Source organism: Cellulosimicrobium sp. EB106-03-01-XG111 (assembly GCF_058792115.1).
This window is the reverse complement of sequence record NZ_JBYTEQ010000002.1, coordinates 275,490-332,093: the sequence shown is the minus strand read 5'-3', so window position 1 is coordinate 332,093 and position 56,604 is coordinate 275,490. Positions and strand designations below refer to the sequence as shown.

At 75.0% G+C, this 56,604-nt stretch carries 53 protein-coding genes (1 of these 53 cut by a window edge); 36 read left to right on the top strand and 17 right to left on the bottom strand.

Annotation, left to right across the window (positions count from 1 at the left end):
• Window positions 1–985 carry the 5' portion of a hemolysin family protein gene (locus AC3WT4_RS03540; protein ID WP_043653653.1) on the bottom strand. 323 nt of this gene lie to the left of the window's left edge, so the window shows 985 of its 1,308 coding nt (coding positions 1–985); the start codon lies at window positions 983–985; the stop codon falls past the left edge of the window.
• A 36-nt stretch (window positions 986–1,021) separates the two neighbouring features.
• Window positions 1,022–2,008, bottom strand: a complete 987-nt coding sequence (locus tag AC3WT4_RS03535) for a DUF808 domain-containing protein (protein ID WP_492314731.1) — start codon at window positions 2,006–2,008, stop codon at window positions 1,022–1,024.
• 260 nt (window positions 2,009–2,268) lie between these two features.
• Between AC3WT4_RS03535 and lpdA the strand changes: the two genes are divergently transcribed.
• The 9 genes from lpdA (at window position 2,269) to AC3WT4_RS03490 (ending at window position 11,682) form a co-directional block, all read left to right on the top strand.
• Window positions 2,269–3,675, top strand: a complete 1,407-nt coding sequence (gene lpdA, locus AC3WT4_RS03530) for a dihydrolipoyl dehydrogenase (RefSeq protein ID WP_074809824.1) — start codon at window positions 2,269–2,271, stop codon at window positions 3,673–3,675.
• Window positions 3,676–3,881: 206 nt separating this feature from the next.
• Entirely contained in the window at window positions 3,882–4,097 is a 216-nt protein-coding gene (locus AC3WT4_RS03525) for a hypervirulence associated TUDOR domain-containing protein (RefSeq protein ID WP_074809823.1), read from the top strand.
• Window positions 4,098–4,230: 133 nt separating this feature from the next.
• A complete protein-coding gene (locus AC3WT4_RS03520; protein WP_492314730.1) occupies window positions 4,231–5,121 on the top strand; it encodes an SDR family oxidoreductase in 891 nt (296 codons plus the stop codon).
• Between the two features lie 110 nt (window positions 5,122–5,231).
• Window positions 5,232–6,272, top strand: a complete 1,041-nt coding sequence (locus tag AC3WT4_RS03515) for an adenosine deaminase (protein WP_074809821.1) — start codon at window positions 5,232–5,234, stop codon at window positions 6,270–6,272.
• A 350-nt stretch (window positions 6,273–6,622) separates the two neighbouring features.
• Entirely contained in the window at window positions 6,623–7,939 is a 1,317-nt protein-coding gene (murA, locus tag AC3WT4_RS03510) for a UDP-N-acetylglucosamine 1-carboxyvinyltransferase (RefSeq protein WP_021481138.1), read from the top strand.
• A gap of 81 nt (window positions 7,940–8,020) precedes the next feature.
• On the top strand, window positions 8,021–9,301 hold the full coding sequence (locus AC3WT4_RS03505) for a sensor histidine kinase (protein ID WP_492314729.1): 1,281 nt from the start codon (window positions 8,021–8,023) through the stop codon (window positions 9,299–9,301).
• Window positions 9,298–9,903, top strand: a complete 606-nt coding sequence (locus AC3WT4_RS03500) for a response regulator transcription factor (RefSeq protein WP_043654878.1) — start codon at window positions 9,298–9,300, stop codon at window positions 9,901–9,903. Before AC3WT4_RS03505 ends, AC3WT4_RS03500 begins: the two co-directional genes overlap by 4 nt.
• Before the next feature lie 31 nt (window positions 9,904–9,934).
• Entirely contained in the window at window positions 9,935–10,660 is a 726-nt protein-coding gene (locus tag AC3WT4_RS03495; protein ID WP_209829723.1) for a lysophospholipid acyltransferase family protein, read from the top strand.
• A complete protein-coding gene (locus tag AC3WT4_RS03490) occupies window positions 10,657–11,682 on the top strand; it encodes an NAD(P)H-dependent glycerol-3-phosphate dehydrogenase (protein WP_492314728.1) in 1,026 nt (341 codons plus the stop codon). The genes AC3WT4_RS03495 and AC3WT4_RS03490 overlap by 4 nt, the downstream gene beginning before the upstream one ends.
• Window positions 11,683–11,708: 26 nt before the next feature.
• Here the strand turns inward: AC3WT4_RS03490 and AC3WT4_RS03485 are convergent, their stop codons facing one another.
• Window positions 11,709–12,425, bottom strand: a complete 717-nt coding sequence (locus tag AC3WT4_RS03485; protein ID WP_492314727.1) for an AMIN-like domain-containing (lipo)protein — start codon at window positions 12,423–12,425, stop codon at window positions 11,709–11,711.
• Between the two features lie 133 nt (window positions 12,426–12,558).
• Here AC3WT4_RS03485 and AC3WT4_RS03480 point away from each other — a divergent pair, with 133 nt between their 5' ends.
• Entirely contained in the window at window positions 12,559–12,960 is a 402-nt protein-coding gene (locus tag AC3WT4_RS03480; protein WP_108049842.1) for a DUF6191 domain-containing protein, read from the top strand.
• Window positions 12,953–13,423, top strand: a complete 471-nt coding sequence (locus tag AC3WT4_RS03475; RefSeq protein WP_108049840.1) for a hypothetical protein — start codon at window positions 12,953–12,955, stop codon at window positions 13,421–13,423. The genes AC3WT4_RS03480 and AC3WT4_RS03475 overlap by 8 nt, the downstream gene beginning before the upstream one ends.
• An 82-nt stretch (window positions 13,424–13,505) precedes the next feature.
• Here the strand turns inward: AC3WT4_RS03475 and AC3WT4_RS03470 are convergent, their stop codons facing one another.
• The 4 genes from AC3WT4_RS03470 to AC3WT4_RS03455 all read right to left on the bottom strand — a co-directional run bounded on the left by AC3WT4_RS03470 (window position 13,506) and on the right by AC3WT4_RS03455 (window position 18,573).
• Window positions 13,506–14,657 (bottom strand): trans-sulfuration enzyme family protein, encoded by a 1,152-nt coding sequence (locus tag AC3WT4_RS03470; protein ID WP_492314726.1) that lies wholly within the window; start codon window positions 14,655–14,657, stop codon window positions 13,506–13,508.
• A gap of 166 nt (window positions 14,658–14,823) precedes the next feature.
• Entirely contained in the window at window positions 14,824–16,008 is a 1,185-nt protein-coding gene (locus tag AC3WT4_RS03465; RefSeq protein WP_492314725.1) for an acyl-CoA dehydrogenase family protein, read from the bottom strand.
• 106 nt (window positions 16,009–16,114) lie between these two features.
• Window positions 16,115–17,146, bottom strand: coding sequence for a hemolysin family protein (locus tag AC3WT4_RS03460; protein WP_074809815.1), 1,032 nt, complete (start codon window positions 17,144–17,146; stop codon window positions 16,115–16,117).
• On the bottom strand, window positions 17,143–18,573 hold the full coding sequence (locus AC3WT4_RS03455; RefSeq protein ID WP_492314724.1) for a hemolysin family protein: 1,431 nt from the start codon (window positions 18,571–18,573) through the stop codon (window positions 17,143–17,145). The genes AC3WT4_RS03460 and AC3WT4_RS03455 overlap by 4 nt, the downstream gene beginning before the upstream one ends.
• Window positions 18,574–18,792: 219 nt before the next feature.
• Here AC3WT4_RS03455 and AC3WT4_RS03450 point away from each other — a divergent pair, with 219 nt between their 5' ends.
• Window positions 18,793–19,962 (top strand): D-alanine--D-alanine ligase family protein, encoded by a 1,170-nt coding sequence (locus AC3WT4_RS03450; protein WP_074809813.1) that lies wholly within the window; start codon window positions 18,793–18,795, stop codon window positions 19,960–19,962.
• Window positions 19,963–20,008: 46 nt separating this feature from the next.
• On the opposite strand, the gene AC3WT4_RS03445 is transcribed toward AC3WT4_RS03450, so the two are convergent.
• Window positions 20,009–20,560, bottom strand: a complete 552-nt coding sequence (locus tag AC3WT4_RS03445) for a DUF3515 family protein (RefSeq protein WP_286186075.1) — start codon at window positions 20,558–20,560, stop codon at window positions 20,009–20,011.
• A gap of 64 nt (window positions 20,561–20,624) precedes the next feature.
• Between AC3WT4_RS03445 and AC3WT4_RS03440 the strand changes: the two genes are divergently transcribed.
• Window positions 20,625–21,617, top strand: a complete 993-nt coding sequence (locus tag AC3WT4_RS03440) for a thiamine-phosphate kinase (protein WP_492314723.1) — start codon at window positions 20,625–20,627, stop codon at window positions 21,615–21,617.
• A gap of 9 nt (window positions 21,618–21,626) precedes the next feature.
• Here the strand turns inward: AC3WT4_RS03440 and AC3WT4_RS03435 are convergent, their stop codons facing one another.
• Both AC3WT4_RS03435 and rpmB read right to left on the bottom strand, forming a co-directional pair.
• Complete coding sequence (locus AC3WT4_RS03435; RefSeq protein ID WP_021483587.1) at window positions 21,627–22,142, bottom strand: GNAT family N-acetyltransferase; 516 nt, start codon at window positions 22,140–22,142, stop codon at window positions 21,627–21,629.
• A 154-nt stretch (window positions 22,143–22,296) separates the two neighbouring features.
• On the bottom strand, window positions 22,297–22,488 hold the full coding sequence (rpmB, locus tag AC3WT4_RS03430; protein ID WP_024840757.1) for a 50S ribosomal protein L28: 192 nt from the start codon (window positions 22,486–22,488) through the stop codon (window positions 22,297–22,299).
• Between the two features lie 318 nt (window positions 22,489–22,806).
• Between rpmB and AC3WT4_RS03425 the strand changes: the two genes are divergently transcribed.
• The 3 genes from AC3WT4_RS03425 to rsmD are packed head-to-tail and all read left to right on the top strand — an operon-like array spanning window position 22,807 to window position 27,599.
• Window positions 22,807–24,666: a DAK2 domain-containing protein gene (locus AC3WT4_RS03425; protein WP_492314722.1), complete on the top strand. Its 1,860-nt coding sequence runs from the start codon at window positions 22,807–22,809 to the stop codon at window positions 24,664–24,666.
• On the top strand, window positions 24,663–26,921 hold the full coding sequence (recG, locus tag AC3WT4_RS03420; protein ID WP_492314721.1) for an ATP-dependent DNA helicase RecG: 2,259 nt from the start codon (window positions 24,663–24,665) through the stop codon (window positions 26,919–26,921). Before AC3WT4_RS03425 ends, recG begins: the two co-directional genes overlap by 4 nt.
• A gap of 33 nt (window positions 26,922–26,954) precedes the next feature.
• Entirely contained in the window at window positions 26,955–27,599 is a 645-nt protein-coding gene (gene rsmD, locus AC3WT4_RS03415) for a 16S rRNA (guanine(966)-N(2))-methyltransferase RsmD (RefSeq protein ID WP_074809809.1), read from the top strand.
• Window positions 27,600–27,679: 80 nt separating this feature from the next.
• On the opposite strand, the gene AC3WT4_RS03410 is transcribed toward rsmD, so the two are convergent.
• Window positions 27,680–28,417: a GNAT family N-acetyltransferase gene (locus AC3WT4_RS03410; protein ID WP_492314720.1), complete on the bottom strand. Its 738-nt coding sequence runs from the start codon at window positions 28,415–28,417 to the stop codon at window positions 27,680–27,682.
• An 87-nt stretch (window positions 28,418–28,504) separates the two neighbouring features.
• On the opposite strand from AC3WT4_RS03410, the gene coaD reads away from it, so the two are divergent.
• From coaD to mutM, 6 genes are all read left to right on the top strand, one after another.
• The gene (coaD, locus tag AC3WT4_RS03405; RefSeq protein ID WP_074809926.1) at window positions 28,505–29,005 is read left to right on the top strand and encodes a pantetheine-phosphate adenylyltransferase; all 501 of its coding nucleotides are present in this window, start codon (window positions 28,505–28,507) and stop codon (window positions 29,003–29,005) included.
• A 23-nt stretch (window positions 29,006–29,028) separates the two neighbouring features.
• Entirely contained in the window at window positions 29,029–29,613 is a 585-nt protein-coding gene (locus AC3WT4_RS03400; RefSeq protein WP_286186243.1) for a hypothetical protein, read from the top strand.
• 281 nt (window positions 29,614–29,894) lie between these two features.
• Window positions 29,895–30,413, top strand: a complete 519-nt coding sequence (locus AC3WT4_RS03395; RefSeq protein ID WP_186810393.1) for a YceD family protein — start codon at window positions 29,895–29,897, stop codon at window positions 30,411–30,413.
• Between the two features lie 2 nt (window positions 30,414–30,415).
• A complete protein-coding gene (gene rpmF, locus AC3WT4_RS03390; RefSeq protein ID WP_021482203.1) occupies window positions 30,416–30,610 on the top strand; it encodes a 50S ribosomal protein L32 in 195 nt (64 codons plus the stop codon).
• Between the two features lie 5 nt (window positions 30,611–30,615).
• The gene (gene rnc / locus AC3WT4_RS03385) at window positions 30,616–31,389 is read left to right on the top strand and encodes a ribonuclease III (RefSeq protein ID WP_492314719.1); all 774 of its coding nucleotides are present in this window, start codon (window positions 30,616–30,618) and stop codon (window positions 31,387–31,389) included.
• A complete protein-coding gene (gene mutM / locus AC3WT4_RS03380) occupies window positions 31,382–32,326 on the top strand; it encodes a bifunctional DNA-formamidopyrimidine glycosylase/DNA-(apurinic or apyrimidinic site) lyase (RefSeq protein WP_108050982.1) in 945 nt (314 codons plus the stop codon). The genes rnc and mutM overlap by 8 nt, the downstream gene beginning before the upstream one ends.
• A 77-nt stretch (window positions 32,327–32,403) precedes the next feature.
• On the opposite strand, the gene AC3WT4_RS03375 is transcribed toward mutM, so the two are convergent.
• On the bottom strand, window positions 32,404–33,345 hold the full coding sequence (locus AC3WT4_RS03375; protein ID WP_108050980.1) for an NAD(P)-dependent oxidoreductase: 942 nt from the start codon (window positions 33,343–33,345) through the stop codon (window positions 32,404–32,406).
• Window positions 33,346–33,652: 307 nt separating this feature from the next.
• On the opposite strand from AC3WT4_RS03375, the gene gadC reads away from it, so the two are divergent.
• The 3 genes from gadC to AC3WT4_RS03360 are packed head-to-tail and all read left to right on the top strand — an operon-like array spanning window position 33,653 to window position 37,070.
• Window positions 33,653–35,140 (top strand): glutamate/gamma-aminobutyrate antiporter GadC, encoded by a 1,488-nt coding sequence (gene gadC, locus AC3WT4_RS03370; RefSeq protein WP_257418548.1) that lies wholly within the window; start codon window positions 33,653–33,655, stop codon window positions 35,138–35,140.
• Window positions 35,137–35,670, top strand: coding sequence for a hypothetical protein (locus AC3WT4_RS03365; protein ID WP_074809804.1), 534 nt, complete (start codon window positions 35,137–35,139; stop codon window positions 35,668–35,670). Before gadC ends, AC3WT4_RS03365 begins: the two co-directional genes overlap by 4 nt.
• On the top strand, window positions 35,667–37,070 hold the full coding sequence (locus AC3WT4_RS03360) for a dipeptidase (RefSeq protein ID WP_492314718.1): 1,404 nt from the start codon (window positions 35,667–35,669) through the stop codon (window positions 37,068–37,070). Before AC3WT4_RS03365 ends, AC3WT4_RS03360 begins: the two co-directional genes overlap by 4 nt.
• A gap of 10 nt (window positions 37,071–37,080) precedes the next feature.
• Here the strand turns inward: AC3WT4_RS03360 and cydC are convergent, their stop codons facing one another.
• Genes cydC through AC3WT4_RS03340 form a run of 4 tightly spaced genes read right to left on the bottom strand, consistent with a single transcriptional unit; the run spans window position 37,081 to window position 43,356 of the window.
• Window positions 37,081–38,910, bottom strand: coding sequence for a thiol reductant ABC exporter subunit CydC (gene cydC / locus AC3WT4_RS03355; RefSeq protein ID WP_492314717.1), 1,830 nt, complete (start codon window positions 38,908–38,910; stop codon window positions 37,081–37,083).
• On the bottom strand, window positions 38,907–40,691 hold the full coding sequence (gene cydD / locus AC3WT4_RS03350) for a thiol reductant ABC exporter subunit CydD (RefSeq protein WP_492314716.1): 1,785 nt from the start codon (window positions 40,689–40,691) through the stop codon (window positions 38,907–38,909). The genes cydC and cydD overlap by 4 nt, the downstream gene beginning before the upstream one ends.
• Window positions 40,688–41,800 carry a cytochrome d ubiquinol oxidase subunit II gene (gene cydB, locus AC3WT4_RS03345; RefSeq protein WP_085387659.1) on the bottom strand — a complete coding sequence of 371 codons (1,113 nt, stop codon included), beginning with the start codon at window positions 41,798–41,800 and terminating at the stop codon, window positions 40,688–40,690. Before cydB ends, cydD begins: the two co-directional genes overlap by 4 nt.
• A gap of 41 nt (window positions 41,801–41,841) precedes the next feature.
• Window positions 41,842–43,356 carry a cytochrome ubiquinol oxidase subunit I gene (locus AC3WT4_RS03340; protein ID WP_257418554.1) on the bottom strand — a complete coding sequence of 505 codons (1,515 nt, stop codon included), beginning with the start codon at window positions 43,354–43,356 and terminating at the stop codon, window positions 41,842–41,844.
• A 410-nt stretch (window positions 43,357–43,766) separates the two neighbouring features.
• Between AC3WT4_RS03340 and AC3WT4_RS03335 the strand changes: the two genes are divergently transcribed.
• From AC3WT4_RS03335 to AC3WT4_RS03320, 4 genes are all read left to right on the top strand, one after another.
• Window positions 43,767–43,889 carry a hypothetical protein gene (locus tag AC3WT4_RS03335; RefSeq protein WP_492314715.1) on the top strand — a complete coding sequence of 41 codons (123 nt, stop codon included), beginning with the start codon at window positions 43,767–43,769 and terminating at the stop codon, window positions 43,887–43,889.
• The gene (locus AC3WT4_RS03330) at window positions 43,886–47,539 is read left to right on the top strand and encodes an Rne/Rng family ribonuclease (protein ID WP_492314714.1); all 3,654 of its coding nucleotides are present in this window, start codon (window positions 43,886–43,888) and stop codon (window positions 47,537–47,539) included. Before AC3WT4_RS03335 ends, AC3WT4_RS03330 begins: the two co-directional genes overlap by 4 nt.
• 164 nt (window positions 47,540–47,703) lie before the next feature.
• Window positions 47,704–49,194 (top strand): 5'-nucleotidase, encoded by a 1,491-nt coding sequence (locus AC3WT4_RS03325; protein WP_492314713.1) that lies wholly within the window; start codon window positions 47,704–47,706, stop codon window positions 49,192–49,194.
• A 20-nt stretch (window positions 49,195–49,214) separates the two neighbouring features.
• Window positions 49,215–49,940 (top strand): thymidine kinase, encoded by a 726-nt coding sequence (locus tag AC3WT4_RS03320; RefSeq protein WP_492314712.1) that lies wholly within the window; start codon window positions 49,215–49,217, stop codon window positions 49,938–49,940.
• On the opposite strand, the gene AC3WT4_RS03315 is transcribed toward AC3WT4_RS03320, so the two are convergent.
• On the bottom strand, window positions 49,883–50,515 hold the full coding sequence (locus AC3WT4_RS03315; RefSeq protein WP_492314711.1) for a protein-L-isoaspartate O-methyltransferase family protein: 633 nt from the start codon (window positions 50,513–50,515) through the stop codon (window positions 49,883–49,885). The two genes, AC3WT4_RS03320 and AC3WT4_RS03315, sit on opposite strands and share 58 nt — an antisense overlap.
• Before the next feature lie 168 nt (window positions 50,516–50,683).
• On the opposite strand from AC3WT4_RS03315, the gene AC3WT4_RS03310 reads away from it, so the two are divergent.
• From AC3WT4_RS03310 to AC3WT4_RS03280, 7 genes are all read left to right on the top strand, one after another.
• Complete coding sequence (locus tag AC3WT4_RS03310; protein WP_021482381.1) at window positions 50,684–50,890, top strand: dodecin family protein; 207 nt, start codon at window positions 50,684–50,686, stop codon at window positions 50,888–50,890.
• Between the two features lie 277 nt (window positions 50,891–51,167).
• A complete protein-coding gene (gene rplU / locus AC3WT4_RS03305; protein WP_198285668.1) occupies window positions 51,168–51,476 on the top strand; it encodes a 50S ribosomal protein L21 in 309 nt (102 codons plus the stop codon).
• An 86-nt stretch (window positions 51,477–51,562) separates the two neighbouring features.
• Window positions 51,563–51,820 (top strand): 50S ribosomal protein L27, encoded by a 258-nt coding sequence (gene rpmA / locus AC3WT4_RS03300; RefSeq protein WP_021482383.1) that lies wholly within the window; start codon window positions 51,563–51,565, stop codon window positions 51,818–51,820.
• Window positions 51,821–51,960: 140 nt separating this feature from the next.
• A complete protein-coding gene (obgE, locus tag AC3WT4_RS03295; protein WP_074809794.1) occupies window positions 51,961–53,481 on the top strand; it encodes a GTPase ObgE in 1,521 nt (506 codons plus the stop codon).
• Window positions 53,482–53,671: 190 nt separating this feature from the next.
• Entirely contained in the window at window positions 53,672–54,799 is a 1,128-nt protein-coding gene (gene proB, locus AC3WT4_RS03290) for a glutamate 5-kinase (protein ID WP_108051699.1), read from the top strand.
• Between the two features lie 53 nt (window positions 54,800–54,852).
• A complete protein-coding gene (locus AC3WT4_RS03285; RefSeq protein WP_492314710.1) occupies window positions 54,853–56,220 on the top strand; it encodes a glutamate-5-semialdehyde dehydrogenase in 1,368 nt (455 codons plus the stop codon).
• Window positions 56,221–56,411: 191 nt separating this feature from the next.
• On the top strand, window positions 56,412–56,567 hold the full coding sequence (locus AC3WT4_RS03280) for a hypothetical protein (protein WP_167405843.1): 156 nt from the start codon (window positions 56,412–56,414) through the stop codon (window positions 56,565–56,567).
• The last annotated feature ends 37 nt before the right edge of the window (window positions 56,568–56,604 follow it).

Here is a 56,604-nt window from a genome sequence, read left to right as displayed (position 1 = left end):
CGGTGCCGCCGTACTCGTCGACGACGACGGCGATGTGCACGCCCTCGCGCCGCATCTGCGACATGGCGGGCAGCACGGTGTTCGTCGCGGGCAGCGCGAGGATGGGCCGCACGACGTCGCGCACGGTGAGGGCGCGCCCCGTCGTCGGGTCCGTCGGCGGGTGGTCGGGGCAGTCCCGGCCGAGGAGGTCGCGCACGTGGAGGAAGCCGACGACGTCGTCGAAGTCGTCGCCCGTCACCGGGTAGCGCGAGTACGGGCCCGCCGCGACCGTCTCGGCGGCGTCCGCGAGGGGGGTGTCGGCCGCGAGGAAGGCGACCTCTCCGCGCGGCGTCATCGCCTCGGCGAGCGAGCGGTCGCCCGCCGCGAACACGTCGTCGAGGATGCGGCGCTCGTCCTCGGGCAGCGACTCGTGCGCGAGCACGATCTCGCGCAGCTCCTCCTCGCTCATCTCCTCGCTGCGCGCCGAGGGGTCGCCGCCGAGCAGCCGCACGACGCCGTCGGTCGAGCGCGACAGCAGCCAGATGACGGGCCGCATGAGGGTCGCGAACCGGTCCAGGGGTGGGGCGACGACGAGCGCGACGCCCGCCGAGCGCTGGAGCGCGATGCGCTTGGGCACGAGCTCGCCGAGCACCAGGGAGAGGTAGGCGATGACGAGCGTGAGCCCCACGAGCGCGACGGTGTCCGCGAGCCCGCTCGACAGCCCCAGGTCCTCGAGCGCGGGCGCGAGGTCCGGCGCGAGCGTCGACGCGCCGTACGCGGCCGAGAAGAAGCCCGCCACGGTGACGCCGATCTGCACCGCCGCGAGGAAGCGGTTGGGGTCGCGCGCGACCGCCGCGACCCGGGCGCCGCGCGCCGACTGCTTCTCGATACGGGCGACCTGGCTCTCGCGCAGCGAGACGAGCGCGATCTCGGTCCCGGCGAAGACGCCGCCGACGAGGATGAAGAGCAGGACGAGGCCGATGTTGGTCCAGGTGCCGGAGTCCATGCCTCATCCAACCAGGCCGCTCGGCCCGGCGTGGGCTCAGCCGGCGGTCGGTGCCGGGCCGTCCGGCGTCGTCGGCTCGGTCGCGGCGGGCTCGCCGTGCTTGCGGCGCGGGATCAGGTGCGCCACGAGGACCACGATGCCGCCGACCACGATCCCGACGACGGCGGAGCACGCCGTGTTGACGAGCCAGCCGAGGAACCCGCCCACGCCCGCGACCCCGGTCACCGCGTGCTCGAGGTGGTGCACGACGTCGTACGGGCCGTGCCAGCCGAGGTCGTACGTGCCCTGGAGCAGGATGTGCCCGCCCACCCAGAGCATCGCGACGATCCCGACGATCGAGATGACGGACATGACCTTCGGCATCGCGCCCACGAGCCCGCGCCCGAACGACTGGACCCACGGCGTGTCACGCTTCGCGAGGTGCAGGCCGATGTCGTCCATCTTCACGATGAGCGCCACGACGCCGTACACGAGGACCGTGATGAGGATCGCGACGATCACGAGGATGATCAGACGCGACCAGAAGTTCTCCGACGCGACCTCGTTGAGCGCGATGACCATGATCTCCGCGCTGAGGATGAAGTCGGTGCGGACCGCGCTCGACACCACCGAGTCCTCGTCGACCGCCTTCTTCTCCGTCTTCGTCTCGACCTCGGCGTGGTGGCGCCCCGAGACGAGCTCCCACAGCTTCTCCGCGCCCTCGAACGCGAGGTACGTGCCGCCCAGCATGAGCAGCGGCGTGAGCAGGAAGGGCAGGAACTGGCTCAGCAGCAGGATCGCCGGGAGGATGAAGAGCAGCTTGTTGCGCAGCGACCCCGTCGCGATGCGCTTGATGACCGGCAGCTCGCGCTTGGCCGCCAGGCCCTCGACGTAGCGGGGCGTGACGGCGGTGTCGTCGATGACGACGCCCGTCGCCTTCGCGCTCGCACGCCCGGCGGCGGCGCCGACGTCGTCGATCGAGGCGGCCGCGAGCTTGGCGAACGCCGCGATGTCGTCCAGGAGGGCAGCGAGTCCGAAAGCCATGGGTGGGTGCTCCGTGCGCCGGCCCGTGTCGCCGCGCACGGGCCGCTGGTCGAGTGGACGCGGCCGCAGCATCGTAGCGACCCCGCCCCCACCACGCGTCGCTGGACCGCACCCGCCGGCGCTGGGGCGCCGAGCACGGGACCGGCGACCGGATCGAGGCGATTCCGGTCGCCCACCCCGTGCTCGGCGCCCCGGCGGTGTGGCGGACGTCGCGCACGCGGGCGCGCCACGGCCGATGCTGCGCCAGTAGGCTTGAGGCCATGGCATCCCACTACGACGTCGTCGTCCTCGGTGCAGGTCCCGGTGGTTACGTGGCCGCGATCCGTGCAGCCCAGCTGGGTCTGTCGGTCGCGGTCGTGGAGGAGAAGTACTGGGGTGGGGTGTGCCTCAACGTGGGCTGCATCCCGTCCAAGGCGCTCCTGCGCAACGCCGAGCTCGCGCACATCTTCCAGCACGACGCGAAGACCTTCGGCATCTCCGGAGAGGTCAGCTTCGACTTCGGCGCGGCGTTCGACCGCTCGCGCACCGTCGCGGAGGGGCGCGTCAAGGGCGTGCACTTCCTCATGAAGAAGAACAAGATCACCGAGTACGACGGCCGCGGCACGTTCCGCGACGCGCACACGCTCGACGTGAAGCTCGCCGACGGCTCGACCGACCAGGTGACGTTCGACAACGTCATCATCGCGACCGGCTCGAAGGTGCGCCTGCTCCCGGGCGTCGAGCTGTCCGAGAACGTCGTCACGTACGAGAAGCAGATCCTCACCCGCGACCTGCCGCGCTCCATCGCCATCGTCGGCGCGGGCGCGATCGGCATGGAGTTCGCCTACGTCCTCAAGAACTACGGCGTGGACGTGACGATCATCGAGTTCCTCGACCGCGCGCTGCCCAACGAGGACGCCGACGTGTCGAAGGAGATCGCCAAGCAGTACAAGAAGCTCGGCGTCAACCTGCTCACCTCGACCGCCGTCCAGACGGTCAAGGACAACGGCGCCGACGGCGTCACCGTCAGCTACAAGGGCGTCAAGGACGACAAGCCGGGCGAGCTCGTCGTCGACAAGGTCCTCATGGCCGTCGGCTTCGCACCGAACGTCGAGGGCTTCGGCCTCGAGAACACCGGCGTCCAGCTCACCGAGCGCGGCGCCATCGCGATCGACGACGTCATGCGCACCAACGTCGAGCACATCTACGCCATCGGCGACGTCACCGCGAAGCTCATGCTCGCGCACGTCGCGGAGGCGCAGGGCGTCGTCGCGGCCGAGACCATCGGCGGCGCCGAGACGCTCACGCTCGGCGACTACCGCATGATGCCGCGCGCGACGTTCTGCCAGCCGCAGGTCGCGAGCTTCGGCCTCACCGAGCAGCAGGCGCGCGACGAGGGCTACCAGGTCAAGGTCGCGTCGTTCCCGTTCATGGCGAACGGCAAGGCGCACGGCCTCGGGGACCCGGTCGGCTTCGTCAAGCTCATCTCCGACGAGACCTACGGCGAGCTCCTCGGCGGCCACCTCATCGGCCCCGACGTCTCCGAGATGCTGCCCGAGCTCACGCTCGCGCAGAAGTGGGACCTCACGGTCAACGAGGTGGCGCGCAACGTGCACACCCACCCGACGCTGTCCGAGGCCGTCCAGGAGTCGATCCACGGCCTCGCGGGGCACATGATCAACTTCTGACCGGGCGGTCGCCCGGTCGGGCGGCCACTGGTGCCGAGGCCCGGACCTGCGCTCCGCAGGTCCGGGCCTTCGTGCGTCCCGCCGCGGGCCGACGACGTACCGGCGGCCGAGCGTCCCGGTGCCCCGGGGGGCGTGCCCACCGGGACGTGCCGCCGCGGGCGCTCGGCCCCGCTGCGAGGGCCGTCAGCACGGCGCACAGTTGTCCCATGAGCGAGCAGAGGTTCGGCACGGGCGACGACGTGACCTGGTCGAGCCACGGGCACACCGTGCACGGCGAGGTGGTCGAGAAGATCACGGAGGACACGGAGGCAGCAGGCCGGACCGTCCGCGCGTCGGACGACGACCCGCAGTACCGCGTCCGGAGCGACGCGAGCGGCAAGGACGCCGTGCACAAGCCGTCCGCGCTGCGCGACGACTCCTGAGCGGCCGTCCGCCGTCCGCCGTCGCGGTTCTCCGCAGCCCGGGCGCCGGGCGTCCCGCAGGCGGCGCGCTGCGAGCGCGCGCGGACGCCCTCATGCTGGACGTTCCGCCGAACGACGACAGGGGAGTTGCCACATGTCCGACCAGACCACGCCGCAGGACCCCACGACGCAGGAGCCGCAGCCGGAGCAGCCCGCGGACCAGCTCCAGCCGCCGGGACGCACGGGCGACATGTCGCAGGAGCCGGACCACGGGGAGACCACCTACCGGGGGTCGGGCCGGCTCGACGGGAAGCGGGCGCTGATCACCGGCGGCGACTCGGGGATCGGCCGGGCGGTCGCGATCGCGTTCGCGCGCGAGGGCGCGGACGTCGCGATCTCGTACCTCCCGGAAGAGGAGGAGGACGCCCGCACGACGGCCCGGTGGGTCGAGGACGCGGGCCGCACGGCCGTGCTGCTGCCCGGCGACATCCGCGACGAGGAGTTCTGCCGGCAGCTCGTCGCGGACGCCGTCGCGGGCCTCGGCGGGCTCGACGTGCTGGTGAACAACGCCGCGTACCAGATGGCGCAGGACGAGGGCCTGCGGGGGATCACGACCGAGCAGCTCGACCGCGTCTGCAAGACCAACGTCTACGCGCTGTTCTGGATCACGCAGGCGGCGCTGGACCACCTGCCCCGCGGCGGCACGATCATCAACACCACCTCCGTGCAGGCGTTCGACCCGAGCCCTCCGCTGCTCGACTACGCCACCACCAAGGCGGCGATCCTCAACTTCACCAAGGGGCTGGCGCAGCAGCTCGCGCCCGAGGGCATCCGCGTCAACGCCGTGGCGCCCGGGCCGATCTGGACGCCCCTCATCCCGGCCACGATGCCGGAGGAGAAGGTCGAGCAGTTCGGCGCCGACACGCCGCTCGGCCGCGCCGGGCAGCCCGCCGAGCTCGCGCCGGCGTACGTGTTCTTCGCCTCGCAGGAGTCGAGCTACATCACGGGCGACCGCATCGGCGTGACCGGCGGCCGGCTGCTCTGACGGCGCTCGTCCCCGGCGCGACCAGGCGGCGGCCACCCACCCGGGTGCGCCGCCGTCGTCGTGCCTGGGAGAAGATGGTCCCGGGGGACACCGACCCGAGAAGGAGACCCATGCCCGCGCCCACGACGCCCACCCGCGAGTTCGTCACCGGCCTGCCGAAGGCCGAGCTGCACCTGCACCTGGAGGGCACGCTCGAGCCCGACCTCAAGCTGCGCCTCGCGCAGCGCAACGGCATCGACATCGGCCAGTCGACGGTGGAGGAGGTGCGCGCGACGTACGCGTTCGACTCCCTGACGAGCTTCCTCGCCGTGTACTACCCCGCGATGGAGGTGCTGCAGACCGCGGACGACTTCTACGAGCTCGCCGACGCCTACCTCGCGCGCGCGGCGGCGGACGGCGTGAAGCACGCCGAGATGTTCTTCGACCCGCAGGCGCACACGTCGCGCGGCGTGCCGTTCGAGGCGGTCGTGACCGGGTACCACCGCGCCGCGGCCGAGGCGCCGAGCAAGCACGGCATCGACGCGCACCTCATCCTGTGCTTCCTGCGCGACCACTCCGCGCAGAGCGCGGCCGAGACGCTCGAGGCGTCGGTGCCGTTCCGCGACAAGATCCTGGGCGTCGGGCTCGACTCCGACGAGCGTGACAACCCGCCGCAGAAGTTCGCCGACGTGTTCGCGCGCGCCCGTGAGCTCGGCTACCGGCTGACGATGCACTGCGACATCGACCAGGTCGGCAGCATCGACAACATCCGGACCGTGCTCGACGAGATCGGCGTGGACCGCGTGGACCACGGCACGAACGTCGTGGAGGACCCGGCGCTCGTCGACGTCGTGCGCGAGCGCGGGCTGGGCCTCACCACCTGCCCGATCTCGAACTCGTTCGTGACCGACGACATGAAGGCGACCGAGATCGCGGGCCTGCTGCGCTCGGGCGTGCGCGTCACCGTGAACTCCGACGACCCGGCGTACTTCGGCGGCTACGTGGCAGAGAACTACGTCGCGCTCGCGGAGGCGGCCGGTCTCACGACGGAGGAGGTCGTGCAGCTCGCGAGGAACTCGTTCGAGGCGTCGTGGCTGGGCGACTCGCAGCGCGCGGCCTACCTCGCCGAGATCGACCGGTACGTCGCGGCGTTCGACGCGACCGCCGTCTGACCCGGCCACCCACCCCGCCGAGGCAGAGCCCCGGTCCGCCGAGGTAGAGCCCCGTCCGCCGAGGGAAAGGTGTGGTCACGACCACGCCTCTCCCTCGCGCGACCGGGGCTCTACCTCGCGGTTCTGGGCGCTCGTCCCGCGGGGACGTACCGGGGAGTAACGTGTCGGGGACGGCCGCCGCCGTCGGCTCGGCGGCGAGCACCCCCGCAGGGGGTGAATAATCTCCGGGTGCCGCACGTTGGCACGCACGGGACCCGCGCGCGCGGAACGGCCGTCCGCGGCCCCGCACGCGGGCCCCTGCCCGCAGGGGCACCACGACCACCGGCTTGGCGAGAGGGCGACCAGAGCTCATGAAGGATGTGCTGTACGTCGACGGCGGGACCCCGCTGGACGGGACGATCACCGTGCGCGGCGCGAAGAACTTCGTGTCGAAGGCGATGGTGGCGTCGTTGCTGGGGGAGTCGCCGAGCGTGCTGCGCAACGTGCCGCAGATCCGCGACGTCGGCGTCGTGACGGGGCTGCTGGAGCTGCACGGCGTGACCGTGAAGTCCGACCCGGACGCGGGGATCCTCGACCTGGACCCGTCGAACGTCGAGTCGGCGCACGTCGCGGACATCGACGCGCACGCGGGCTCGAGCCGCATCCCCATCCTGTTCTGCGGCCCGCTGCTGCACCGTCTCGGTGAGGCGTTCATCCCCGACCTGGGCGGCTGCCGGATCGGCGACCGGCCGATCAACTACCACCTGGACATCCTGCGCCAGTTCGGCGCGGTGGTGGACAAGCGGGAGAACGGCATCCACATCCGCGCCCCGCGCCGCCTCCAGGGCACGAAGATCGCGCTGCCGTACCCGTCCGTGGGCGCGACCGAGCAGCTCCTGCTGACGGCCGTGCGCGCCGAGGGCATCACGGAGCTCGCGAACGCCGCGATCGAGCCCGAGATCATGGACCTCATCGCGGTGCTCCAGAAGATGGGCGCGATCATCTCGGTCGACACCGACCGCGTGATCCGCATCGAGGGCGTCGACCGCCTCGACGGCTACACGCACACCGCGCTCGGCGACCGCATCGAGGCGGCCTCGTGGGCGTCGGCCGCGCTGGCGACGGGCGGCGACATCACGGTCAAGGGCGCGACGCAGCCCGAGATGATGATGTTCCTCAACACGTTCCGGAAGGTCGGCGGCCGGTTCGACGTCCAGGACGACGGCATCCGGTTCTGGCACCCGGGCGGCGACCTGTCGCCGATCGTGCTGGAGACGGACGTGCACCCGGGCTTCATGACGGACTGGCAGCAGCCGCTCGTCGTCGCGCTCACGCAGGCGAAGGGCCTGTCGATCGTGCACGAGACGGTCTACGAGAACCGCTTCGGCTTCACGGACGCGCTGCGCGGCATGGGCGCGACCATCCAGGTCTACAAGGAGTGCCTGGGCGGGCGCGACTGCCGGTTCGGGCAGCGCAACTTCCACCACTCCGCGGTCATCTCGGGCCCGACGCCGCTCACCGCGGCCGACATCGAGGTGCCCGACCTGCGCGGCGGCTTCTCCCACCTCATCGCCGCGCTCGCCGCGAAGGGCACGTCGACGGTGCGCGGCATCAGCCTCATCGACCGCGGCTACGAGAACTTCCAGGACAAGCTGGTCGCGCTCGGCGCGGACGTCCGCCGGGACTGACGCCGCCGCGGGTGCCCTGGGCACCCACCTCATGACGACTGTCACGGCCTCGCACGCGGTCCGCGTGCGAGGCTGGGCGTCGTGATCACCCGACCGCGCACGTTCCTCGACGTGTGGAGCCGTCGGACCGGCCCCGAGCGGTTCGACTCCTACACCCGATGGTCGCTCTACTTCCTCTCGGGGACCGAGCCGTTCCTCGCGCTGGCCCTCATCGGGAGCGACCGGACGTTCGAGCCGTCGGTGGCGCGGTTCTGGCTGCCGCTCGTCCTCGTGCACACGGTGGTCTGCCTCCTGACGCTGCGCGCCGGGATCGGGCACTTCCTCGGGGGGCGCCGCGTCCACCCGGTGCTGCTCACGCTCCTCGGGGTTCTCTCGCTCGCGGTCGCCGCGCTCGCCGTCGGCACCTTCCCCGTGGACGGCGCCGACGACGTCGCCGCGAGCGGTCGCTACTACGCGATGCTCATGGGGCTCGGTTTCGGGGTGCTCGCGCTCGTGCCCCTGCTCACCTTCCGGCGGATCGCGCTCGTCGCGCTCGTCCTCGGCGCCGTCACCGGGTGCTCCGTGTGGGTCGGCACCGGGCCCTTGACCGCGACCACCGTGGGCATGGCGGTGGGCCTCGGCCTCTCGGTCCTCATCATGCTGCTCGGCGTCTTCGGCTCGTACCGCGCCTCGGTCTGGATGCTCGGCGTCGTGTGGGAGCAGGAGCGCACGCGCGTGCTCCACGCCCGCCTCGCCGTCGCCGAGGAGCGGCTGCGGTTCTCGCGCGACCTGCACGACGTCTTCGGGCGCACCCTGTCCGTGGTCGCCGTGAAGAGCGAGCTCGCCGCGGAGCTCGCGGCCCGCGGCCGTCCCGGCGCGGAGGAGCAGATGCTCGAGGTCCGCCGCATCGCGCAGGACGCGCTGCGCGAGGTGCGCGCCGTCGTCGCGGGCTACCGCACGGCCGACCTGGGCGCCGAGCTGGCCGGCGCGCGGTCCGTCCTGCGGTCCGCCGGGATCGAGACGACCGTGCACGGCGACGAGACCCCCGTCGGCGAGGACGCGCAGGAGGCCCTCGCGTGGGCGGTCCGGGAGGCCGTCACGAACGTCGTGCGCCACTCCACCGCGCGCACGTGCATCATCACCGTCCACCGCGACGGCGCATGGAGCGTCGTGGAGGTCGTCAACGACGGCGTCCCCACGACGCCGCGCACCGGCGGCGGGTCGGGCCTCGTCGGGCTCCGCGAACGGCTGGAGGGCGCCGGCGGTCGCCTCGAGACGTGGGTCGACGACGGCCGCTTCGGGCTCGTGGCCCGCGTGCCCGACGCCACCCGGCCCCACCGCTCGTCCCCGTCCCCGCTCCCCGAGAGGACCACCCCGGCGTGATCCGCATCCTCCTCGCCGACGACGAGAACCTCATCCGCGACGCCGTCGCGTCGCTCCTCGCGCTCGAGGACGACCTCGAGATCGTGGCGCAGGCGGCGTCCGGCCCCGAGGCCGTCGCCGCCGCGCTCAAGCTCCGGCCCGACGTCGCCGTGCTCGACCTCCAGATGCCGGGGCTCGACGGCGTCGAGGTCGCGCAGCGGCTCGCCGGCGAGCTGCCGTCGTGCGGCGTCGTCATCGTCACGAGCCACGGCCGCCCGGGCTACCTCAAGCGCGCGCTCGAGGCGGGGGCGCGGGGCTTCCTGCCGAAGACCGTCTCGGCGCGCGTCCTCGCGGACGTCGTGCGCCAGGTGCGCGACGGCGGCCGGTACGTGGACCCGGAGCTCGCCGCCGAGGCGATCGCCGCGGGCGCGAGCCCGCTCACGCCGCGCGAGGCCGACGTGCTCGAGCTCGCCGCCGACGGCGCCCCCGTCGAGGAGATCGCGACGCGCGCCCACCTCGCGCCCGGCACGGTGCGCAACTACCTCTCGTCCGCGGCGGCCAAGCTGGGCGCCGCGAACCGGCACGAGGCCGCGCACGCCGCACGGCGGCACGGCTGGATCTGAGGGCGGGCTCCGCCCGGTAGGCTCGGTGACCGTGCCGAGCCAGCCCCAGACCCCGCGCGCGTACAAGACCCTGGCGTTCCTGCTGCGCCCGATCCTGTTCGCGATCACCCGACGCGACTGGCGGGGTGCCGAGAACCTGCCCGACGGCGGGTTCATCGCCGCGGCGAACCACGTCACCGAGGTCGACCCGGTGACGCTCGCCCACTTCCTCTACGACCAGGGCCGCGCCCCCAAGATCACGGCGAAGGCCTCGCTCTGGAAGGTGCCCGTGCTCGGCGGCCTCCTCACCCGCACCGGGATGATCCCCGTGCACCGCGGGACCGCGGGCGCCGCGCAGTCGCTCGTGGACTCCACCGCGCGGCTCGACGAGGGCGAGTGCGTCGTGTTCTTCCCCGAGGGCACGCTCACGCGCGACCCGGACGGCTGGCCCATGGTCGGCAAGACGGGCGTCGCGCGCCTCGCGCTCACGAGCCGGGCTCCCGTCGTCCCCATCGCCCAGTGGGGCGCGCACCGGCTCCTGGCGCCCTACGGCAAGGTGTTCAAGCCGATCCCGCCCAAGCGGGTCGCGGTCCACGCCGGGCCGCCCGTCGACCTCTCCGACCTCTACGACCGTCCGCAGGACACCGCGACGCTGCGCGAGGCGACCGAGCGCATCATGGCCGCGATCACGAGCCAGCTCGAGGAGATCCGCGGGGAGCAGGCGCCCGCCGAGCGGTTCGACCTGCGCCGTCGGCCCGGGACGGAGGACCGCGCGTGAGCGCCGAGCGCATCGTCGCCACCGTCCTCGGGTCCGGCAGCTGGGGCACCACGTTCGCCGCCGTGCTGGCCGACGCCGGGTGCGAGGTGCGGCTCTGGGGCCGTGACGCGGAGGTCGCCGAGCAGGTGAACTCGGCCCGCCGCAACGAGAAGCGGCTGCCGGGCATCGACCTGCCGGAGGGCATCCGGGCCACGACCGACGCGGCCGAGGCGCTCGCGGGCGCCGGACTCGTCGTCGTCGCGGTGCCGTCCCAGGTCGCGCGCGACACGCTCACGGAGCTCCGCCCGCACGTGGCGCCCGACGCCGTCGCGGTGTCGCTCATGAAGGGCGTCGAGCTGAGCACCGACCGGCGCATGAGCGAGGTCGTCGCGGAGTCGCTCGGCCTGCCGCCCGAGCGCGTCGCCGTCGTCTCGGGGCCGAACCTCGCGCGCGAGATCGCGCACCGGCAGCCGACCGCGACCGTCGTGTCGTGCGTCGACGACGACGTAGCCCGCTACGTGGCGCGCGCGTGCTCGTCGTCGTACTTCCGCCCGTACACCAACCGCGACGTGGTCGGCGTCGAGCTGTGCGGCGCGGTGAAGAACGTCATCGCGCTCGCCGTCGGCATCGCCCAGGGCCGCGGCTTCGGCTACAACACGACGGCCACCGTCATCACCCGCGGCCTGGTCGAGATCACGCGCCTCGGGCTCGCGCTCGGCGCCGACGCCGAGACGTTCCCCGGCCTCGCGGGCATGGGCGACCTCGTCGCGACATGCTCGTCGCCGCTCTCGCGCAACCACACGCTCGGCAAGCACATCGGTCAGGGCCTGAGCCTCGACGACGCGATCGCCGCGACCGGCGGCACCGCGGAGGGCGTGAAGTCGTGCCGCTCGGTGCTCGAGCTCGCGCGCAAGGTCGGCGTCGACATGCCCATCACGGCAGGGGTCGTCGCGGTGCTCCACGAGGGCATGCCCGTCGACGAGATGGCGCGCGGCCTGCTGTCCCGGCCGCAGAAGGCCGAGGGCGTCGCGGCGGAGCGCTGAGGCCCTCGGCCTGCTGCGGCGGGCCGTCAGCCGTCGTCGCGGACGTCGACGACGACGCGGGCCGGGTCCTCGAGCGAGAACACCCGGAACGGGCGCCGCTCGTCGTCGACCCCGACGAAAGCCTGCGTGTACCCCTCGAACACGCCGCGCAGCAGGACCTCCTCGACCTCGCCGTCGTCCCCCGCCCGGACGGGGTTGGGGCCTGCGTACAGGTCGACGCCGGTGTCCGTCGGGTATCCCGAGCCGGAGATCATGACCTGCAGGTAGGCGTCGCCGTCGACCGTCGCGACGTTGCCGCTGGCGTCGTCGACCGGCTGGTCGACGTACTCCACCCGCCACCCGGGGGTGCCCGTGCCGCCGAGCTCGAACACGACCCGGTCGAACCCGTCGTGGTGGCCGACGCGGACGTCCGTCACCGTGAGCGCGGCGTCCGCGGACGGGTCCTGCGTGTCTGGGTCGGTGTTCGCGGGGAACGGCAGCGGCGCCTCGGTCGCGTCGTCCGACGGCGTCGACGCGTCGTCGGTCGGCTCCGTGCCGGGCTCCTGGGTGGTCGGGGAGTCGGTGGGGCTGGGCGACGCGCTCGTCGCGGTGCTCGACGGCGAGGGGGACTCGTCCGTCCCGCCGGGGCTGCACGCGGCGAGGGCGAGGACGAGCAGCCCGACGGCGACTGCCGCCGGCCGGCCGGTCGCCGCGCCGCCCGTCGTTCGTGCCCGCCGCGTCCGCACCGCTCGTCGTGTCGTCATGGCCCTGATCCTAGGAAGGCCGGATCACGCGCGCGCGGCGGGTGGGCCACGGTCCGGCGACGGTCGTGTCACGGCCCGGTCTCGCACCTCGGGCTCCCTGTCCCGGCGGCGTCCCTGCCGCTACCCTCGGGGGATGCTGCAGGGGATCGGCGGTGCGTTCTTCGCGGTCGCGCTCACGGGACTGGTCGTGGTGGGGATCGTCCGCTTCACGTCCGGGGCGGAGGCGCGTGCTCGGCGTTCCGAGGGGACGGGGGAGAGCGCGTCGTCCGGCATGTTCGGCGAGATCGTCGAGATCTTCCAGCCGAGCCGCACGCACCTCACCGAGGAGAAGGAACGTCAGCGGCTCGACGTCGTCCAGCGCCCGGCGGAGGGTCGACCGTTCGACGTCGACCTGGACGGCGGAGTCTTCTACGTGCCCCGGGAGCAGCACCCTGGTGCCACCGCGGTGCCGGGCACGGACGCGCGCCAGGCTGCGCGGACTCCCGTGTCGCGGAGCCGTCACGGCCTGCGCGGAGAGGACCCTGGGCGTGCGTGACGAGCACCCGTTCGGTTTCCGCCTGCACCCGGTGGCACCCAGGACGGACGCCGTCTCCGGGACCCGCGAGATCGGCACCGTCCACGACGGGGAGCTCGTGGTCGTGGAGCACGAGGACGGGTCGACCTGGGTGCGGGACGTCGCGACGGGAGACTCGTCCCCTCTCAACCGCGACCGGGGTGCCACCGAGGGGTTCCTGGAGGCGTTCGCGGAGTACCTGAGCTCCGGGCCGCCTGCTCCGGGGCCGACGACGATGACGGCCGAGCAGGCCGCGGAGCGTCTCCGTGCCTTCCGGGCGGGGGAGGTCCGTCCTCCCTCCCGCCCGTCCGGACGCAGGGCTCCTTCGCACCGCGCTCGGCTGAGGACGCTCCGTCAGAGGCTGGGCGCCATCGACCGCGCCGCGACCGGGCCGGACTCGTGGTGGAGCGGCCTCGTCGAACAGGCGGAGGACGACCTGCTCTGAGGCGGCGTCGGGGCGTGCGGGTGCGAAGCCGGGCACGCGTGTCCGACCGCGTGCCGATCGAGCGCCGCCGCGTGCATCGACGTCAGCCGACCGCGCTGCGCAGCGCCCGGTCCAGGTCGCGCCAGAGGTCCTCGACGTCCTCGACGCCCACCGAGAGCCGCAGCAGGTCCTCCGGGACCGTGCGCGACTCCGTCGCGAACCGGCGTCGGCGCTCGAGGCTCGACTCGACGCCGCCGAGGCTCGTCGCGGGCACCCACAGCCGGACCGCCGCGACGACGGCGTCCGCGCCTGCCGCGCCGCCCCGCGGGCGGACGCCGAGGATCGAGCCGTACCCGGTCATGAGGCGCGTCGCGCGCTCGTGGCCGGGGTCGTCCGGCAGGCTCGGGTGCCGCACCTCGACGACGTCCGGGTGCTCGGTGAGCCGGCGCGCGAGCTCCGCCGCGTTCTGCTGGGAGCGCTCGACGCGCAGGGCGAGCGTGCGCAGGCCGCGCAGCGCGAGCCACACCTCGAACGGCCCGGGGATCGAGCCGTGGAGCGTGCGGTAGGCACGCAGCGCCGTCGTGAGCTCCGGGGTACGCGCGACGGCCGCCCCGAGCACGACGTCGGAGTGCCCGGCGAGGTACTTCGTCACCGAGTGCACGACGACGTCCGCGCCGTGCGCCAGGGGCTGCTGACCCAGCGGCGTCGCGAACGTGTTGTCGACGGCGGAGAGGACCCCGCGCTCGCGCGCCGCCGCGAGGAGGGCGGGCAGGTCGGCGACCTCGAGCATGGGGTTCGTCGGGGACTCGACGAGGAGGAGCGACGCGCCGTCGAGGGCCGCGACGACCTCGTAGGTGTCGGCGACGTCGACGCGCACGACCTCGACGCCGGCCCGGGCCGCGAGGTCGTCCGCGAAGCCGAGCGACACCTGGTAGGCGTGCCGCGGCAGCACGACCTTCCCGCCCGCGGGCACGGACGAGAACACCGCGGCGATCGCCGCCATCCCGGAGCCGAACACCACGCCCGGGTGCTCCGCGCCCTCGAGCGCGGCGAGCGCCTCCTCGAAGGGGTGCCACGTCTCGGTGTCCATGCGGGTGTACAGGAGCTCGCCCGGCTGCTGGACCCCCTGCGACACGTACGTCGAGGACAGCACGATCGGGGGGTTCACGGGCGCGCCCTGCGACCGCTCGGGGCGCCCTGCGGCGACGGCGACGGTCGCGGGCGACAGGGCGTCGGGCACGTGCGGGTCGGTCATGGCGGCAGCGTACGCCCGGCCGCGCGACGAGTGCCCCGGGCGACCGCCACCTGACCGCGCGACCAGGCGGTCACGGTCGGTCGAGCAGGTGGTCCTGGCTCGTCCTGCGGCCGGGACGAACCAGGACCACCTGCTCGGCGTCCGGCGGGGCGGGCGGGTGGGGCGGTCAGGCGAGGGGGCCGAGGAGTGACTGGGCGACGGTCGAGTGGGCGGACTCGTCGTCGGACGGGTGGAAGATCCCGGCGAGGACGTCGCGGTAGAGGCGGCCGAGCTCGTTGCCGGCGAAGTAGCTGGACCCGCCCGCGACCCGCACCATCTGGTCGACGACGGTCTTCGCCGTCTCCGTCGCGCGCACCTTGAGCCCCGCGGTCGCGCGGAACCAGCCCGCGCCACGGTCGACGAGGGCGTCGAGCTCGGCCGCGACGGTGTCGATCTGCGGCCAGACGGCGTCGAGCGCGAGCGCGGCGTCCGCGAGTCGCCAGCGGATGTCCGGGTCCTCGGAGAGCGGTGCACCGTCGTTCTTCATCGAGGTGCGACGGCGGGCCGCGGCGACGCCGAGCTCGAGCGCGCGCTCCGCGATGCCCGTGTACACCGACGCGAGCAGCGTCTCGAACGTCGTGAAGATCCCGACGACGAGGGGGTCCAGCGTCGGGCCCGGCGGGAGGCGCCGGACGACCCGCTCGACGGGGGCGAACGCGCCGTCGAGCACGGTGGAGCGCGACTGCGACGCGCGCATGCCCATCGTGTCCCAGTCGTCGAGCACCTGGACCCCGGCGTCGCGCGGGACGAACGCGTGCACGAGGCGCGGGGCGTCGCGCGACTGGGTGTCGAGCCCCAGCACGCCGAGCCGCGTCCACGCGGGCGAGTTCGAGGTGAAGATCTTGCGGCCGTGGAACGTGTACCCGCCCCGCTCGTCCGGGCGGGCCTCGGTGCGCGAGCCCAGCAGCACGAGGTCGTTGCCGCCCTCGGAGTAGCCGAAGCCGAAGACCTCGCCGCGGCCGGCCTCCTCGAGCAGCCAGTCGAGCGACGCGTCGCCGCGCTCGTGGAGGTAGCGCGCGACGCCCGTCCACACGTGGTGCATGTTCACGGCCAGGGCGGTCGCGGGGGCTGCGCCCGCGAGCCGCGCCTGCTCGTGCGCCACCTCGCGCAGGCCGAGGCCCGCGCCGCCGAACGACTCCGGCACGAGCGCGCGCAGGTACCCGGCCTCGGTGAGCGCCGCGAGGTCCTCGGCGAAGAACGCGTTGTCGCGGTCGTAGCCCGCAGCCCGGCCGCGGATCTGCTCCAGCACGTCGTCGGAGAGCAGCGTGCGCGGCTTGGGGAAGGGGGCGGGGGACGGGACGGGCGTGGGCATGGCCTGCCTTCGGTCTCGGGACGGACGGTGGAGGGTGGACGGCGAGGGGCCCCGGCGACGTGCGTCGCCGGGGCCCCTCCACCGTACGGCGGCCGGTGGCCGGCCGTCAGCCCACGAGGACGGGCACCGGGTCCTCCGGGTGGGGGAGGATGCGGCGCAGGACGTCGGCGAGCGTCACGACGCCGACGAACCGCTCGCCGTCCATGACGACCGCGAGCTGCTCGCTCGACTCGCGCATGCGCGCGAGCGCGGCGTGCACCGTGGTGCCGGACTCCAGGACGAACCCCGGCCGCGCGAGCTCCTTGGCGGGCCGGTCGTCCGGCTCGAGGAGCGTGTCGCGCACGTGCACGACCTTCGGGACCACGCTCCCGTTCTGGACGAGGATGCGCAGGTGGCCCGAGCGGGCCGACGCGCGCCGCACGTCGGCCGCGGTCGCGTCGGCGGGCACCGACGTCGGTCGGCTCCCGGTCGGGACGAGCGCGTCGACCGTGAGGGTCTCGAGCTCGATCACGCCCGAGATCTGCACGCGGTACGACGCCTCGAGCGCACCGACGTTCGCCGAGTGCTCGACCAGGTGCCGCAGGGTCGCGGCGTCCTGCCCGCCCACCTCGACGTTCTCCACCGGCTCGACGCCCACGGCCCGCACGCAGCGGTTCGCGAGCTCGTTCAGCCAACGCAGCAGCGGGCGGAACGCCCACATGAACCCGCGCATCGGGAGCGCGAGGAGCGTGGCCGACCGCTCGGGGTGGGCGATGGCCCACGACTTCGGGGCCATCTCGCCGATGACGAGGTGCAGGAACGTGACCACGATGAGCGCGAGCACGAAGCCCGCGACGTCCGCGGCCCACAGGGGTGCGCCCCACGTCTCGAAGACGGGTGTGAGCCAGTGGTGGACGGCGGGCTTGGTGATGGCACCGAGCGCGAGCGTGCACGCGGTGATGCCGAGCTGGGCGCCGGCCATGAGGAGCGTGAGCTCGTTCGAGCTGCGCAGCGCGGCGCGCGCGGCGCGGCTCGTGGGCGCGGCGTCCTCGAGGCGGTGCCTCTTGGCGCCGAGGAGCGCGAACTCCACGGCGACGAAGAACGCGCTGAGCGCGATGATCGCGACGGTCGCCGTGACGACGACCCAGGGGTTGCTCATCGGGTCTCCTCCGCTGCGTCCGTCGGGCGGGCAGCCTCGCGTGCGGTCGGGTGCACGATGACGTCGACGGGGACGTCGCCGCGCCGCTCGACGAGCCGCACGCGCACGAGGCGCGGCACGTGCCGCTCGACCGACAGGACGTCGACGAGGAGCGCACGGTGCACCGGCTCGTCGTGCACGAGGTCGGCCGGGTCGTCGGGGAGGGGCACCTCGATCTGGTCGCCCGCGCGCGGCAGGGCGCCGTGCTGGGCGATGAGGAGGCCGGAGACGGTCTCGTGGTCGCCACGGGGCAGGTCGTGCCCGAGGGCGCGCTCCGCCTCGTCGACGTGGACGTCGCCGCCCATGACCCACACGCCGTCCTCCTCGGCCGTGACCGTGGCGGGCTGCTCGGGGTCGTGCTCGTCGGTGATCTCCCCGACGAGCTCCTCCGCGAGGTCCTCGACGGTGAGCACGCCGGTGAAGCCGCCGTACTCGTCGATGACGCACGCGAGCTGGTTGCGCGTGGAGTTGAGCTGCGCGAGGGCGTCCGGGAGCGTCATGGCCGTCGGCAGCACCACGGCCTGGCGCATGAGCGCCGTGACGGGTGCGTCCGCGGGCAGGTCGGTCGCGAGGACGTCGGAGAGCTGGACGACGCCGAGCGGCTGGTCCGTGTCGTCGACCACCGGGTACCGCGTGTGGGCCCGGGCCATGAGCTCGCGCACCTCGGCGACGGTCGCCTCGGGCCGGACGGTGCCCACGCGCGAGCGCGGGATCATCGCGTGCTCGACGTCGCGCTGCGGGAAGTCCAGCACGCGGTCGAGGAGCACGGACAGCTCGTCGGGCAGGTCCCCGCTCTCGCGGGAGTCGGCCACGATGTGCTCGAGGTCGCGCGCGGTCGCGGTGTTGTCGACGTCGTGGACGGGCTCGATCTTGAGCATCCGCAGCAGCGCGTTGGACGCCTTGTCGAACACCGCGATGAGCCAGCCGAACACCGTGAGGTACGCCGACGTCGAGCGCGCCAGGCCCTTCGCGAGCGGCTCGGGCCGCGCGATGGCGAGGTTCTTGGGGAACAGCTCGCCGAAGAGCATCTGGACGATCGTCGACAGCACGAGCGCCAGGACGGTGCCCACCGCGACCCCGACGCCCGTCGGGACGCCGACGCCGCCGAGCATGGTGCCCAGCGACCGGCCGATGAGGGGCTCGGCCACGTACCCGACGAGCAGGCCCGTCACCGTGATGCCGAGCTGCGCGCCGGACAGGACGAAGGAGGTGCGCCGGGTGACGGCGAGCGCGCGCCGTGCCGACTCGTCGCCGGCCTCCGCCTTGGCCCCCAGCCGGGAGCGGTCGACGGTCATGTAGGCGAACTCCTGCGCGACGAAGTAGGCCGTCGCCGCCGTGATCGCGAGGACCACGAGGAGCCCGAGGAGGAGGGAGAGGAAGGTCGTCATCGTGCCCGCACCGCCCTTCGGTCGTCGGGGACGCGTGGGTGCGTCCGCTCGCTGCCGGGGCCGGTGCGGCCGGGACTATGGTCGGGGTCGTCGGCCGCGGGGGCCTCGAGAGTCGTGTCTTCCACGGCACTCCCAACGCCGGAGCCTCCCGGATCGTTCCCGGGATCTCGCACCGGCGCGCGTCCGCGCGCGAGCAGGCGTCCGGTAGGGTCGTCGGCGATGTCCAGCCAGAGCCCCGACCGGTCCGTGCCGTCCACCGACGAGCACCCCACCGGCGCCCCCCGCAAGCCCCGCGTCCTCGTGCTGTTCGGCGGGCGCTCGGGCGAGCACGCCATCTCCGCCGCGACCGCCGCGGGCGTCCTGCGCGCCATCGACCGGTCGCGCTACGACGTCGTCCCGGTCGGGATCACGCCGTCGGGCGAGTGGGTCCTCGCGGCCGACGAGCCCGCGCGCTGGGAGATCACCGCGGGCCGGCTGCCGCAGGTCGAGCCGACGGGCGAGGAGGTCCTCCTCCCGCTGTCGACCGGCCGTCGGGACCTGCGCGTGCTCGCGCCGGGCGAGGTGCCGCGCGTGCTGGGCGAGGTCGACGTCGTCTTCCCGCTCCTGCACGGCCCCTACGGCGAGGACGGCACCCTCCAGGGCATGCTCGAGCTCGCGGACGTGCGCTACGTGGGCGCCGGCGTGCTCGCGTCGGCGGTCGGCATGGACAAGCACTTCATGAAGCTCGTGCTCGCGGGCGAGGGCCTGCCGATCGCGCCGTACACCGTCGTCAAGCCGGGGGCGTTCGAGCGCGACCCGGAGGCCGTGACGCAGGCGGTGGCCGCGCTCGGCCTGCCCGTCTTCGTCAAGCCCGCGCGCGCCGGGTCGAGCCTCGGCATCTCCAAGGTCGACGACCTCGCCGACCTTCCCGCGGCGATCGCGGCGGCGCAGGAGCACGACCCGAAGGTCGTCGTCGAGGCCGGCGTCGTCGGCCGAGAGATCGAGTGCGCCGTCCTCGGCGGCCGCGGGGGAGGGCGCCCCCGGGCGTCCCTGCCGGGGGAGATCGTCGTCACGGGCGAGCAGCACGACTTCTACGACTTCGAGGCCAAGTACCTCGACGAGGCCGGGGTCGAGCTGTCGTGCCCGGCGGACCTGCCGGAGCACCTCGTCGAGCGCGTGCGCGAGATCGCGGTCCGCACGTTCGAGGCGGTCGGCGCGGAGGGCCTCTCGCGCGTCGACGTGTTCGTCACGCCCGACGAGCAGGTCGTCGTCAACGAGATCAACACCATGCCCGGCTTCACGCCGTTCTCGATGTACCCCCGCATGTGGGAGAAGTCGGGGCTCAGCTACCCCGACCTCATCGACGAGCTCGTCGCCCTCGCGCTCGAGCGGCCCACCGGCCTGCGCTGAGCGCGCCGGAGACGGGCCGGAGGCCCGCCTCGGGACGGGCGCCGGCTCAGCCGGCGTCGCCCGCCCCGACGCACGCGCGCGTCTGCGGGACCTCCATGACCGCGCGGCCCAGGTCCGCGATGAACGACGTCGAGTGCCCCTCCGTCACGGCGGGCGGGACGACGACCTGCACCGCGGGGTCGCGCCCGTAGGTCGTGAACGACCACGTGCCCTCGTCCTCCACGACGAGCCAGTCGACGCTGCCCCCCTCGGACACGACGCTCTGGCACGTCGTCGTCGTGGGCCCGGGCACCTCGACGCCGCACCGCAGCGTCACCGCGGCACCCGGCTCGCCCCACGCGGCCGTGGCCTGGCTCGTCGTGCCGACCTTCGGCAGGTCCTCGCCCAGCGAGTCGGGCAGCGCGAGCACGACGTCCGCGCACAGCGGGTTCTGGGCGTCGTCCGCCACGGGCACGCCGACGCGCGGCGCGCACGCGGCGGTGGCGGCCACGACGCCGAGCAGCGCGGGCACCGCGAGGGCGCGCACGAGCCGGCGCCCCGACGGCCGGGGGGACCCCGGGAGGGTGGAGGGGGAGCGGGGAGGGACGACGTCGAGCACGCGACCACCGTAGCGGCCCGCGACAGGTGCCCGTGACCGCCCGGGCGGCGACTAGGGTGGCCGCGTGAGCGAGACGCCCCTGCTGGTCCGCGACGTGCCCGAGGAGGCGCTCCTCGCCCGGATCCTCCCCCTGCTGCCCACGGCCCCCTCGACGCTCGTCGGGCCCGGGGACGACTGCGCGGTCGTCGCCGCGCCGGACGGCCGCTACGTCGTGTCTACGGACGTCCTCGTCGAGGACCGGCACTTCCGTCGGCGCTGGTCCACGGGGTACGACGTCGGTCGGCGCGCGGCGGTGCAGAACCTCGCCGACGTGGTGTCCATGGGCGCGCGCCCCGCGGCGCTCGTCGTCTCGCTCGTCATGCCGGGCGACCTGCCGGTCGACTGGGTCACGGGGCTCGCGCGCGGGCTGGCCGACGCGTGCACCCCGCTCGGGGCAGCGGTCGTCGGTGGCGACCTGTCCGGAGGGGACCAGGTCGTGGTCGCCGTGACCGTCCACGGGGACCTGGAGGGCCGGGATCCGGTGCTGCGCGGCGGGGCCCGTGCGGGCGACGTCGTCGCGCTCGCCGGGACCCTCGGACGGTCCGCCGCGGGGCTCGCGCTGCTCGACGCCGGTCGCCCGGACGTCGACGACGCGCTCGTCGCCGCCTACCTGCGTCCCGACCCGCCGCTCGCCGCCGGCCCGGTCGCGGCCGACGCCGGGGCCACGGCGATGATGGACGTCTCGGACGGCCTGCTGCGCGACGCGGGGCGGGTCGCGCGGGCGAGCGGCGTCGTCGTCGACCTCGACACGGGCGCGCTCGACGCCGACCGTTCCCGGCTGCGTGACGCGGCCGCCGTGCTCGCGGGCGAGGGTGACGGGGCGGGACTGGTCGACGGGTGGGTCCTGTCCGGGGGAGAGGACCACGGCCTGCTCGCCACGTTCCCCGCGACGGCGCCGCTCCCTGCCGGGTTCCGACCGCTCGGCACGGTGCGTCCGGCGGACGACGACGGCCCGGGCGCGCGCCTGGACGGCGCAGTGCCGCGCCGGTCGTCGGGGTGGGACCACTTCCGCGCCTGAGCGCGGGCGTCAGCTCCGGCGGTAGCGCACCGCGGTGAGGTCCTTGCCGCCGATGTCGTCGCGGCGCTCGACCCCGTCCGGGCTGAACCCGTGCCGGCGGTAGAACCGGCGAGCGCGCTCGGCGTCCTCGAGGACCCAGAGCGTCACGGTGGTACCCGGGCCCACCTCGCCGAGCATGGTGCGCATCAGGTCGCGCGCGACGCCGCGGCCCCAGGACTCGGGGTCGAGGTAGATGGCGTAGATCTCCAGGTCCCCGGGCTCGGCGTCCTCGTCGCGGCCGGGACCGAGGGTGGCGAAGCCGATGGTGCGGCCGTCGGCGTCGGCGAGCCACGTGCGCGCGCCGGCGGTGCCGAGGCTCTGGACCCAGTGCTTCTCGCGCTGGTCGTGGTCGAGCGAGGCGAGATACTCGTCCGGCACGATGCCGGCGTAGGCGCCGCGCCACGACGCGATGTGCACGGCCGCGATGGCGCGCGCGTCCGCGGGGCCGGCCGGGCGGATCGTTACCTCGCTCAGTTCCGTCACCATGTACAAAGACTGCCACCCGGGCGGAGATACACCAAGCCCGTTTGTCCGGATCTTCAGGAGATCTCCGGAGGTCGGGCGACCGCTCGACGGGCGCGCAGACGACGAGAGCGCCCGCCGGGGACCGGCAGGCGCTCTCGTGGAGGAGTCGCGCGACTCAGGCGGGGCGGGTGACCTTGCCGGCCTTGAGGCACGAGGTGCACACGTTGAGGCGCTTGGGCGTCCCCGCGACCACGGCGCGCACGCGCTGGATGTTCGGGTTCCAGCGGCGCTTCGTGCGGATGTGGGAGTGCGAGATGCTGTGCCCGAAGCCCGGGCCCTTGCCGCAGACGTCGCAGTTGGCAGCCACGGTTTCTCCTGATCGTCGTGCACGTCGCGCACGCAGCCGCGACGTCCTGAATGGTCTGTAGGGTGTCCGGCCCGGTGTCCCTCGGCGGCTCCTCGACGGTGTCGAGGGCGCGCGAAGCACCCGGGCAACCTCGTCAGGGTAGCCGATCCGAGGGCCTCAGCTCAAACCGGGTCCGCGTCGCACGGATCACGCCGGACCCGGGGCGCCTCCGCCCACGACCGCGGGCCGCGTTGACTACCGTGGTCCCGACGACCGCCCGGTCGTCCGACCCGCCGCGCGCGGCCGGGCCGTCCCCAGCGTACGAGGAGCCGTCCCGACGTGAGCCCCGGAGCCGACGTGGTCGACGCCGCCGTCGTCGTCGCGTGGGGTCGTGGTGGTGTCCACGCCCTCGCCCAGGCGCGTGCGTCGCTCGACCGCGTGAACGTCTTCCCCGTGGCCGACGCGGACACCGGCACGAACATGTACCTCACGCTGCTCGACGCCGTCCGGGCGCTCCCTGCCGGGGCGGCGGCCGGGGGTGGCGCGGGCGACCTTCTCGTACGTCTCGCGCGCGGGGCGCTCGTCGGGGCCCGCGGCAACTCCGGCGTGATCCTCAGCGAGTACCTGCGCGGGCTCGCGCTCGAGCTCGCCGAGCACCGGAGCGTCTCGGGCGCGGCGCTCGCCGCCGGCCTGGACCGCGCCGCGCGCACGGCCCGGGGCGCTGTCGCGCGCCCGGCGCCGGGCACGATCCTCACGGCAGCGGACGCGGCGGCCGAGGCGGCGGCCGGCGCGGTCGCCGCAGCGGCACCCGACGGCGTGGTCTCGCCCGGGGCGGTCGCGGCGGCGGCCCGGGACGGCGCCCGCGCGGCGGCGCTGCGCAGCACCGGCGAGCTCGACGCGCTGGCGCGGGCCCAGGTGCTCGACGCGGGCGCCCTCGGCCTCGTCCTCGTGCTCGGCGCGCTCGTCGCGGCGCTCGACGAGCGGACCGGTGAGCCGGACCACGAGCACGTCGACGAGCGGACCGACGAGGCGAGCGACGGGACCGCCGACGAGCGGGTCGACGAGCGGCTCGGCGGGCTCGTGACGGCCCCGGCGACCCCCGCGCCGGTCGTGTCGGAGGTGCTGGGCATGATGTCCGGCATGACGCCGGTCACCGGGTCGTCCGCGGCGGCGGCGCCGGGGGCCGAGGCCGCGCACGAGGGGGGCGAGTTCGAGGTGATGTACGTGGTCGATCTGCCGGGCGGCGCCCTCGGCGGCGCGGTGGGCACGTCCGCGGGACCGGGGGAGAGGCTGCGGTCCGACCTGTCCGGGATCGGGGACTCCGTCGTCGTCGTCGGCGGCGCGGGCGAGGACGGTTCGGGGCTCTGGCAGGCGCACGTCCACACCGACGACCCGATGGCCGCGGTGGTGGCCGGGCGGGCGGTGCTCGCCGCCGCCTCCGGCCGGGACTCGCGGGGGCACGTGCAGGAGCCCGCCGCGCTGCGGCAGGTCCGGGTGCGCCACCTGCCCGGCGCGCACGGGGACGGTCACCTTCCCGAGTCCGGTGACGCGTCGGCGGACCGTGGCCCGTCCGACGAGCCGGGGCTCGTCGCGGTGACCACCGCGCCGGGGCTCGTCGCGGACCTCGCGCGCGCGGGCGCCGTCGTCTTCCTGCGCGAGGAGCCCGGCGCGCCCGACCTCGCGGCGCTGCACCGCGTCGCCGTCGACGCGCGGGCGGCGCACGTCGTCGTGCTGCCCGGCGGCGACCTCCCCGAGCGGGACGTCGCGACGCTCCGCGCGGCCCTGCGCGAGGACGGCGTCGCGACGCTCGAGGTGCTCCCGGCGCCGACGGACCTGCACGTGACGGTCGCCCTCGCCGCCGCCCAGCTCGCCGACGGCCCCGCGCGCGTGGACGCCGTCCGGTCGGCGCTCGCCACGGTGCGCACGTCCCGGGCGACGACGGCCGGTGCGCACGGTCCTGAGGTCGCGGTCCGGCTCGTCGGGCTCCTGGAGACGCTGCTCGCGAGCCCCGCCGAGGTCGTCACGGTCCTCGCGGACGACGACGTCCCGCTCCCGGCGCTCGACGAGCTCGCCCCCGCGGCCGCCCGGTCCGGGGCCGAGCTGGTGCTCCTGCGCTCGGGCCGGGACGGCGGCACCGTCGCGCTCGCGGCGGAGGGCGCCGTCGTCCACCACGGCACGGACGAGGCGGTGGGGGCATGACGGACCGTCTGGCCGAGCCGCTGACCCGGGCCGTCGGGACGCGCAGCGCGGGGCCGCTCGCGAAGCTCGGCCTCGAGACCGTGGGCGACCTGCTGCGCCACTACCCGCGCCGCTACGGCGACCCCGGCCGTCTCACGGACCTCGGCGGGCTCGCCCTCGGCGAGCACGTGACGATCGTCGCCCAGGTCCGCAGCGCCACCGTCCGGCGCATGCGCAACCGCGCTGGCGCCATCCTCGAGGCCGTCGTGACGGACGGCCCGCAGCAGCTCTCGCTGACGTTCTTTGCCAAGAGCCCCAACGTGCTGCGGTACCACGAGCAGCGGCTCGCGCCGGGTCGGCACGGCCTGTTCACGGGCGTCGTCGGCCTCTACCGGGGCACGCGCCAGCTCACGCACCCCGACTACAAGATCATCGGCATGGACGACGACGCCGAGGACGCCGAGAGCGCCGTCCTCGAGGCGAGCCGGCCCATCCCCATCTATCCCGCGAGCGGGAGCATCCCGAGCTGGAAGATCCAGCCCGCCGTGCGGACCGTCCTCGACCCGCTGCGCGAGGAGGACGTCCCCGACCCGCTGCCCGACGCCGTCCGCGAGCGGCACGGGCTCGGCACCCGGCTCGAGGCGCTGCGCGACGTCCACGAGCCGTACGACGAGAAGCAGTGGCGCCGCGGTCGCGACCGCCTGCGGTACGAGGAGGCGTTCGTCCTCCAGGCCGCGCTCGCGCAGCGGCGAGCGCGGGCCGCCGCCGAGCCCGCGACCGCCCGCCCGCCGCGGCCGGAGGGCGAGCCCGGGATCCTCGCCGACTTCGACGCGGCGCTGCCCTTCACGCTCACCCAGGGGCAGCGCGACGTGGGCCGGGAGATCGCCGACGACCTCGCGCTCGCGCGACCGATGCAGCGGCTCCTCCAGGGCGAGGTCGGCTCCGGCAAGACCGTCGTCGCGCTGCGTGCGATGCTCCAGGTGATCGACGCCGGCGGTCAGGCGGCGCTCCTCGCGCCGACCGAGGTGCTCGCCGCGCAGCACGCGCGGACCCTGCGGGCGCTCCTCGGTCCGCTCGCCGAGGGCGGGTTCCTCGGGGGCGCCGAGCACGGGACGCGCGTCGCGCTCCTCACCGGCTCGCTCGGTGCCGCCGCGCGCAAGGAGGCCCTGCTCGACGCCGCGAGCGGCGCGGCGGGGATCGTCGTGGGCACGCACGCGCTGCTCTCCGAGAACGTGCAGTTCGCCGACCTCGGGCTCGTGGTCGTCGACGAGCAGCACCGGTTCGGCGTCGAGCAGCGCGACGCGCTGCGGGCGAAGGCCCGCGCCGCCCCGCACCTGCTGGTCATGACGGCGACGCCGATCCCGCGCACCGTCGCGATGACCGTGTTCGGCGACCTGGAGACGTCGTCGCTCACGGAGATCCCGGCCGGGCGGTCGGGCATCACGACGCACGTCGTGCCCGCCGGGAACCCGGCCTGGATGGAGCGGACGTGGGCACGCGTGCGCGAGGAGGTCGACGCCGGGCACCGCGCGTACGTGGTGTGCGCCCGCATCCACCCGGACGAGCCGGACGCCGGCGCGGGTGGCAAGGGAGACGACGACTTCGACGACGTCCCCGACTTCCTGCTCGACCCCGAGGAGCCCGACGCCGTCGAACGGGCACCGCTGCGCGCCGTGCTGGAGGTCGCGGAGGAGCTCCGCGCCCACCCGCGGCTCGCCGGGCTGACGGTCGGCGTGCTGCACGGCCAGATGCCGCCGGCCGAGAAGGACGCCGTGATGGCCGACTTCGCGTCGGGAGCGGTCCAGGTGCTCGTCTCCACGACGGTCGTCGAGGTCGGCGTCGACGTCCCGGAGGCCACGGCGATGGTCGTGCTCGACGCGGACCGGTTCGGCATCTCCCAGCTCCACCAGCTCCGCGGGCGCGTCGGGCGCGGTTCCGCCGCCGGGCTGTGCCTGCTGGTCTCGACCGCGCAGCCCGGCACGCCTGCCGCGACGCGCGTCGAGACGCTCGCCCGGACGACGGACGGGTTCGAGCTCGCCACCGTCGACCTCGAGCTGCGCAGCGAGGGCGACGTCCTGGGCGCCGCCCAGTCCGGGCGCGCGAGCTCGCTGCGGCTCCTGCGGGTCGTCAAGGACGCGGACGTCATCGAGACCGCGCGCGCCGACGCGGCGGAGGTCGTCGCGCAGGACCCGGACCTCGCGGACCACCCGGCGCTCGCCGCCGCGATCCGCGAGCAGCTCGACCCCGAGCGCGAGGAGTTCCTCGAACGTGCGTGACGGCCGGGCGCGGCCTCTGCGTAGGGTGGGCGCGTGACGAGGATCGTGGCGGGAACAGTCGGTGGGCGCACGCTGCAGGTCCCGCCCCGCGGCACGCGACCGACGAGCGAGCGCGTGCGGGAGGCGATCTTCTCCCGGCTCGAGCACCTCGGCGTCGTGGATGACGCGCACGTCCTCGACCTCTACGCGGGCTCCGGCGCGCTCGGCCTCGAGGCGGCGAGCCGTGGGGCGGCCGACGTGACGCTCGTCGACTCCGCGCGGGTCGCGGCCGACGTCGCACGGCGCAACGTCGCCGCGCTCGGTCTGCCGAACGTGCGCGTCGTCGCGCAGCCCGCCGAGACCTTCGTCGCCGGCGTGGCGGCGGCCGCGGCGCAGCGAGCGGCGGCCGGCGACGCGGTCGGAGCGGCCGGGGCACCGACGCCAGGGCGTGCGGGCCACGGCCCCTACCACCTCGTGCTCGTCGACCCGCCCTACGACGTGACGGCCGAGGCGCTCGAGCGCGTCCTCGCCCACCTCGCGGTGCCCGGCGTGCTCGACCCGTCGGCCGTCGTCGTGGTCGAGCGCTCGACGCGCACGCCCGAGCCGACGTGGCCCGCCGGCTGGGAGCTGGTGGCGCACAAGGACTACGGCGAGACCGCGGTGTTCTTCGTCGGCCCCGAGCTCCCCGACGACGCGTAGCCCGTCGACCAGGTGGTTCCGGCTGGTCCGGGTCGGCTGACGCACCCGGACCGCCTGCTCGGCCTGCCGGGACCGCCTGGTCAGGTCGTCGGGGCGCGGGTCTCGGCCGGGGCGAGCGTGCCGACGGGCACGGTCGCGAGGGCGGCGGGGTCGTGCGGGTCGACGAGACGGACGCGGTCCCCGCCCGCGGCGTCGAGCAGGCGGCGGGTCGCGGCGTCGTCGGCGAGCGTGCCCTCGCTCTCGCGGAGGTTCTCCGCGAGGAAGGCGCGCAGCGGTGCGGCCGGGACGTCGTCGCCGGCGGCGTGCGGCCCGAGGGGGAACGACACGAGGAGGAGCGCGGGCACGCGCTCGCCGCCCGGGCCGTCGCCGGGCTGGAAGTAGGGGAGCGCGAGGACGCGGGCCCCGAGCCGCGCGTAGAACCGGAGCCGCGCGACCGGGTCGCCGTAGGCCTCGCTGCCGGCGTGGTGCGCGGGGTGCTCGACCTCGCCCACGACGACGAGCGGGTCGAGCGCGCGCCAGTCGTCGAGCGCGGCGGTGACGAGGCGGCGCCCGACCCCGCCCCCGCGGCGTCCGGGGGCGATCGCGAGGTAGAGCACGAGGAGGGCGCGTGCGTCGGCGAACCACTCGCCGACCACCCCGGCGACGACGCGGCCCTCCTCGACGACGCCGAGGCTGCGCAGCCGCCCGCTCGCGTGGGCATCGAGCAGCTCCTGCTCGTCGACGAGCTCGGCCGGGGGGAACGACGGCGTGAGGACGTCGCGGTGCAGCGAGCGCAGCAGCGCGGGGTCGGTGAGCGGCACGACGGCGGGGGTGGTCACGCCGACCATCGTCGCGCCCGACGGCGGTCGGCGCGCGCCCGGCCGCGCCGCCGGGGTCCGGCGGCCCCCGTGTACTACCGTGACGAGGTGACCACAGCCGTCTGTCCCGGGTCGTTCGACCCGATCACCCTGGGCCACCTCGACATCGTCCGCCGTGCGCGCGCCCTCTTCGACGAGGTCGTCGTCGGCGTCGCGCGGAACGCGTCGAAGTCGGCGCTCCTGAGCGTCGACGAGCGCGTGGACCTCGCCCGGTCCGCCGTGCGGGACGCGGGGCTGGACGGCGTCCGCGTCGAGGTCGTGCCGGGGCTGCTCGTCGACTTCTGCCGGGAGGCCGGCGCGACGGCGGTGGTCAAGGGCCTGCGCGGTGGCGCGGACTTCGACGCGGAGCTGCCGATGGCGCTGATGAACCGGCACCTCGCGGGCGTCGAGACCGTGTTCGTCGCGGGCGACGCCGCGCTCCTGCACGTGGCGTCGTCGCTCGTGAAGGACATCGCGCGGTACGGGGGACCGGTGGACGACCTCGTCCCGCCGGGGGTGGGCGACGCCGTCCGGGCGGCGCTGGCACGGACGCAGGGGACCAGCAGGTGAGCACGACGGGAAGGACCGGGTACGTGAGCGAGCAGCAGGGCCGACGGCCGACGCACGAGGACCACGCGGGCGAGGAGGCGCAGGTCGGGTTGAACGCGATCCTCGACGACCTCACGCACCTCGTCGAGTCGGCGCGCACGATGCCGATGTCCGCCTCGGTGCTGGTGCACAAGGGCGACGCCCTGGCGCTCCTGGACGAGCTGCGGGGCGCGCTGCCGGAGCAGCTCGCGCACGCGGACGAGGTGCTCGCGCAGGCGGACGCCGTGCTCGAGGACGCGCACCGGCAGGCCGAGGAGATCCTCACGACGGCGCGCGCCCGCGCGATCGAGCTCGTGCAGACGGAGCAGGTCGTGGTCCAGGCGGAGGCGCGCGCCCGCGACATCGTCGCTGAGGCGGAGGAGGCGGCGGCCGTGCTGCGGCGCGACGCCGACGACTACTGCGACCGGCGGCTCGCGGACTTCGAGGTGGACCTCGGCAAGCTCCTCGCGCAGGTCCAGGCGGGCCGCGCGAAGCTCGCGGACCGGCTCGGCGACCGCTTCGGCGACGCCGACGAGTCGCCGTTCCCGGCGACGATGCGCGAGCGCGGCGGCGAGCGCGCGGCCCGCTGACGGGCGCGACGGTCGTCGGGCCCGACGGCCGCCGCGGGCGGCACCGCGACGGTGGCGACCACGGCGTCCGGTGACGTAAGATCGATGTTTGGGCTCGTCGCGTCACGCGTCGACCCGTGCCTGGCACCCGCCGTCGAGCGGTCGCCGGCCCCCGACCATCGTTGACCACCGTCCGCGGGCACCCACGCCTGCGGGCTCCGATCCTGGAGCGCACCATCACCGCCGAGAAGACGTCGCCGCTCGTGCTCGACACGCACGAGCTCGGTCGGCGACCCGGGAGCATGCTGACGGTCCGCCGGACCGTCCCCGCGCCGGCCGACCTCGGGACCGCCGTCATCGGCATCCCCGAGGGCAGCGAGCTCGAGCTCGACCTGCGCCTCGAGGCCGTCATGGAGGGCGTGCTCGTCTCCGGGACGGTGACGGGCCACGCGGTCGGGGAGTGCGTGCGCTGCCTCGACACGGTGCACGAGGACGTCTCGGTCGAGCTCGGCGAGCTGTTCGCCTACCCGGAGCGCGCCAAGGCCGCCCAGGAGTCGGGCGACGACCTGGAGGACGCCGAGGACGTCTACGAGCTGGACGGCGACCTCGCGGACATCGAGCCCGCGCTACGGGATTCGGTCGTCACTGCACTACCATTCAGTCCGGTGTGCCGAGCGGACTGCCCGGGGCTGTGCTCCGAGTGCGGTGCGCGCCTGGCGGACGACCCGGGCCACACCCACGAACTTGTCGACCCTCGGTGGTCGGCGCTGGAGAGCATGTTCGACACCTCGAACGTGTCCGACGAGACGAAAGAGAGCTAGCCGTGGCTGTTCCGAAGCGCAAGATGTCGCGCAGCAACACCCGTGCGCGTCGTTCGCAGTGGAAGACGACCGCCGCGAACCTCACCACCTGCCCGCAGTGCAAGGGCGACAAGCTGTCGCACGCGGCGTGCCCGACGTGCGGTACCTACAAGGGCCGCCAGTACGCCGAGGCGCTGCGCACCGAGCACGCAGGCTGAGGCGCGTGGCACCGGCTGCACCGGCATCCGGTCTTCTCGAGAAGCTCGGGGTCCATCTGGACCCCGAGCTTCTCGTGCTTGCGCTCACGCACCGGTCGTTCGCGCACGAGAACGGCGGCATCCCCACGAACGAGCGTCTCGAGTTCCTCGGTGACACCGTCCTGGGCCTCGTCGTCACGGAGACCCTCTACCGCCGCCACCCCGACCTGTCCGAGGGCGAGCTCGCCAAGATGCGGGCCGCGACCGTCTCGCAGAAGTCGCTCGCCGCGATCGCGCGCCGGCTCGGCCTGGGGCAGTACGTGCTGCTCGGCAAGGGCGAGATCCGCACGCGCGGCAACGACAAGGACTCGATCCTCTCCGACACGGTCGAAGCGATCATCGGCGCGGTCTACCTGAGCCACGGTCTGGAGCCGGCCCGCGGGCTCGTGCTCGAGCTCGTCGAGCCGACGCTCTCGGCAGCGGCCGGCCTCGGTGCCGGGCTCGACTGGAAGACGTCGCTCCAGGAGGCCGCGGCTGCGGCCGGGCTGAGCGCGCCCTCGTACTCGAGCGACGCCGTCGGGCCGGACCACGCGCGGGTCTTCACGTCGTACGTGCACCTCGACGGCCGCCTCTACGGCACGGGCAGCGGGACGGCGAAGAAGTACGCCGAGCAGGAGGCCGCGGAGCGCGCGTACCGCGCGCTCGCGGCGGAGCAGGCCGAGCGCGAGCGCGAGAAGGGGAGCGAGGACGAGGACGGGTCCGCGGCCTCGCCGGTCGCGGCCGAGGACGCCGGTGCCTGAGCTGCCCGAGGTCGAGACCGTCCGCGACGGTCTCGCCCGCCACGTCGTGGGCGCCCGCGTCGTCGACGTGGAGGTGTCCCGCGACTACAGCGTGCGGCGCCACGAGGGCGGGCCGGCGGGCTTCCGCGACGAGCTGCTCGGCCAGCGGTTCGGCGCCGCGGTGCGGCGCGGCAAGTTCCTCTGGCTCCCGCTCGAACCCGCCGCCGGGTCCGACGACGGCCCCGCCGCCGCCCTGCTGGCCCACCTCGGGATGTCGGGCCAGCTCCTCGTCCGCTCGGGCGTCGCGCTCGCCGACCGCTCGCCGCACCTGCGGGTGCGCGTGGTGCTCGAGCACGACGACCGCACCGCGTACGGTGCGCAGGCGCTCGACTTCGTCGACCAGCGCACGTTCGGGCACCTGTCCGTCCAGGACCTCGTGCCGACGCCCGACGGCGCCCCCGGCGGCCTCGGGTCCGACCTCGCCGCGGTCCCGGCTCCGGTCGCGCACATCGGCCGGGACCTGCTCGACCCGTCGCTGCGGCGCGACGACGTGGTGGACGCGATCCGGCGTCGGCGGACGGGCGTGAAGCGCGCGCTGCTCGACCAGACCGTCGTGTCCGGCGTCGGCAACATCTACGCGGACGAGGCGCTGTGGCGCGCCCGGCTGCACTACGCCCGCGCGACGGACACGCTGCGTCGTCCCGAGGCGCACCGCCTGCTCGACGCGGCGGCCGAGGTCATGACGGAGGCCCTGGCGCAGGGTGGCACGAGCTTCGACGCCCTCTACGTCAACGTGAACGGGCAGTCGGGCTACTTCTCGCGGTCGCTCGCGGTGTACGGGCAGGAGGGCGAGCCGTGCCCCCGGTGCGGCACGCCCGTCCGGCGCGACGAGTTCATGAACCGCTCGTCGTACACGTGCCCGCGCTGCCAGCCACGCCCCCGCAACGGCCGCTGGTAGGCCTCCGACAGCGCCCCCGACGCTGAGTTAAGGAAAGAGTCGCGTCCGGTCGACCCGGACGCGACTCTTTCGTGCACTCAGCGGGGGACGACGTTGCGGAGCTCGCGGCCCGCGCGCAGCGCGTCGAGGTTGGCGTTCACCAGCTCCGACGCGCGCTGCGGCCGGTTGCCCGCGACGTGCGGCGTGAGGATCAGGCGCGGCGCGTCCCACAGGGGTGACTCCGCAGGCAGGGGCTCGGACCCGGTGACGTCGAGCGCGGCGCCGCCGAGCCGACCGTCGTGCAGCGCGGCGACGAGCGCGTCCTCGTCGACCGTGGCGCCGCGGCCCACGTTGACGAAGACCGCGTGGTCGGGGAGCTGGTCGATCCGCGCGGCGTCGAACGCGTGCCGCGTCGTGTCGAGGGCGGGCAGGAGCGAGACGAGCACGTCGGTCGAGGCGAGCACGTCGGGGAGGTCGTCGTCGGTCACGACGGGGAAGCCGTGGCGCTCGCCGCGGCCGCTCGCGACGCCCGTCACGTCCGCCCCGAGCGCCGCGAGCAGCGGCGCGAGCCGGGCCGCGATCGAGCCGAAGCCCCACACGGTCACGCGCGCGCCGTCGAGCGTGTAGCGCGCGGCCGTCGCCGGGTCCGCCTGCGCCCGGTTCACCGCGGTGTCCCACCGGTGCTCGCGCTGCGCCGCCCCGAGCACGTCGAGCCGGCGCACGGCCGCGAGGACCAGCGCGAGCGCGTGCTCGGCGACGGGGCCGTCGTGCAGGGACCGGCCCGACGTGATCGTCACGTCCGGCCCGAACCCGGCCGCGAGCACGGCGTCCGGGCCGGCGGCGAGCGTCTGGACCCAGCGCAGGCGCGTGAGCCGCGCCGCGGCGTCGGCCAGGTTCTCCGGGGAGCCGCCCCACACCACGAGCACCTCGGCGTCGGCGTCCTCGGGGCGGAACGGGGCCGCGGCGTCGTACACGACGACCTCGTCGTCCGGGCCGGCGTGCACGTCGAGGGCGATGGTGCCGGGCACGAGGATCTTCAACGCTGCTCCCAGGGGGTCGTCCGTGGTGTGGTCACGACCCCCGCGCTGCGCGGTCGGGCCGCCTCGCGAACGTATCACCGCGGTCGTGGTGGCCCTGTGCCGGCCCGCCGCCAGCCCGCTGCCTGCCCGGCGCTGACCCCGCGCTGACCCCGCGCCCGTGCGGCTCCCGGTCCGCGCCCCCGGCAGGGGCCGGACGACTCCCCAGGCGCGACCTGCCCCGCGGCGATATGTTCGCGGTGTTCCGACGACGCGCCGGCCGCGCGCCGTCCCGGTCGGCCCCGGCGGGGTCACGGCTTCGGGGGTGGGGATGGGCTCGTCCACGGGCGCGCCGACGCACGCTGAGGTGCGCGCGGCGATCACGGCACGGACACCGAAGAACTACATCACGTGGCTCACGCTCGCGTTCATGATCACGTCGTCGGTCGCGAGCCTGCGCGCGGCGCCGACCATGGCGGTCTACGGCCTCGCGGCCGTGTTCCTCTACGTGGTCCCGGCGCTCGTGTTCCTGCTCCCGACGTCGCTCGTGTCCGCCGAGCTCGCGTCGGGGTGGTCCGGCGGCGTGTACCGCTGGGTCGCGGACGGCGTCTCGAAGCCGCTCGGCTTCCTCGCGATCTGGTGCCAGTTCGCGATGACGATCTTCTACTACCCCAGCCTGCTCGGGTACGTCGCGAGCACGTTCGCCTACGTCATCGACCCGAGCCTGGCGAGCAACGGGCTGTACGTGGCGATCGTCATCGTCGTGCTCTTCTGGACGGGCGTGTGGCTCTCGTCCCAGGGCACCAAGACGGTCGCGGGGCTGTCGAGCTGGGGTCTCATCATCGGGACGCTCGTCCCGGCGGCGATCCTCGTCGTGCTCGGCATCGTCTTCCTCGCCCAGGGCAACCCGTCGGCCGCGCCCATGGACGCGCAGCACCTGCTGCCGGCCTGGACCGGGCTCGCGTCCCTGGTGCTCATCGTCAACAACTTCCTGTCGTACGCGGGCATGGAGATGAACGCGGTGCACGTGACGAGCCTGCGCAAGCCGGCGACGGAGTTCCCGCGGTCGATGTTCCTCGCGATCGGGCTCGTGCTCGTGATCTTCATCCTCCCGGCCGTCGCGATCAGCTGGGTGATCCCCGCCGACCAGCTCAGCCTCACCGCCGGGGTGATGCAGGCGTTCGACGCGTTCTTCGCCAACTTCGGCGTGAGCTGGCTGACGCCGGTCCTCGGCCTCATGCTCATCGCGGCGTCGCTCGGCGGCATGCTCACGTGGCTCGCCGGGCCGTCCAAGGGCCTGCTCACGGTCGCGCGCGAGGAGGGCTACCTCCCGCCGTTCCTGCAGCGGCTCAACAAGCACGGCGTCCAGCAGAACATCCTCGTCACGCAGGGCGTCATCACGACCGGTATCGCGCTCCTCTACGCGTTCATCCCGAACGTCTCGAGCGCGTACTGGATCCTGTCCGTCATCACGACGCAGGTGTACCTCGTCATGTACCTGCTGCTGTTCGTCGCGGCGGTGCGGCTGCGCCGTCGTGCGCCCGACCACCCCCGCGGCTACCGCGCGCCCGCGCTGACGCTCCTGTGCGTCGTCGGGTTCTGCGCGTCGGTGGCGGCGATGATCATCGGGTTCGTGCCGCCCGCCCAGTTCTCCAGCGGCAACGTCGGCGTGTACGTGCTCATCGTGGGCGGCGGCCTGGGGATCATCGGGCTGCTCGTCCCAGCGCTCTTCTACCTCCTGCGCAAGCCGTCGTGGCGGGACCCCGAGGCGGCCGCGATCGCGGCCGCGGACGAGGCGGGGGAGGGGGAGGCAGCATGACCACGACCCGGCCCGCCCACGTCCCCGAGCACGAGCCCGAGCCGGTCTCCTCGAAGCGGTGGGTCACGTACACCGCCGTCGCGCTGCTCCTCGTCGCCCTCGGCGCAGTCATGCTGATCGTCTTCGACGACGTGCGGTCCAACCGCGACGCGCGCGAGGCCGAGCAGAAGGCGGCCGAGCTGCACGAGCGGTTCGCCGCGATCGGGATCACCGCCTTCAGCGAGGAGACGATCGCCGACGTCCTCGGCGACGACGGCGGCGGCTTCTGCGCCGACCCGGCCGCGCTCGTCGAGGCGACGGCGAACCTCGGCGCGGCGAACGGGGCCGCCGGCCCGGGCCTGCGGCCCTCCGTGCTCGACGAGCGCCGCCTCGCCGGCGACCGGCTCGTCATCGAGGTCTACTGCCCCGACCAGCTCGACGCGTTCGACGCCTACGTGGACTCGCTCGACCTCGACCCCGGCCGCACCACCGAGCAGGGCAGCGAGGGCACCGACCCCACCACCGGGACCACGACCGAGGAGGACGCGTGAGCCAGCCGAGCACCGGAGCACGACCCGACGTCACCGGGCACGTCGAGGAGGTGCGCGCCGCCGTGCAGGGACTCCTGCCGCGCGCGCTCGACGACCTGCGCACGCTCGTCGCCATCCCGTCCGTCGCCGACGAGCGCCTCTACCCCCGCGCCGAGTGCGAGCGCGCCGCGCGGTGGGTGGCCGACGCGTTCCGCGCCGAGGGGATCGACACGCGCCTGGAGGTCACGCCCGACGGGTCGCAGGTCGTCCTGGGCCACCGTCCCGGACCCGACGGCGCACCCACCGTCCTGCTCTACGCGCACTACGACGTCCAGCCGCCCCTCGACGACGCCGCGTGGACGAGCCCGCCCTTCGAGCTCACCGAGCGCGACGGCCGCCTCTACGGGCGCGGCGCCGCCGACTGCAAGGGGAACGTCGTCACGCACCTCACCGCGTTGCGGGCCCTGCGCGCCCTCGGTGGCGACGACCTCCCCGTCGGGGTCCGGCTCGTCGTCGAGGGTTCCGAGGAGCAGGGGACGGGCGGCCTCGACCGGTGGGTCGAGGCGAACCCCGGGGCGCTCGCGGCCGACGCGATGCTCGTCCAGGACACCGGCAACGCCGAGCTCGGCCTCCCGACGCTCACCGTGACCCTCCGGGGCGCGGCGAACGTCGTCGTGCACGTCGAGGCGCTCGAGGGCGAGATCCACTCCGGGATGTTCGGCGGCGCCGCGCCCGACGCGCTCGCGGCCCTCGTCGCGATCCTCGCGAGCCTGCGCGACGAGCGCGGCGACACGACCATCGACGGCGTGCCGCCCGCCGTCGCGCACGGCACGTGGGACGGCGTCGCGTACGACGAGGACCAGTTCCGCCGCGACGCGGGCGTGCTCGACGGCGTCGGGCTCGTCGGGACCGGCAGCGTCGCCGACCGGCTGTGGGCGCGGCCCGTCGTGACGATCCTCGGGATCGACGCCCCGAGCGTCGTCGGCTCGGCGGCCGCGATCCAGCCGCGCGCGTCCGCGCGGCTCAACCTGCGCGTGCCGCCCGGCGCGGACGCCCAGGACCTGCAGGACAGGCTCGTCGCGCACCTCGAGGCCCACGCCCCCTGGGGGGTCCGGGTGCGGGTCGAGCGCGACGCCGTCGGGCAGCCGTTCGCGGCCCGCACGAGCGGGCACGTGTTCGACACGCTCACGAGGGCGCTCGCGGACGCGTACGGGCGCGAGACGGTCACGGCGGGCCAGGGCGGCTCGATCCCGCTGTGCAACGTGCTCGCGGGCCAGTACCCGGACGCGGAGATCGTGCTGCTCGGCGTCGAGGAGCCCGCGTGCCTCATCCACGCGCCGAACGAGTCGGTCGCGCCCAGCGAGATCGAGAACCTCGCGGTCGGCGAGGCGCTGTTCCTCGCGCGCCTCGGCGAGGGCTGAGCCCGCGGGCTCACCGCACCGCGGGAGCCTCCTGGTCGAGCGCCCAGCGGTAGGCGGGGAGCTCGAGGAGCTCGGCGTGCGTCCCGCGCGCGACGACGCGTGCGGGGGCGCCGTCCGGCGCGCCGTCGGGGGCGCCGAGCAGCAGCACCTCGTCGACCGCCTCCAGCGCGCTCAGCCGGTGCGTCGCGAGGACGACGCCGCGCCGGTCCTGCGCGGCGCGCGTCGTCGCGACGAGGTGCCGCACGAGCGCGTCGGCGCCGGCGGCGTCGAGGTGCTCGGCGGGCTCGTCGAGCAGCAGCAGCGGCGCGGGGGACAGGAGCGCGCGGGCGACGAGCAGACGGCGTCGCTCGCCGCCCGAGACCGTGGTCGCGTCCGGGCCGAGCAGCGTCTCCAGGCCGTCCGGCAGCGCGGCGAGCCACGGGTCGAGCCCCACGGCCCGCAGGGCGGCGTCGGCCTCCTCGGTCGTGACGTCGCCGCGCGCGACGCGCAGGTTCTCCAGCACGGTCGTGTCGAACACGTGCCCGTCCTCAGCGACGAGCACGACGCCGTGCGCCGCGTCCTCGCGCGGCAGGTCGGCCGTCGCGACGCCGTCGAGGAGCACGCGCCCCGCGACCTCCGGGACGAGCCCGGCGGCCGTCGCGAGCAGCGTCGTCTTCCCGACGCCCGACGGCCCGACGACGGCGACCGCGCGCCCCGGCGCCAGCGTGAGGTCCACGCCCTCGACGACGGTGCGTCCCGTGCCCGGCCAGCCGGCCGCGACGTCGTCGAGCACGAGCGACGTGCGCGGGTCCCGGGCCCGGCCCGGGGCGTCGCCGTCGCCGACACCGTGCGCCGGGGACGCGGTCCGGCCCGGCACGGTCGCGGGCGCGTCGAGGAGGCCGACCACGCGCGCGGCGGCCTGCCGCGAGCGGTGGAGCTGGACGGCCGCGGCGGGCAGCGTGTTCGCCGCCTCGAACACGGCGAGGGGCGTGAGGACGATCACCGACAGCTCGACGGGCGCGAGCGTGCCGGCGGTGACGGCCGGGATGCCGAGCAGGAGCGACGCGAGCACCGCGAGGCCGACGGCGAGCGCGGCGATCCCGGCCGCGACCCCGGCGGGGCGGGCGCCGTCGTCGGTCACGCGGGCCAGCGCCCGGTCGGTCGCGCGCAGGTCGTCGAGGCGCGTGCCGAGGCGGCCGGACACGGCGAGCGGCCCGGACTCCTCGAGGATCTCGAGCGTCGTGGCGGTCATCGCCGCGCGCGTCGTGGCGCCGCGCGCCTCGACCTCGCGCGCCGACCGGGCGGAGAGCCACGGCGCGACGACGGCGGCGAGCAGCAGGCACAGCGCGAGCGCGACCCCGGCCGCGGGCAGGAACGCGCCCACGAGCACGACGGACCCGACCGACACGGCGAGCGCGACCCCGGCGGGCACGAACGCGCGCACGACGACGTCGCCGACCGCGTCGACGTCCGCGCCGACGCGCGCGAGCAGGTCGCCGCGCCGCAGCCCGACGAGCGCGGCGGGCGAGCCCTGGGCGAGCGCGGTGTAGAGGTTGGCGCGCAGGGACGCCATGCCCCGCAGCGCGACGTCGTGCGAGGCGAGCCGCTCCAGGTACCGGAAGACGCCGCGCGAGATGCCGAACGCGCGCACGCCCACGACGGCGACGGACAGCGTGAGGACGGGCGGCATCTGCGAGGCGCGCGCGATGAGCCACGCCGCGGCCGCCGCGAGACCGACGGCGCTCCCGAGCGAGAGCGTGCCGAGCACGACCGCCCACACGACGCGGCGCCAGCGCACGTCGAGCAGCCCGACCGCCCGCCACAGCGGGTCGGCGGCGAGGCGGGCACGAGGTCCGGTCACGGGACGCTCCCCTCGGGGGTCGTGGAGGCGGGGGCGCCGACGGTCACGGCGGTGGCGTCGGGGTCAGCCGGGGCGTCGTCGGCGCCCGCCGGGGACGGGTCGAGCGGCGCGGAGCGGACCTCGACGACGTCGTCCGCGGCGCGCACGAGCGAGGCGCGGTGCGCGACCACGACGACGGTGCGCCCCTGGTCGCGGAACGCGCGCACGGCGTCGAGCACGACCTGCTCGCCCCGTGCGTCCAGGTGCGCCGTCGGCTCGTCGAGCACGACGAGCGGGACGCGCGCGGGGTCGCCGAGCAGCGCCGCGGCGAGCGCGACGCGCTGGCGCTGGCCCACGCTCAGCCCGACGCCGCCGCGCCCGACCTCGGTGTCCCAGCCCGCGGGCAGCGTGGCGAGCACCGTGTCGAGGCCGGCGGTGCGCGCCGCGCGGTCGAGGTCGGCGTCGGTGACGTCGAGGCCGCCGGCGACGACGTCGCGCAGCCGCCCCGGCGCGAGCACGGGGCGCTGGGGGAGCCACGCGACCTGGGGCCAGTACGTCTCGGGGTCGACGTCGGCCAGGTCGAGCCGGGCGCCGTCCGGCGCGGTGAGGGTCGCGGCGCCGCGGTCGGGCCGCACGAGGCCGAGGAGGACCATCGCCGTCGTCGTCTTGCCCGCGCCGCTCGGCCCGGTGAGGGCCACGACGCGGCCCGACGACGTCCCCAGCCGGAGCTCGAGGTCGAGGTCGGCGGGCGCGAGCACGTCGCGCTCCCCGGCCCGCACGCTCACGCCGCGCAGGGCGAGCGTCGTCCCGGCGAGCGCGGGCGCGGGCGCGGTGCCTCGCGCGGGCGCGTCCTCGTCGAGGACGGCGAAGGCCTGCTCGGCCGCGGCGATCCCGTCGGTCGAGGCGTGGAAGTGCAGGCCGACCTGGCGCAGCGGGAGGTAGACCTCGGGCGCGAGCACGAGCACGGTGAGCGCCGGCTCGAGCTCCATGCCGCCGTGCACGAGGCGCAGGCCCACACCGACGGCCACGACGGCCACGGACAGGGTCGTGAGGAGCTCGAGCACCATGCCGGAGAGGAACGCGACGCGCAGCGTGCCCATCGTGGCGCGGCGGTTGGCCTCGCCGAGCGCGCGCACGCGCCGCTCGGGGCCGCGGGCGCGGCCGAACGCGAGGAGCGTCGGCAGGCCCGCGAGCAGGTCGAGCACCTGCGCGCCGAGCCGCTGCATGACGACGAGGCGCCGCTCCGACGTCCCCGCGGTGAGGCGCCCGACGAGCGTCATGAAGATCGGGACGAGCGGGATGGTCACGGCGATGATCACGGCCGAGACCCAGTCCAGGCCCAGCACGACGGCGAGCGTCGCGGGCGTGACCGTGGCGGCGAGCAGGAGCTGGGGCAGGTACCGCACCATGTAGGGCTCGAGCTGGTCGAGCCCGCGGGTCGCGAGCGTCGCGACCTCGGGGCCGCGTCCCGACGCGAGCCAGCGCGGGCCGAGCGCCACCGCGTGCGTGACGACCTGCTCGCGCAGCTCGGCGACGGTACGCGTCGCGGCACGCAGCGCGAAGCGTTCCTGCGCCCACGAGGTGCCGGCGCGCGCGGCGACGACGGCGGCGAGCAGCCCGACCCGCGGCCCGAGGTCGGCCAGGTCGGCCGTCCCCTGGACGGCCGGCGCGAGGACCGACGCGAGGACGAGGGCCTGGGCGACGACCAGGGCCGCCGTGGCGAACCCGAGCACCGCCGTCAGGACGACGTACCCTCGCGCGGCCCGCGCGTGGCGCAGGAGCCGCGGGTCGAGCGGCTTCACGAGCCGGAGCCTCCGCCGTCGGTCAGGCCGCGGCCGGTCGAGCCGCCCGAGGAGGCCCCGCCGAACGCCGCCTCGCGGACCTTCTTGAGCGACAGGCCCGCGGGCGCGGGGATGTCCTTCGTCGACAGGCGGCGGCGGAACACCCAGTACGTCCACGACTGGTAGGCGATGACGAGCGGCGTGAGGATCACGGCGACCCACGTCATCACGGTGAGCGTGTAGTCGGTCGACGACGCGTTGTGCACCGTCAGCGAGTTCGCCGGGTCGACGGCGGGCATCACGTCGGGGTACATCGAGCCGAAGATCAGCACGACGGCGGCGACGATCGTCAGGGCCGACGCCGTGAACGCGCGTCCCTCGGAGCCCTTGCGGTTCGCGAGGAGCGTCGTCACGAGCCCGGCGGCGGCGAGCACGACGGCGGCCCACGTCCAGGGCACCGAGTACGCGACCTGGGCCCAGACGGCCCAGCCGCCGGCGAGCACGAGCGCGGCCACGCCGAAGACGGAGGCGTGCTGACGAGCGCGGGCGCGGATCTCGCCGTCGGTCTTGAGCGCGACGAAGACCGAGCCGTGCAGCAGGAACAGGCTCAGCGTGACGAGACCGCCGAGGAGCGCGAACGGCGACAGGAGCGAGAAGAAGCCGCCGACGAACTGGTGGTCGGCGTCGAGCTGCACGCCGCGCACGAGGTTGGCGAACGCGACGCCCCACAGCACGGCCGGGACCCACGACCCGACCTGGATCGCGACGTCGCAGCGGCGCGCCCAGCCCTCGTCGCGGATCTTGCCGCGGTACTCGAACGCGACGCCACGCACGATGAGCGCGACGAGGATGAGCAGGAGCGGCAGGTAGAAGCCGGAGAAGAGGGTCGCGTACCACTCGGGGAAGGCGGCGAACGTCGCACCGCCCGCGGTGAGCAGCCAGACCTCGTTCCCGTCCCAGACGGGGCCGATAGTGTTGATGAGGACGCGGCGCTCCTTCTCGCGGTGCTCCTTGTCACCGCGCGGGAGGATCGACAGCAGCATGCCGACCCCGAAGTCGAAGCCCTCGAGCACGAGGTAGCCGGTCCACAGGACCGCGATGAGCACGAACCAGACGACGGCGAGATCCACGATGTCTCCTGAGTTTTCTGGGCGGGTTCAGGCGCGTCGGGTCAGTACGCGAAGGACAGCGGACGGTCGGCGTCCTCGGAGTCCTCGTCCGGCGGCTCCTGGGCCTCCGGGGACTCGTCGCGGACCGTGAGCGGGACGCCCTCGATCGCGTAGCGCCGCATGAGCGTGAACCAGACCGCGGCCAGCGCCCCGTAGACGAGCGTGAAGACGATCATCGACGTGAGCACGACGCCGGGGCTCACCACGGTGGAGACGCCACGTTCCGTGAGCAGCCGGATCTGGTCGATGCCCGTCGGGTTCGGCGCGACGACCCAGGGCTGGCGGCCCATCTCGGTGAAGATCCAGCCGAACGAGTTCGCGAGGAACGGCATGGGGATGGCGATGAGGCCGACGCGCGCGAACCACTTGTTGTCCGTGACCCGGCCCTTGCGGGTGAGCCACAGCGCCATGAGCGCGAGGAGCACGGAGCCGGCGGCCATGCCGATCATGAGGCGGAACGACCAGTAGGTCATCGCGAGGTTCGGCGTGTACGTGACGGGGTCGCCGGAGGCGGTGACGTCGCCGTAGCGCTCGGTCATCTGCTCCTGGACGTCCTCGACGCCGGGCAGGTAGGACTCCGGTCCGGAGAAGTGGCCCGTCCCGAGGTACGACGCGAGGCCGGGGATCTCGATGAGGTGCGTGACGTTCTCGCACGAGTTCGACAGGTCGCCGATCGTGAGGATGGAGAACGCGGCACCTTCCGAGCCCTGGCACAGCGCCTCGGCCGACGACATCTTGCCGGGCTGCTGCTCGTACATGATCTTGCCCTGGATGTCACCGGAGACGGCGACCCCGAGCCCGCCGACGAGCATGGCGATGACGCCGAGGGTGACGGCCGGGCGGTAGACGTCGCGCGCGAGCTCGACGTTCTCCGCCTTGCGGGTGCGCACGAGGCGGACCATCCACCAGGCGGCGATGCCCGTGACGAACGTGCCGGCCGTGAGGAAGGTGGCCGTGATCTGGTGCGGGAACGCGGCCCAGAGGGTGTTGTTCGTGAGGACGGCGCCGATGTCGTTCATCTCGGCGCGCCCCGTCTCGGGGTTGTAGATCGCGCCGACCGGGTGCTGCATCCACGAGTTCGCGGCGAGGATGAAGAACGCGGAGAGGTTGGTCGCGATCGCGACGGCCCAGATGCACGCGAGGTGCACCTTCTTGTTGAGGCGGTCCCACCCGAAGATCCACAGGCCGAGGAACGTCGACTCGATGAAGAACGCGGCGAGCGCCTCCATGGCGAGCGGGGCGCCGAACACGTCGCCGACGAAGCGCGAGTACTCGCTCCAGTTCATGCCGAACTGGAACTCCTGCACGATGCCGGTCACGACGCCGAGCGCGAAGTTGATGAGCAGCAGCTTGCCGAAGAACTTCGTCAGGCGCAGCCACCGCTCGTTGCCGGTGCGGACCCACGCCGTCTGCATGATCGCGACGAGGGGCGAGAGCCCGATCGTCAGCGGGACGAAGATGAAGTGGTAGACGGTCGTGATGGCGAACTGCCACCGCGCCAGGGCTAGGGCATCCACGTGCGCTCCTCGGGGGGCCCGACCGGGTCGGGGAAGGACAACGGGGTCTGGGGAGTGTTGTCGGAGCAGGCGGTCGGGCGACCGGCCGTCTCCTCCGACGGTAGTGCCAATCTGCCGCATCGGCAGGCGCGGAAATGACGCTGAGTGCTGAAAACACGCCGCTTGTGACTATGTTCACAAGGTCCCGGGACGTTGGTCCCGGGTCGGCGGGACCGGTGGCCCGGGGCGCGGTGCGTGTCGCCCGGGTTCGTCCGCACCCCTGTGCGATACTGGGCGGAGCCGGGAGGGCTCCGCATCGCTCACCCGGCGAGCACGAGATCGCGGCACCAGCGGACCGCGGCAGTCGGCGCGCCGACCGGGGCGAAGGGCCCGGGTGGCAGGCGCCCGCGCCGCGCACGCGGACCGCGGCCGTGACCGACGACTTCCGTCGCCGGACGACGCGCTCCGGTGCGCTCGTCCCGAGCGACGACCGACCGCCCGACGGGCCGTACGGTGCGGGGCGGTCCCTGTGGCAGCAGGAGCACGACGCGTGACGCTCGACAGCACCTCCGACAGCACCCCCTCAGAGCCGACGGCGGACTCCGTCGCGGACCGGGCCGAGAGCCCGACGACCCCGGCGCGCAAGCCCGCGCGCCGTCGTGCGACGCGCAGCGCGGCACCGCCGCAGACGCCGCCCGCGGCGACGGCTGCCTCCGACGTCGCCGAGCCCGCGGCGGCCACCGCGGACTCGACCCCGGCGCCCGAAGCGCCCGCGGGCGCACCCGAGGCCGAGGCCACGACCAAGCCTGCGCGCCGGTCGCGCCGCGCGACCCGCACCACGCCGTCCGTCGCCGCTCCGGCGGCCGACGCGGCCCCCGCCGCCCCGACCGCTGCGGCGGCTCCGGCGACCGACGACGTCCCGGCGGAACCGTCGGCGACGGAGCCCGCCCCCCGCGCCCGCACGACGCGCCGCGCCCAGGGCGGCGGCAAGAAGGCGAAGGCCCCGGCGGCCGACGCGCCGCTCGACGTCCTCTCCGAGTTCGGCCTCAGCGCACCGCCCGCTGCCGAGCAGGCCCCCGCCCCGGCCGTCGCGCCCGACGCCGACGCCCTGCTGGGCGCTGCAGACGCTCCGCGGCGCGCCAAGCGCACCCGCGCGACGCGCACGACCACGGCCGCCCCGGCCGTCGAGGCCGCGCCGGTCACGGAGCCGGACGCCTCGCCCGCCGACGCTGCGCCGTCGGCCACCGAGCCCGCGCCTGCCACCGAGCCCACGGCGGCCGAGCCGGTCGAGGCTCCCGCCGCGAAGAAGCCCGCGCGCCGGTCGCGCCGCGCGACCTCCGCGGCGGCTCCGGCTGCCGAGACGCCGGCCGCGGAGACCCCGGCCCCGGCGGTGGAGGATGCGCCGTCGGCCGCTGAGCCGACGCCTGCCGAGGCGGAGGCGCCGACCTCCGCGGAGCCCGCGAAGAAGCCGGCGCGCCGGTCGCGCCGCGCCACCTCGAAGCCCGCCGCCGAGGCGGCAGCGGAGGCGACCGTCGCGGCCGAGAGCCCGGCCGCGGCCGAGAGCCCGGCTGCGCCCGCGTCGTCGGCCCCGGCCGACGGCCCGGCGTCGCCCGCCGCGACGGGCGCGGGGACCAGCACCCCGCGCCTCGCGACGACCGCGCTGCTGTTCCAGGCGCCCGACCCGGCCGCCGCGCCGCGCCGGCCGCGCCGTGCGCAGAGCCCGGCCGGGCCGCCGCGCCACGTCGAGCCCGCCGCCTCGGCGCCCGCGACGACGGAGCCGACCGCGGCGGCTGAGCCGACCGCGGCGACGGAGCCCACGGCGACGCCCGAGCCCGCCACCGCGACCCGCGGCCGCCGGGGCCGGAAGGCGTCGGCGCCCGAGTCCCGCGCGACCGAGTCCCGCGCGGCCGAGCCGCAGACGGCCGAGCCGTCGACCCCGGCCGAGCCGCCCACCGCCGCCGAGCTCGTCCTCACGGGCGAGGACGCGGCCGCGGTCGAGGAGATCGAGGCCATCGAGTCCGAGCTCGTCGCCGAGGGCGTCGAGGTCCCCGAGGACGCGTTCGGGCCGGAGGACTTCGTCGAGCTCGACGAGGCCGAGGAGCCCGAGGAGCAGCCCTCGACCGACGACGCCGACGCCGAGTCCGGCCCGCGCCGCCGTCGCCGCCGTGGTGGCCGCGGGCGTCGTGGTCGTCCGGACGGGGCGCGCGACCAGGACCGCGAGCAGGACCGCGACCAGGACGAGGACGACGCCACGCCGTCGGCGCAGGACGACGAGCCGGTCGACACCGGCGCGTCGGCCGACGTCGAGGAGAGCGACCAGGAGCCCGGGGACGCCGAGCAGGGTGACGACGAGGCCGGCGGGAGCCGTCGCCGTCGCCGTCGCCGCCGGGGCAGCAGGAGCGAGGGCGAGGCGACCACGACGCGCTCGCGTCCGCGCGAGCGCAGCCTCGCCGACGAGGTCACCGCGCTCAAGGGCTCCACGCGTCTGGAGGCGAAGCGCCAGCGCCGCCGCGAGGGCCGCGACGCGGGTCGTCGTCGTCAGATCATCACCGAGGCGGAGTTCCTCGCGCGCCGCGAGTCGGTCGAGCGGTCGATGGTCGTGCGCGAGCGCGACGGTCGCACGCAGATCGCCGTGCTCGAGGACGGCGTGCTCGTCGAGCACTACGTCTCGCAGCAGTCGCAGGCGTCGATGGCGGGCAACGTGTACCTGGGCCGCGTCCAGAACGTGCTGCCCAGCATGGAGGCCGCGTTCATCGACGTCGGCAAGGGCCGCAACGCGGTCCTGTACGCGGGCGAGGTGAACTGGGACGCGGCCGGGCTCGAGGGCCAGCCGCGCCGCATCGAGCAGGCGCTCAAGTCGGGCGACTCCGTGCTCGTGCAGGTCACCAAGGACCCGATCGGGCACAAGGGCGCGCGCCTCACGTCGCAGATCACGCTCGCGGGCCGCTACCTCGTGTTCGTCCCCGGCGGCGGCATGACCGGCATCAGCCGCAAGCTCCCGGACACCGAGCGCAACCGCCTGAAGAAGATCCTCAAGGAGGTCGTGCCCGACGGCGCGGGCGTCATCGTGCGCACCGCCGCCGAGGGTGCGAGCGAGGAGGAGCTGCGCGCCGACGTCGAGCGCCTGCGCGGCCAGTGGGAGGCCATCGAGAAGAAGTCGAGGAGCGCGTCGGCCCCCGCCCTGCTCCAGGGCGAGCCGGACCTCGCGATCCGCGTCGTCCGCGACATCTTCAACGACGACTTCAGCTCGCTCGTCGTCGAGGGCGACGGGGCGTGGTCGGAGATCTCGACGTACGTCGAGGAGCTCGCGCCCGACCTGCGCGAGCGCGTCTCGAAGTGGACGGGCACGCAGGACGTCTTCACGGTGCACCGCGTCGACGAGCAGCTCGCGAAGGGCATGGACCGCAAGGTCTGGCTGCCCTCGGGCGGGTCGCTGGTCATCGACCGCACCGAGGCGATGACCGTCGTCGACGTCAACACCGGCAAGTTCACCGGCTCGGGCGGCACGCTCGAGGAGACCGTGACGCGCAACAACCTGGAGGCGGCCGAGGAGATCGTCCGCCAGCTCCGGCTGCGCGACATCGGCGGCATCATCGTCATCGACTTCATCGACATGGTGCTCGAGTCGAACCGCGACCTCGTGCTGCGCCGCCTCGTCGAGTGCCTGGGCCGTGACCGGACCAAGCACCAGGTCGCAGAGGTGACGTCGCTGGGCCTCGTCCAGATGACGCGCAAGCGCGTGGGCCAGGGCCTCGTCGAGGCGTTCAGCGAGACGTGCGAGCACTGCCACGGGCGCGGGTTCATCGTGCACACCGACCCGATCGAGAAGTCGGGCGGCAACCGCGGCAACCACGACCACGGCAACCACGGCAACGGCAACGCCGCGGGCAACGGGGGCGGTGCCGCCGCCGACGAGCCCGCCGAGGGCGGTCGCTCCCGGTCGCGCCGCAAGCGCGGCTCCGGCTCCGGCTCGGGCGCCGCGGCGCCGAAGGACACCGGGATCACCCTCCCGCAGCCGGCCGTCCCGGTCCTGCCGGAGGTCACGTCGGAGGCGCGGGCCGCGGTCAAGGCCACGCTCGCGACGATCGCGGCGGCCGCGGCGCACGCCCACGAGCACGACGGCGCCGAGGCGCCGGCGGACGGCTCGGCGCAGGCCGCACCGGCGGCGGGCGACGACGGCGCGTCGGAACCGGCCGAGAGCTGAGCGGTGCGGCAGGGGCGGGGGTCTGCGGGCCCCCGCCCCTGGTGCGTCTCCCCGGGCGGTCCTGCTGCCCTCTCTCCCAGGGGGTGCGGGGGCGGAGCGCGCCCTCCGGGGGTCGGTCCCGGGCCGTCTTCGTGCACGTCACCCGCACCTGGCATCATGCGCGCATGGGTTACGACCTCTCGGGCCGCCTCGTCGTCGGCGTCGCCTCGTCCGCACTGTTCGACCTCACCGAGTCCGACCGCGTGTTCCGCACGCAGGGAGAGGCGGCGTACCGCGACTTCCAGGAGCGCCACCGCGACGACGCGCTGGCCCCCGGCGTCGCCTTCGGGTTCGTGCGCCGCCTGCTCGCGCTCAACGACCTCGCGCCCTCCGCCGACGACCCGCTCGTCGAGGTCATCGTCATGTCCCGCAACTCCCCGGAGACCGGCCTGCGCGTCATGCGCTCGGTGCGGCACCACGACCTCGACATCACGCGCGCCGTGTTCCGCCAGGGGCGCAGCCCGCACGAGTTCATCCGTCCCCTGCACGTGGACCTCTTCCTCTCGGCCGACGAGCGCTCCGTGCGCGACGCCGTCGACCTGGGCCTGCCCGCGGGGTACGTGCTCGACCCGACGTTCGCGGACGAGGAGGGCGACGAGCTGCGCATCGCGTTCGACTTCGACGGCGTCCTCGCCGACGACTCCTCGGAGCGTCGCTACCAGGACGGCGGGCTCGCGTCGTTCCGCGAGCACGAGGCGCTCAACGCCGACGTGCCGCTCGGCCGGGGGCCGCTGCGTGAGCTCCTCGTCGGCATCCACCGCGTGCAGGTCGTCGAGCGCGAGCGGCACGCGGCCGACCCGTCGTACCGGCCGCGCGTGCACGTCTCGCTCGTCACGGCCCGCTCGGCCCCGGCGCACGAGCGCGCGGTCGCGACGCTCTCCTCGTGGGGCGTGACGGTCGACGACGCGTTCTTCCTCGGGGGCGTGGACAAGGGCGGCGTGCTCGAGGTGCTGCGACCGCACATCTTCTTCGACGACCAGCGCGCCGTGGTCGAGGCGGCGCGCCGGGTCGCGCCGTCGGTCCACGTGCCGTACGGCGAGCTGAACCGCGGCGTCCTGCCGACCGACCCGGCGCTCGACGCGCGGCCGACGCGCGCGGCCGACGTCGCGCCGCCCGCGCCCGGTCGCCGCGAGGCGGCCACCCCGCCCGCGCCCGGCGCGTCGGCGGAGCGCGACGCGGACGACGAGCGGCCGGGCCGCGGCCCGGCAGGGGAGCAGCCGATCGAGCCGGCCGAGGAGCGGCCCGAGCAGGTCGGCCGCCCGTCGGGCACCGGGACGCGCGAGCTCCCGCTCGTCCGGTCCGTCCCGGGGATCGGCGGGCCCGGGCTCGCCGGGATCGCGGCGGGACCGCCCGCGCCCGAGCCCGCGCTGGAGGGAGAGCGGTCGGCGCCGGACGCCCGGGCCGACGACGGCGACGCCGCCCCGGAGGCGTCCGGCGTCGAGCGGGCAGACGCCCCGGCTGACGCGGGTACCCCCGCCCCGTCCGGTACGACGCTCCTCAGCCGCCGGGACGCGCGGCCCGGCGCCCCGGACCGCGTCTCCGTCCTCGGCCCGGCCGGCGAGCCGAAGCCGCTGCCGGTCCGGCCGTCGTCGAACGGCGGCGCGCGCCACCACTGAGCCGGTGGTTCACTGCTCGCATGAGCGACGCGGCACGCCCGGGCGCCCCCGGCACCGTTCCCGGGGCCGGTGACGCAGGGCTCCCGACGGTCCGCCCCGGTGGGCGCGTCGAGGTCGTGTGCGGCCCGATGTTCGCCGGCAAGACGGAGGAGCTCCTGCGCCGGGTCCGGCGTGCGGAGGTCGCCGGGCGGCGCGTCGAGGTGGTCGGGCACGTCCTCGACACCCGGCGCGGCACCGGGACCGTGAGCTCGCACTCGGGCCTCGCGATCCCCTCGCGCACCGCGCGCGACGCGCCCGACCTCGAGCGGATCGTCCGCGGCGCCGGGGCGCTCGACCTCGTCGCCGTCGACGAGGCGCACTTCTTCGGGCCGGGGCTCGTCGACGTCGTCCAGCGGCTCGCGGACGACGGGCTCGTCGTGGTCGTCGCCGGGCTCGACGTCACGTTCGACGCGCGACCGTTCGAGCCCTTGCCCACGCTCGCGGCGCTCGCCGAGCGCGTCGACAAGCTCACGGCGGTGTGCGCGGTGTGCGGCGAGGACGCCGCGTTCCACGTGCGCGTCGTCCGGGAGCCGGAGCCCGACGGCCGCGGGGCGGGCGACCCGCTCGCGCCCGTCGCGGAGCACGTGGGCGGCGCGGAGAGCTACGAGGCGCGCTGCCGGGTGCACCTGACGGGTGCCCCGTGGCGTCCTCAGGACGGTGGCGAGGCCGGTCCCGGCGCGTCCTCGACGAGCGGGACGAACGAGTAGGAGCCGTGCTCGCTCACCCGCACCCCGCCCGGGGCGTCGGGGTCGCGCACGACGACGAGCATCGTGTGCCGCACCGGGACGACCATGCGCCCGCCGGGCACGAGCTGGTCGACGAGGGCGCGGGGGAGGGCGTCGGCGGCCGCGGAGACGAGCACCCGGTCGTACTGCTCGCCCGGCGTGCCGAGCACGCCGGGCGTCGCGAGGACGAGGCGCGCCCACGGCGCGCGCACGGCGGCGAGGTTCGCCGCGCCCCACGCGGCGAGGTCGGCGTGGCGCTCGACGCCCAGCACGTACCCCGTCGGTCCGACGAGCCGCGCGAGCAGCGCCGTCGTCCAGCCCGACCCGGCGCCGACGTCGAGCACGCGGGCACCGGGGACGACGTCGAGCAGGCGCAGCATCGCCGCCACCGTCGACGGCTGCGAGCTGGTCTGGCCGTGGCCGATGGCGAGCGGTCGGTCCTGCGCGGCCCAGCGCCGTTGCGCGCGAGGGAGGAAGCCACGGCGGTCGACCGCGCGCAGGGCCGCGACGACGGCGTCGTCCGGGCGTGCGTCGTCGGGCGGGACCGCGGGGCGCATGCGACCACCTCCACCGCCAGCGTAGGCACGACGGCGGGCCCGCGCGCCCGGGTGGGACGGGCCGGGTCCGGAGCGGGAGGCGCCCCGGTGGCGCGGGCGCGCGGACGGCGGGATGCTCGACGGGTGCGCGGGCGCGCCGGTGCGCCCGCCCTGGACCGGGGAGCCGGCATGAGCGGAACGGTGGCACGGATCACGCACATCAGCGCGCGGTCGGACACGAGCTTCGAGGACGCCGTGCGGATCGGCGTCGAGCGCGCCGCGAGCACGCTGCGCAACGTCTCGGGCGCGTGGGTCAAGGAGCAGAAGGTGGACGTGGCCGACGGCCGCATCACGGCCTGGCAGGTCGTGCTGGAGGTCACGTTCGTCCTCGAGTAGGGTCGGCTGACGGCCTCGTCGCGCGGAGGCGCCCGCCGTCGGCGGTCCTCGGTGCGACGCCCGGTGCGCGGCCCGGAGCGGTCGCCCGCGCCGGGGTCCGTGCGCGCCATTTGACCAGGACGCCCTGCGGTCCGTAATCTTGGACGTCGGCGCGCCCAGGCGCGCCGGTCCCGTGTGCCCACGGACGACTCGCACTCGCACGCCGCGGCGTGGTCGGAGTCTCCAAGACGAACTCGCCGTGACGAGCACGCCAAGACTAGGAGAGATGAGCAGCAACGTGGTGTACGCGATCGTCAAGGCCGGTGGCCGGCAGGAGAAGGTTTCCGTCGGCGACATCGTCGTGGTGGACCGGGTGTCCGCCAAGGCCGGTGAGTCCCTCGAGCTGCCCGCTCTCCTGCTGGTGGACGGGGAGAAGGTGACCACCGACGCGGCGAAGCTCGCGAAGGTCAAGGTCACCGCCGAGGTCGTGCGGGACGAGAAGGGTCCGAAGATCACGATCCTGCGGTACAAGAACAAGACCGGTTACCGCCGTCGTCAGGGTCACCGTCAGCAGCTGACCCGCCTCAAGGTCACCGGCATCAAGTGATCTCGCCCGGCGCGAGCTAGCGGCCCCGGGCCGCGCCGCGCCGACGGCACCCTCCCTCAGCAGACCAGCACGAAAGCAGGTTCGTCATGGCACACAAGAAGGGCGCGAGCTCCTCGCGCAACGGTCGCGACTCGAACGCCCAGCGCCTCGGCGTGAAGCGCTTCGGCGGGCAGGTCGTCAAGTCGGGCGAGATCATCGTCCGCCAGCGCGGCACCCACTTCCACCCCGGTGAGAACGTCGGCCGCGGCAAGGACGACACGCTGTTCGCCCTGGCCGCCGGCGCGGTCCAGTTCGGCACCCGTCGCGGCCGCAAGGTCGTCGACATCGTCTCCGCCGAGGGCTGAGCGACAGCCACAGAGGCTTCGAGCAGGAGGGGCGCACCGACGCGGTGCGCCCCTCCTGCCGTTTCCGGCGCCCGCCCCGCGGGCCGCACCACCCGCCGCGACCGCGGCACCGCACGACCCACCTCTGAGAGGATCCCTCCATGGCCAGCTTCGTCGACCGTGTCGTCCTGCACGTCTCCGGCGGCGACGGGGGGAACGGGTGCGCCTCGGTCCGGCGCGAGAAGTTCAAGCCGCTCGCCGGCCCCGACGGCGGCAACGGCGGTGACGGCGGCACCGTCCGGCTCGTCGTCGACGCGCAGACCACGACGCTGCTCGAGTACCACCACTCGCCGCACCGGCACGCGACGTCGGGCACCCAGGGCATGGGCGACGACCGCGACGGCGCCAACGGGGAGGACCTCGTCCTGCGCGTCCCCGACGGCACGGTCGTCAAGTCGCCCGACGGCACGGTGCTCGCCGACCTCGTCGGCGACGGCGCCGAGTACGTCGTGGCCGAGGGCGGCCGCGGCGGTCTCGGCAACGCGGCGCTCTCGTCGCCGCGCCGCAAGGCGCCGGGCTTCGCCCTGCTCGGCGAGCCGGGCGAGGAGCGGGACGTCGTCCTCGAGCTGAAGACCATCGCGGACGTCGCGCTCGTCGGGTACCCGAGCGCGGGCAAGTCCTCGCTCGTCGCCGCCATCTCCGCCGCGCGCCCCAAGATCGCCGACTACCCGTTCACGACGCTCGTGCCCAACCTGGGGGTCGTGCAGGCCGGCTCGGCGCGCTTCACCGTCGCGGACGTCCCGGGCCTCATCCCGGGCGCGAGCGAGGGCAAGGGCCTCGGCCTGGAGTTCCTGCGCCACATCGAGCGCACCGCGGTGATCGTGCACGTGCTCGACTGCGCGACGCTCGAGCCCGGCCGGGACCCGATCAGCGACCTCGACGTCATCGAGGCGGAGCTCGCCGCCTACGCGCAGGACCTCGAGATCGAGGGCGGGCGGGTGCCGCTCACCGAGCGTCCGCGCCTCGTCGTCCTCAACAAGATCGACGTCCCCGAGGCGCGCGACCTGGCCGAGCTCGTCAAGCCGGACCTCGAGGCACGCGGGCTGCGGGTGTTCGAGATCTCGACCGCGAGCCACGAGGGCCTGCGCCCGCTGACGTACGCGCTCGCCGAGCTCGTGGAGAAGGCGCGCGCCGAGGCGCCCGCCCCCGAGCCGACGCGCGTCGTGCTGCGGCCGCGCGCGGTCGACGAGGCCGGGTTCACGGTCAAGCGCAAGGGCGGGGCGACCGACTACTGGTTCGAGGTGCGCGGCGCCAAGCCGGAGCGCTGGGTCCGTCAGACGGACTTCTCCAACGACGAGGCCGTGGGCTACCTCGCGGACCGCCTCGCCCGCCTGGGCGTGGAGGAGAAGCTGTTCGAGGCGGGCGCCGTCGCGGGCGACGAGGTGCGCATCGGCAGCGACGTCAACGCGGTCGTCTTCGACTGGGAGCCGACGCTCATGACGGGCTCCGAGCTGCTCGGCGGCCCGCGCGGCTCCGACAACCGCCTCGACGAGAGCCTGCGCCCGACCCGGTCGGAGAAGCGGCGCGAGCACCACGAGCGCATGGACGCCAAGGCGGAGGCCCGGCGCGAGCTGTGGACCGAGCGCCAGGCGGGCACCTGGACGGACCCCGAGTCCGACTGACCCCGGCGTCGTCCGCGCTGCCGAGGGCCCGGTTCCCCGCGGGGACCGGGCCCTCGCCCGCGCCCGGAGGCCTCGTCGGCGCGGCCCGGGAGCGGGCCGGTCGCGGGCCGGTCGCGGGCACAGGCGTCCTGGTCCGTGAAATCGTGCGCGACGGCGGCCCCCCGGCGGCGATGATGGGCGCGTGAACGCGCTGTCCTCCCGCTCCGAGATCGCCTCCGCCCGCCGCGTGGTCGTGAAGATCGGCTCGTCGTCGCTCACGGGCGCCGACGGCCACCTCGACCTCGCGGCCCTGCGGGCGCTCGTCGACGTCCTCGCGGCCCGACGCGCGGCCGGCGGCCAGGTCGTGCTGGTCACGTCCGGCGCCATCGCCGCCGGGATCGGCCCCCTCGGGCTCGCGAGCCGACCGCGCGACCTCGCGACGGCGCAGGCCGCGGCGTCGGTCGGCCAGGGCATGCTCGTCGCCCGGTACACCGAGGCCTTCGCGGGGCACGGGCTGCGTGTCGGGCAGGTGCTGCTCACCGCGGAGGACACGGTGCGCCGCGGCCACTACCGCAACGCCCAGCGCTCGCTCGAGCGCCTGCTCGACCTCGGCGTCGTGCCCGTGGTCAACGAGAACGACGCCGTCGCGACCGACGAGATCCGCTTCGGCGACAACGACCGGCTCGCCGCGCTCGTCTCCCACCTCGTGCGGGCGGACGCCATGGTCCTGCTCACGGACGTCGACGGCCTGTACGACGGCCCGCCGTCGCGCCCGGGCACGCAACGGATCGCCGAGGTGCGCTCGGCGGCCGACATCGAGGGCGTCGAGGTCACGGGACGGGGGAGCGCGGTCGGGACGGGCGGCATGCTCACCAAGCTCGAGTCTGTCTCCATCGCGACCGGCACCGGCATCCCCGTGGTGCTCACGAAGGCGCAGCACGCCGCCGCGGCGCTCGCCGGCGAGCCGGTCGGGACCTGGTTCGCCGCGACGGGCAAGCGGACGACCCGCCGTCGGCTCTGGCTCGCGCACGCCGCGCGCACGCGCGGCCGCCTCGTGCTCGACGACGGCGCGGTGCGGGCCGTGCAGGGCGGGCGCGCCTCGCTGCTGCCTGCCGGGGTCACGGCGGTCGAGGGGGAGTTCGACGCCGGCGACCCGGTCGAGCTCGTGGCGTCCGACGGGCGCGTGGTCGCCCGGGGCCTGGTCGCGTTCGAGTCGCGCGACATCCCCGAGCTCCTCGGCCGCTCGACCACGCAGCTGCGGGCCGAGCTCGGCGAGGGCTACGACCGGGAGGTCGTGCACCGCGACGACCTCGTCCTGGTGCGTCGGCGCCCGCGCTGACCGCGGTCCGGACGGCGCTCCCGGCGCGGCGGTCGCGGACGTAGGCTCGGACCATGACCACCACCGAGGACGCGCCCGTCGTCGCGGGCGCCGCCGAGACCGGGACCGCCGGAGCTGCCGCAGCCACCGCGACCGCCGCCACGGCCGACGCTCCGACCGACGTCGCGACGGCCGTCGAGGACGTCGCACGCCGTGCCAAGGTCGCGTCGCGCACGCTCGCGACGGCGACCCGCGCGACGAAGGACGCCGCGCTCCTCGCGCTCGCCGACGCGCTCGTCGCGGCGACGGACGAGATCGTGGCCGCGAACGCCGTCGACCTGGAGCGCGAGCGTGCGCACGGCATGAGCGAGGGTCTGCTCGACCGGCTCGCGCTCGACGCGCCCCGCGTCGCCGCGATCGCCGACGCGCTGCGCGCGCTCGCGGGACTGCCCGACCCGGTGGGGGAGGTCGTGCGCGGCTCGACGCTCCCGAACGGCCTGCGCCTGCGTCAGCTGCGCGTGCCCATGGGCGTCGTCGGGATGATCTACGAGGCGCGCCCCAACGTGACGGTGGACGCCGCGGGCCTCGCGCTCAAGAGCGGCAACGCGGTGATCCTGCGCGGCGGGTCCGCGGCGGCGAGCTCCAACGAGGTGATCGTCGGCGTGCTGGCCCGCGCGCTCGAGGCGCAGGGGCTCCCCGGCGACCTCGTGCAGTCGATCGACCGGCACGGGCGCCCGGGCGCCGTCGCGCTCATGCACGCGCGCGGGCTCGTCGACGTGCTCGTCCCGCGCGGCGGGGCGGACCTCATCCGTACCGTCGTGCGCGAGTCGACCGTCCCCGTCATCGAGACCGGGGTCGGCAACGTCCACGTGTACGTCGACGCGAGCGCGGACCGGGCCATGGCGCTCGAGATCCTCCTCAACGCCAAGACGCAGCGCGTCGGCGTCTGCAACGCCGCGGAGACGCTCCTCGTGCACGCGGACGCCGCGCCCGAGTTCCTGCCCGCCGCGCTCGCCGCGCTCACCGCGGCGGGCGTCGTCGTGCACGGCGACGACCGCACGGCCGGCCTCGCGCCCGCGGGGACCGACGTGCTCCCCGCGACCGACGAGGACTGGGCGACCGAGTACCTCGCGCCGGAGATCGCCGTGCGCGTCGTCGACGACCTCGACGCCGCGATCGAGCACGTGCGCACGTGGACGTCGGGGCACACCGAGGCCATCGTCACGCGCGACCTGGCGGCGTCGGAGCGCTTCGTCGCGGAGCTCGACTCCGCCGCCATCATGGTCAACGCCTCGACCCGGTTCACCGACGGCGGTCAGTTCGGCCTCGGGGCGGAGATCGGCATCTCGACCCAGAAGCTCCACGCGCGCGGCCCCATGGGCCTCGCGGAGCTCACGACCACGAAGTGGGTCGTGCACGGGGACGGCCACGTCCGCCCCTGAACGCACGGCCGCCGGCGGGTACCTGATACCCGCCGGACGAGGTCCCCGGACGGTCGTGAGAGACTGGTCGGCGACCGGCGCCCGTCCGGTCCGCCGTCGGGCCGGTCCCGGCGGGCGTACCGTTCCATCGCACCACCCCGGCCCGCGGCACGTGCCCGTCCGGCCCGGGGACGACCTTCGAGGAGGACGTCGTGATCTCTGCCGTCGTGCTGGCCGCCGAGGAAGGCGCCGAGGCCGCGTCGCACCTGCCCATCCCGCCGATCGCCTACGGGCTGCTCGGGTTCAGCGGGCTCGTGGCCCTGCTGCTCGTGACCTACGCGTTCCGCAGCGTCGGCACGCGGCACTGACCCGCCCCGGACGACGGAAGCGCCCACGACCGATGAC

What these genes read in the sequence shown, in the direction of transcription:
- AC3WT4_RS03325 (WP_492314713.1), top strand. Translation starts at nt 47,704, where the DNA reads ATGGGTTACGACCTCTCGGGCCGCCTCGTCGTCGGCGTCGCCTCGTCC.
- rpmA (WP_021482383.1), top strand. Translation starts at nt 51,563, where the DNA reads ATGGCACACAAGAAGGGCGCGAGCTCCTCGCGCAACGGTCGCGACTCG.
- AC3WT4_RS03365 (WP_074809804.1), top strand. Translation starts at nt 35,137, where the DNA reads ATGACCACGACCCGGCCCGCCCACGTCCCCGAGCACGAGCCCGAGCCG.
- AC3WT4_RS03480 (WP_108049842.1), top strand. Translation starts at nt 12,559, where the DNA reads ATGCTGCAGGGGATCGGCGGTGCGTTCTTCGCGGTCGCGCTCACGGGA.
- AC3WT4_RS03515 (WP_074809821.1), top strand. Translation starts at nt 5,232, where the DNA reads ATGCCCGCGCCCACGACGCCCACCCGCGAGTTCGTCACCGGCCTGCCG.
- AC3WT4_RS03535 (WP_492314731.1), bottom strand. Translation starts at nt 2,008, where the DNA reads ATGGCTTTCGGACTCGCTGCCCTCCTGGACGACATCGCGGCGTTCGCC.
- AC3WT4_RS03395 (WP_186810393.1), top strand. Translation starts at nt 29,895, where the DNA reads ATGCTGACGGTCCGCCGGACCGTCCCCGCGCCGGCCGACCTCGGGACC.
- AC3WT4_RS03315 (WP_492314711.1), bottom strand. Translation starts at nt 50,515, where the DNA reads ATGCGCCCCGCGGTCCCGCCCGACGACGCACGCCCGGACGACGCCGTC.
- murA (WP_021481138.1), top strand. Translation starts at nt 6,623, where the DNA reads ATGAAGGATGTGCTGTACGTCGACGGCGGGACCCCGCTGGACGGGACG.
- AC3WT4_RS03470 (WP_492314726.1), bottom strand. Translation starts at nt 14,657, where the DNA reads ATGACCGACCCGCACGTGCCCGACGCCCTGTCGCCCGCGACCGTCGCC.
- AC3WT4_RS03455 (WP_492314724.1), bottom strand. Translation starts at nt 18,573, where the DNA reads ATGACGACCTTCCTCTCCCTCCTCCTCGGGCTCCTCGTGGTCCTCGCG.
- gadC (WP_257418548.1), top strand. Translation starts at nt 33,653, where the DNA reads ATGGGCTCGTCCACGGGCGCGCCGACGCACGCTGAGGTGCGCGCGGCG.
- AC3WT4_RS03520 (WP_492314730.1), top strand. Translation starts at nt 4,231, where the DNA reads ATGTCCGACCAGACCACGCCGCAGGACCCCACGACGCAGGAGCCGCAG.
- AC3WT4_RS03310 (WP_021482381.1), top strand. Translation starts at nt 50,684, where the DNA reads ATGAGCGGAACGGTGGCACGGATCACGCACATCAGCGCGCGGTCGGAC.
- obgE (WP_074809794.1), top strand. Translation starts at nt 51,961, where the DNA reads ATGGCCAGCTTCGTCGACCGTGTCGTCCTGCACGTCTCCGGCGGCGAC.
- recG (WP_492314721.1), top strand. Translation starts at nt 24,663, where the DNA reads ATGACGGACCGTCTGGCCGAGCCGCTGACCCGGGCCGTCGGGACGCGC.
- AC3WT4_RS03435 (WP_021483587.1), bottom strand. Translation starts at nt 22,142, where the DNA reads ATGGTGACGGAACTGAGCGAGGTAACGATCCGCCCGGCCGGCCCCGCG.
- AC3WT4_RS03465 (WP_492314725.1), bottom strand. Translation starts at nt 16,008, where the DNA reads ATGCCCACGCCCGTCCCGTCCCCCGCCCCCTTCCCCAAGCCGCGCACG.
- AC3WT4_RS03320 (WP_492314712.1), top strand. Translation starts at nt 49,215, where the DNA reads ATGAGCGACGCGGCACGCCCGGGCGCCCCCGGCACCGTTCCCGGGGCC.
- AC3WT4_RS03285 (WP_492314710.1), top strand. Translation starts at nt 54,853, where the DNA reads ATGACCACCACCGAGGACGCGCCCGTCGTCGCGGGCGCCGCCGAGACC.
- AC3WT4_RS03450 (WP_074809813.1), top strand. Translation starts at nt 18,793, where the DNA reads ATGTCCAGCCAGAGCCCCGACCGGTCCGTGCCGTCCACCGACGAGCAC.
- lpdA (WP_074809824.1), top strand. Translation starts at nt 2,269, where the DNA reads ATGGCATCCCACTACGACGTCGTCGTCCTCGGTGCAGGTCCCGGTGGT.
- AC3WT4_RS03460 (WP_074809815.1), bottom strand. Translation starts at nt 17,146, where the DNA reads ATGAGCAACCCCTGGGTCGTCGTCACGGCGACCGTCGCGATCATCGCG.
- AC3WT4_RS03485 (WP_492314727.1), bottom strand. Translation starts at nt 12,425, where the DNA reads ATGACGACACGACGAGCGGTGCGGACGCGGCGGGCACGAACGACGGGC.
- AC3WT4_RS03525 (WP_074809823.1), top strand. Translation starts at nt 3,882, where the DNA reads ATGAGCGAGCAGAGGTTCGGCACGGGCGACGACGTGACCTGGTCGAGC.